Origin of the sequence: Streptomyces adustus (assembly GCF_009377175.1) — a bacterium.
In the GTDB taxonomy this organism is placed as follows: Bacteria; Actinomycetota; Actinomycetes; order Streptomycetales; family Streptomycetaceae; genus Streptomyces; species Streptomyces adustus.
This window is the reverse complement of sequence record NZ_VJZD01000008.1, coordinates 1-57,671: the sequence shown is the minus strand read 5'-3', so window position 1 is coordinate 57,671 and position 57,671 is coordinate 1. Positions and strand designations below refer to the sequence as shown.

The 57,671-nt window shown below is 71.3% G+C and carries 43 protein-coding genes, 1 tRNA gene and 1 other RNA gene (1 of these 45 running past the window's edge); 33 read left to right on the top strand and 12 right to left on the bottom strand.

Going from position 1 to position 57,671, the window contains the following annotated elements; all coding sequences use genetic code 11:
* On the bottom strand, window positions 1-713 hold the 5' portion of the coding sequence (locus FNH09_RS03705) for an FHA domain-containing protein (protein ID WP_152885149.1). The gene continues 2,860 nt to the left of window position 1, outside the view; only the first 713 of its 3,573 coding nucleotides appear in the window; its start codon is at window positions 711-713; its stop codon lies beyond the left edge, outside the window.
* A 417-nt stretch (window positions 714-1,130) separates the two neighbouring features.
* Between FNH09_RS03705 and FNH09_RS03700 the strand changes: the two genes are divergently transcribed.
* The 4 genes from FNH09_RS03700 (at window position 1,131) to FNH09_RS03685 (ending at window position 6,601) form a co-directional block, all read left to right on the top strand.
* Window positions 1,131-2,819: a protein kinase domain-containing protein gene (locus FNH09_RS03700; RefSeq protein ID WP_162468068.1), complete on the top strand. Its 1,689-nt coding sequence runs from the start codon at window positions 1,131-1,133 to the stop codon at window positions 2,817-2,819.
* 148 nt (window positions 2,820-2,967) lie between these two features.
* Window positions 2,968-4,212, top strand: coding sequence for a serine/threonine-protein kinase (locus FNH09_RS03695; RefSeq protein ID WP_152885107.1), 1,245 nt, complete (start codon window positions 2,968-2,970; stop codon window positions 4,210-4,212).
* A 170-nt stretch (window positions 4,213-4,382) separates the two neighbouring features.
* Window positions 4,383-5,486: a peptide chain release factor 2 gene (gene prfB / locus FNH09_RS03690; RefSeq protein WP_162468067.1), complete on the top strand. Its 1,104-nt coding sequence runs from the start codon at window positions 4,383-4,385 to the stop codon at window positions 5,484-5,486.
* A gap of 305 nt (window positions 5,487-5,791) precedes the next feature.
* Window positions 5,792-6,601, top strand: a complete 810-nt coding sequence (locus FNH09_RS03685; RefSeq protein WP_152885104.1) for a hypothetical protein — start codon at window positions 5,792-5,794, stop codon at window positions 6,599-6,601.
* Window positions 6,602-6,711: 110 nt separating this feature from the next.
* Here FNH09_RS03685 and FNH09_RS03680 read toward each other — a convergent pair whose 3' ends face one another.
* Window positions 6,712-6,903 carry a hypothetical protein gene (locus FNH09_RS03680; protein WP_152885102.1) on the bottom strand — a complete coding sequence of 64 codons (192 nt, stop codon included), beginning with the start codon at window positions 6,901-6,903 and terminating at the stop codon, window positions 6,712-6,714.
* A 263-nt stretch (window positions 6,904-7,166) separates the two neighbouring features.
* On the opposite strand from FNH09_RS03680, the gene ftsE reads away from it, so the two are divergent.
* The 5 genes from ftsE to ssrA all read left to right on the top strand — a co-directional run bounded on the left by ftsE (window position 7,167) and on the right by ssrA (window position 11,206).
* On the top strand, window positions 7,167-7,856 hold the full coding sequence (gene ftsE, locus FNH09_RS03675) for a cell division ATP-binding protein FtsE (RefSeq protein WP_162468066.1): 690 nt from the start codon (window positions 7,167-7,169) through the stop codon (window positions 7,854-7,856).
* Window positions 7,857-7,892: 36 nt separating this feature from the next.
* Window positions 7,893-8,813, top strand: a complete 921-nt coding sequence (ftsX, locus tag FNH09_RS03670) for a permease-like cell division protein FtsX (protein WP_152885097.1) — start codon at window positions 7,893-7,895, stop codon at window positions 8,811-8,813.
* Window positions 8,814-8,880: 67 nt separating this feature from the next.
* Window positions 8,881-10,059 (top strand): S41 family peptidase, encoded by a 1,179-nt coding sequence (locus FNH09_RS03665; RefSeq protein WP_152885095.1) that lies wholly within the window; start codon window positions 8,881-8,883, stop codon window positions 10,057-10,059.
* A 69-nt stretch (window positions 10,060-10,128) separates the two neighbouring features.
* A complete protein-coding gene (gene smpB / locus FNH09_RS03660) occupies window positions 10,129-10,671 on the top strand; it encodes an SsrA-binding protein SmpB (RefSeq protein WP_152885093.1) in 543 nt (180 codons plus the stop codon).
* 145 nt (window positions 10,672-10,816) lie between these two features.
* Window positions 10,817-11,206, top strand: a transfer-messenger RNA (tmRNA) gene (gene ssrA, locus FNH09_RS03655).
* Window positions 11,207-11,524: 318 nt separating this feature from the next.
* Here ssrA and FNH09_RS46590 read toward each other — a convergent pair.
* A complete protein-coding gene (locus FNH09_RS46590; protein WP_156110797.1) occupies window positions 11,525-11,698 on the bottom strand; it encodes a hypothetical protein in 174 nt (57 codons plus the stop codon).
* Window positions 11,699-11,706: 8 nt separating this feature from the next.
* Here FNH09_RS46590 and FNH09_RS03650 point away from each other — a divergent pair, with 8 nt between their 5' ends.
* On the top strand, window positions 11,707-16,140 hold the full coding sequence (locus FNH09_RS03650; RefSeq protein ID WP_152885090.1) for an RICIN domain-containing protein: 4,434 nt from the start codon (window positions 11,707-11,709) through the stop codon (window positions 16,138-16,140).
* A complete protein-coding gene (locus FNH09_RS03645; RefSeq protein ID WP_152885087.1) occupies window positions 16,137-16,880 on the top strand; it encodes a hypothetical protein in 744 nt (247 codons plus the stop codon). The genes FNH09_RS03650 and FNH09_RS03645 overlap by 4 nt, the downstream gene beginning before the upstream one ends.
* Before the next feature lie 90 nt (window positions 16,881-16,970).
* On the opposite strand, the gene FNH09_RS03640 is transcribed toward FNH09_RS03645, so the two are convergent.
* The 7 genes from FNH09_RS03640 to FNH09_RS03610 all read right to left on the bottom strand — a co-directional run bounded on the left by FNH09_RS03640 (window position 16,971) and on the right by FNH09_RS03610 (window position 27,829).
* Window positions 16,971-19,919 (bottom strand): glycoside hydrolase family 3 protein, encoded by a 2,949-nt coding sequence (locus tag FNH09_RS03640; protein WP_152885085.1) that lies wholly within the window; start codon window positions 19,917-19,919, stop codon window positions 16,971-16,973.
* Window positions 19,920-19,982: 63 nt separating this feature from the next.
* On the bottom strand, window positions 19,983-20,993 hold the full coding sequence (locus FNH09_RS03635) for a LacI family DNA-binding transcriptional regulator (protein ID WP_202919586.1): 1,011 nt from the start codon (window positions 20,991-20,993) through the stop codon (window positions 19,983-19,985).
* Window positions 20,993-23,260: an alpha-xylosidase gene (gene yicI, locus FNH09_RS03630; protein WP_162468065.1), complete on the bottom strand. Its 2,268-nt coding sequence runs from the start codon at window positions 23,258-23,260 to the stop codon at window positions 20,993-20,995. Before yicI ends, FNH09_RS03635 begins: the two co-directional genes overlap by 1 nt.
* A gap of 11 nt (window positions 23,261-23,271) precedes the next feature.
* Window positions 23,272-24,093, bottom strand: coding sequence for a carbohydrate ABC transporter permease (locus tag FNH09_RS03625; RefSeq protein ID WP_152885083.1), 822 nt, complete (start codon window positions 24,091-24,093; stop codon window positions 23,272-23,274).
* Entirely contained in the window at window positions 24,090-25,055 is a 966-nt protein-coding gene (locus tag FNH09_RS03620; protein WP_152885080.1) for a carbohydrate ABC transporter permease, read from the bottom strand. The genes FNH09_RS03625 and FNH09_RS03620 overlap by 4 nt, the downstream gene beginning before the upstream one ends.
* Window positions 25,052-26,347, bottom strand: a complete 1,296-nt coding sequence (locus FNH09_RS03615; protein ID WP_152885078.1) for an ABC transporter substrate-binding protein — start codon at window positions 26,345-26,347, stop codon at window positions 25,052-25,054. Before FNH09_RS03615 ends, FNH09_RS03620 begins: the two co-directional genes overlap by 4 nt.
* A 195-nt stretch (window positions 26,348-26,542) precedes the next feature.
* Window positions 26,543-27,829 carry an MFS transporter gene (locus FNH09_RS03610; RefSeq protein WP_152885076.1) on the bottom strand — a complete coding sequence of 429 codons (1,287 nt, stop codon included), beginning with the start codon at window positions 27,827-27,829 and terminating at the stop codon, window positions 26,543-26,545.
* A gap of 83 nt (window positions 27,830-27,912) precedes the next feature.
* On the opposite strand from FNH09_RS03610, the gene FNH09_RS03605 reads away from it, so the two are divergent.
* The 14 genes from FNH09_RS03605 (at window position 27,913) to FNH09_RS03540 (ending at window position 45,645) form a co-directional block, all read left to right on the top strand.
* Complete coding sequence (locus FNH09_RS03605) at window positions 27,913-28,884, top strand: LysR family transcriptional regulator (RefSeq protein ID WP_152885074.1); 972 nt, start codon at window positions 27,913-27,915, stop codon at window positions 28,882-28,884.
* A gap of 565 nt (window positions 28,885-29,449) precedes the next feature.
* Entirely contained in the window at window positions 29,450-30,124 is a 675-nt protein-coding gene (locus tag FNH09_RS03600) for a hypothetical protein (protein ID WP_152885072.1), read from the top strand.
* Window positions 30,124-32,307, top strand: a complete 2,184-nt coding sequence (locus FNH09_RS03595) for a bifunctional polysaccharide deacetylase/glycosyltransferase family 2 protein (protein WP_152885070.1) — start codon at window positions 30,124-30,126, stop codon at window positions 32,305-32,307. Before FNH09_RS03600 ends, FNH09_RS03595 begins: the two co-directional genes overlap by 1 nt.
* Window positions 32,304-33,572: an acyltransferase family protein gene (locus FNH09_RS03590; protein WP_152885067.1), complete on the top strand. Its 1,269-nt coding sequence runs from the start codon at window positions 32,304-32,306 to the stop codon at window positions 33,570-33,572. Before FNH09_RS03595 ends, FNH09_RS03590 begins: the two co-directional genes overlap by 4 nt.
* A gap of 83 nt (window positions 33,573-33,655) precedes the next feature.
* Window positions 33,656-34,312, top strand: a complete 657-nt coding sequence (locus FNH09_RS03585) for a hypothetical protein (RefSeq protein ID WP_162468064.1) — start codon at window positions 33,656-33,658, stop codon at window positions 34,310-34,312.
* A complete protein-coding gene (locus FNH09_RS03580; protein WP_162468063.1) occupies window positions 34,300-35,352 on the top strand; it encodes a hypothetical protein in 1,053 nt (350 codons plus the stop codon). The genes FNH09_RS03585 and FNH09_RS03580 overlap by 13 nt, the downstream gene beginning before the upstream one ends.
* A gap of 169 nt (window positions 35,353-35,521) precedes the next feature.
* On the top strand, window positions 35,522-36,901 hold the full coding sequence (locus FNH09_RS03575; RefSeq protein WP_152885065.1) for a nitrate/nitrite transporter: 1,380 nt from the start codon (window positions 35,522-35,524) through the stop codon (window positions 36,899-36,901).
* A gap of 191 nt (window positions 36,902-37,092) precedes the next feature.
* Complete coding sequence (locus tag FNH09_RS03570) at window positions 37,093-38,244, top strand: uroporphyrinogen-III synthase (RefSeq protein ID WP_152885062.1); 1,152 nt, start codon at window positions 37,093-37,095, stop codon at window positions 38,242-38,244.
* Window positions 38,245-38,465: 221 nt separating this feature from the next.
* Window positions 38,466-39,083: a CGNR zinc finger domain-containing protein gene (locus FNH09_RS03565; protein WP_152885060.1), complete on the top strand. Its 618-nt coding sequence runs from the start codon at window positions 38,466-38,468 to the stop codon at window positions 39,081-39,083.
* Window positions 39,084-39,412: 329 nt separating this feature from the next.
* Window positions 39,413-39,934, top strand: coding sequence for a sigma-70 family RNA polymerase sigma factor (locus tag FNH09_RS03560; protein ID WP_010039908.1), 522 nt, complete (start codon window positions 39,413-39,415; stop codon window positions 39,932-39,934).
* On the top strand, window positions 39,934-40,743 hold the full coding sequence (locus tag FNH09_RS03555) for an anti-sigma factor family protein (protein WP_375978091.1): 810 nt from the start codon (window positions 39,934-39,936) through the stop codon (window positions 40,741-40,743). The genes FNH09_RS03560 and FNH09_RS03555 overlap by 1 nt, the downstream gene beginning before the upstream one ends.
* Before the next feature lie 64 nt (window positions 40,744-40,807).
* Complete coding sequence (locus tag FNH09_RS03550) at window positions 40,808-43,141, top strand: UvrD-helicase domain-containing protein (protein ID WP_162468061.1); 2,334 nt, start codon at window positions 40,808-40,810, stop codon at window positions 43,139-43,141.
* Between the two features lie 447 nt (window positions 43,142-43,588).
* The gene (locus FNH09_RS03545; protein ID WP_152885054.1) at window positions 43,589-45,007 is read left to right on the top strand and encodes an NAD-dependent malic enzyme; all 1,419 of its coding nucleotides are present in this window, start codon (window positions 43,589-43,591) and stop codon (window positions 45,005-45,007) included.
* Window positions 45,008-45,363: 356 nt separating this feature from the next.
* The gene (locus FNH09_RS03540) at window positions 45,364-45,645 is read left to right on the top strand and encodes an HU family DNA-binding protein (protein ID WP_004000874.1); all 282 of its coding nucleotides are present in this window, start codon (window positions 45,364-45,366) and stop codon (window positions 45,643-45,645) included.
* Window positions 45,646-45,962: 317 nt separating this feature from the next.
* Here FNH09_RS03540 and murA read toward each other — a convergent pair whose 3' ends face one another.
* Window positions 45,963-47,303 (bottom strand): UDP-N-acetylglucosamine 1-carboxyvinyltransferase, encoded by a 1,341-nt coding sequence (gene murA, locus FNH09_RS03535; protein WP_152885052.1) that lies wholly within the window; start codon window positions 47,301-47,303, stop codon window positions 45,963-45,965.
* A gap of 251 nt (window positions 47,304-47,554) precedes the next feature.
* Here murA and FNH09_RS03530 point away from each other — a divergent pair, with 251 nt between their 5' ends.
* The 8 genes from FNH09_RS03530 (at window position 47,555) to FNH09_RS03500 (ending at window position 57,494) form a co-directional block, all read left to right on the top strand.
* Window positions 47,555-48,124 (top strand): YqgE/AlgH family protein, encoded by a 570-nt coding sequence (locus tag FNH09_RS03530; protein ID WP_152885050.1) that lies wholly within the window; start codon window positions 47,555-47,557, stop codon window positions 48,122-48,124.
* 29 nt (window positions 48,125-48,153) lie between these two features.
* Window positions 48,154-48,438: a DUF3039 domain-containing protein gene (locus FNH09_RS03525; protein ID WP_152885047.1), complete on the top strand. Its 285-nt coding sequence runs from the start codon at window positions 48,154-48,156 to the stop codon at window positions 48,436-48,438.
* Window positions 48,439-49,159: 721 nt separating this feature from the next.
* The gene (locus FNH09_RS03520; RefSeq protein WP_152885045.1) at window positions 49,160-50,782 is read left to right on the top strand and encodes a beta-N-acetylhexosaminidase; all 1,623 of its coding nucleotides are present in this window, start codon (window positions 49,160-49,162) and stop codon (window positions 50,780-50,782) included.
* 313 nt (window positions 50,783-51,095) lie between these two features.
* Window positions 51,096-51,989 (top strand): FAD binding domain-containing protein, encoded by an 894-nt coding sequence (locus FNH09_RS03515; RefSeq protein ID WP_152885043.1) that lies wholly within the window; start codon window positions 51,096-51,098, stop codon window positions 51,987-51,989.
* Window positions 51,986-53,527, top strand: a complete 1,542-nt coding sequence (locus tag FNH09_RS03510; RefSeq protein WP_162468060.1) for a 2Fe-2S iron-sulfur cluster-binding protein — start codon at window positions 51,986-51,988, stop codon at window positions 53,525-53,527. Before FNH09_RS03515 ends, FNH09_RS03510 begins: the two co-directional genes overlap by 4 nt.
* Window positions 53,524-55,833, top strand: coding sequence for a molybdopterin cofactor-binding domain-containing protein (locus tag FNH09_RS03505; protein ID WP_162468059.1), 2,310 nt, complete (start codon window positions 53,524-53,526; stop codon window positions 55,831-55,833). Before FNH09_RS03510 ends, FNH09_RS03505 begins: the two co-directional genes overlap by 4 nt.
* Window positions 55,830-55,961 (top strand): hypothetical protein, encoded by a 132-nt coding sequence (locus FNH09_RS49440; protein WP_274390200.1) that lies wholly within the window; start codon window positions 55,830-55,832, stop codon window positions 55,959-55,961. Before FNH09_RS03505 ends, FNH09_RS49440 begins: the two co-directional genes overlap by 4 nt.
* A gap of 339 nt (window positions 55,962-56,300) precedes the next feature.
* Complete coding sequence (locus tag FNH09_RS03500; RefSeq protein WP_152885133.1) at window positions 56,301-57,494, top strand: SUKH-4 family immunity protein; 1,194 nt, start codon at window positions 56,301-56,303, stop codon at window positions 57,492-57,494.
* A gap of 54 nt (window positions 57,495-57,548) precedes the next feature.
* Here the strand turns inward: FNH09_RS03500 and FNH09_RS03495 are convergent.
* Window positions 57,549-57,623: transfer RNA gene (locus FNH09_RS03495), tRNA-Cys, on the bottom strand.
* Window positions 57,624-57,671 lie beyond the last annotated feature (48 nt).

Genomic DNA, 57,671 nt, shown 5'->3' with positions numbered 1-57,671 from the left:
GCGAAGGACTCGTTCCCGGTCGCGCGGGCCACCCGCACATGCCCCTCGCCGTCGGGGGTCGTCGACACCCTCGCCCCGGGACCCCCGGCGGGCGCGAGCCGCAGCGCCGACTCGCCTATGCGCAGCAGGGCGCCCGGTGTGAAGCGCACCGGGCGGGCGTGCACCCGGGTGCCGTCCAGGGCGGTGCCGTTGGTGGAGCCGAGGTCGGCGACCGAGACGCGGCCGTCGGGGTCGAGGGTGACCGCGCAGTGCAGCCGGGAGACGTCCGGGTCGTCGAGCGGGACGTCGGCGTCGGCGGAGCGGCCGATGTTCACCGGGCCGCCGTGCAGCAGATGGACCCCGCCCGCGTCCGGGCCCGCCACCACGTGCAGCTGGGCCGGGGCGTCGTCCAGCTCTGGGTGCGGCTCGGACTCGGCGGGGGCGCCCAGGGACAGCACCGCGCCGTCGATCAGCGGGGGCTCGCCCAGCGTGCAGCGCTGGGCGTCCAGCCGCTCCGCGCCGACGTACAGCACCACGGGACCGCCCGCGGACTCCCGGGGGCGGTCGTGCGCGGAGCCGCCCGCCTCGCCGGAGACCGTCGAGGACAGTGCCGCCGCGACCGCCGCCAGGGCCGTCCCCGCGGGCGCCGTGACCAGCACGTCGCGGGCGGTGACGCGCCCCCGCGGATCGGAGGGCGGACCCAGCGGGTCTACGACGGTCAGCCGGATCTGCATCGCCGTCAGCGGTCCCTTCTGCGCGGGCGCCCGCCGGGCGAGGACGAAACCGTGCCGCGGTCCCCCACCGCGGACTTCCCCCACCCCGCACGAGCACGTCGGCCAGTACTGGGGGCATCCTCGCACTTGCCACCGACAACGCGCCCGTCGCCCACCGTCAAGTGATCTTGATTGGTCGGCTCTGCCCGCAAAAGTGCCTGACCCGGACCGTGCGCGCGACCGCTTGAGATCGGTCACGTTCGCTTACGGCAACCACGGTCGCCCCGGCGAGCGTCTTTCCTTCGAACATGTACGGGAGCAGGTACGTAAGACCCACAGAATGACGGCATCCCGGTGCCGGGCGGAGCGACACTAGAGTGGGTCGGAACATCCGACAGTTGGGCCGGAACACCAGGCAAGCAGCAGGGAGCACATGACGTGCGGCCGGTAGGCAGCAAGTATCTGCTCGAGGAGCCGCTCGGACGCGGCGCCACGGGCACCGTCTGGCGAGCCCGCCAGCGTGAGACCGCGGGCGCCGAGGCGGCCGTGCCCGGCCAGCCCGGCGAGACCGTCGCGATCAAGGTCCTCAAGGAGGAGCTCGCGAACGACCAGGACATCGTGACGCGGTTCCTGCGGGAGCGGTCGGTGCTGCTCCGGCTGACCCATCCCAACATCGTCCAGGTCCGCGACCTGGTCGTCGAGGGCGATCTGCTGGCGCTGGTCATGGACCTCGTCGACGGCCCCGACCTGCACCGCTACCTGCGCGAGAACGGGCCCTTCTCGCCCGTCGCCGCGGCCCTGCTCACCGCCCAGATCGCGGACGCGCTCGCCGCCAGCCACGCCGACGGCGTGGTGCACCGCGACCTGAAACCGGCCAACGTCCTGCTGCGGCAGAACGGCGGCCAGATGCACCCGATGCTGACCGACTTCGGCATCGCGCGCCTGGCCGACTCACCCGGCCTCACCCGCACCCACGAGTTCGTCGGCACGCCCGCGTACGTCGCCCCGGAGTCCGCCGAGGGCCGCCCGCAGACCGCCGCCGTCGACATCTACGGCGCCGGGATCCTGCTGTACGAGCTGGTCACCGGGCGTCCGCCGTTCGGTGGCGGATCCGCGCTCGAGGTGCTGCACCAGCACCTGAGCGCCGAGCCCCGCAGGCCCTCCACCGTGCCCGACCCGCTGTGGACGGTCATAGAGCGCTGCCTGCGCAAGAACCCGGACGAACGGCCGAGCGCCGTGAACCTCGCGCACGCCCTGCGGGTCGTCGCCGAGGGCATCGGCGTGCACGCGAACTCCGCGCAGATCGCCGCCGCGGAGGCCGTCGGGTCCCTGCTGGCGCCGTCCGTGGTGCCCGGGTCCGCGGACGCCACCCAGGTGCTGCCCACCGGCCAGGCGCCCGGGATGTACGACCCGAACGCCGCGACCAGCTTCCTGCCGCACACCGGGGGCCCGGCCGGCGCCGCCGACCCCACCGCCGTACTGCCCAACAGGGGCGCGGCGGACCCGACGGCCGTCATGCCGCCGGTGCCGCCGAACCAGCCCGGGCAGCAGCCGGGCGGCCCGGCGGAGCCGCACCCCTGGCAGTCCCAGCTGCGGGCCGCCCGCGACCGCAACGAGCAGACGCAGGTCCAGTACCTCGACCCCGGCGAGGACCCGCTGCGCCGCCGCCCGCAGCGCCAGGTCGCCCGCCCGCAGCAGCCCGCGCCGCGCCCGGCCCGACAGCAGCAGCCCCAGCAGCGGCAGCCGCAGCACGGTCAGCAGGGCTACCAGCAGGGGTACGGGTACCAGCAGCAACAGCAGCCCCGGCAGCCGCAGCAGTACGCGCCGCCTCAGCAGCCCCGCCAGCCGCAGCAGCCGCAGCGGCCCGCCCGGGAGCCGCGCGAGCCCCGCCAGCGCAGCGCCAACCCGATGAAGATCCCGGGTCTGGGCTGCCTGAAGGGGTGCCTGTTCACGATCATCATCCTGTTCATCGCCGGATGGCTGATCTGGGAGCTGACCCCGCTCCAGGAGTGGATCGGCACCACCCGGAGCTTCTGGGGCCAGATCGTGCACATGTACAACCAGGTGTCCGGCTGGATCGGGGACCTCGGCAACAGCGGCGCGCCGACCGGCGGCAGCGGCAACTGACGGCCCGGCCGGACCGGCGGCGCGACCGCCGGTCCGGCCGTCTGTCTGGGGATTTGTCGACACCTGACAGGTGATTTCCGCCTCGGCGGTGAAGGTTGGCTCGCCGGACGCGTAGTTTTGGCGACAACACGCGTCCGTAGGAGCAGCCTTGGCACGGAAGATCGGCAGCCGGTACGCCGCCCACCAGATCCTGGGGCGCGGCAGCGCCGGCACGGTGTGGCTGGGCGAGGGGCCCGAGGGGCCCGTCGCCATCAAGCTGCTGCGCGAGGACCTCGCGTCCGACGAGGAACTCGTGGGCCGCTTCGTCCAGGAGCGCACGGCGCTGCTGGGCCTCGAACATCCCCATGTGGTGTCCGTACGGGATCTCGTCGTCGACGGGAACGACCTGGCACTGGTCATGGACCTCGTCCGCGGCACGGATCTGCGCACCCGGCTGGACCGGGAGCGCAGACTGGCGCCCGAGGCGGCGGTGGCCATCGTGGCGGACGTGGCGGAGGGACTCGCGGCCGCGCACGCCGCCGGGGTCGTCCACCGGGACGTCAAGCCGGAGAACGTCCTGCTGGACATGCAGGGCCCGCTGGGTCCCGGCGGCGCGCACCCGGCCCTGTTGACGGACTTCGGGGTCGCCAAACTCATCGACTCCCCCAAGCGCACCCGCGCCACGAAGATCATCGGGACGCCGGACTATCTGGCGCCGGAGATCGTGGAGGGGCTGCCGCCGCGGGCCGCGGTGGACATCTACGCGCTCGCGACCGTGCTCTACGAGCTGCTGGCCGGGTTCACGCCCTTCGGGGGCGGGCACCCGGGCGCGGTGCTGCGCAGGCACGTGACCGAGACCGTGGTGCCGCTGCCGGGCATCCCCGAGGAGCTGTGGCAGCTGATGGTGCAGTGCCTGGCGAAGGCACCGGCCTCGCGGCTGCGCGCCACGGAGCTGGCGGCCCGGCTGCGGGAGCAGCTGCCGATGCTGGCCGGGATGCCGCCGCTCGACGTGGACGAGCCGGACGCGGAGCCGGGCGAGGCCCCGATGGACGAGGCGGGCGAGCCGGCCGCGTCCACAGGTGAGCGCGCGGTGCGACGGCGCGGGGCCGTACCCCTGGTGCCGGGCGCGAAGCCGGACTCCAACCGGGACACGCACACCTCGATGCGGGTGCCGGGCCCGGACGAGCTCGCGGGCGGCGCCCGGGGCACGGCGCGCGCGCCGCGGGCCGCGGGGGCGCCCCGGCCCGGATCCGCGCGCCACCGTGCCTCGGCGCGCAGACGCCGGGTGACGCTGGGGACGGCCGCGGTGGTCCTCGTGGCCGCGGTCGGCGTCGGCACCTGGTGGGCCACGGCCGGGGACGACACGGGGACGACCCCACAGGACACCAAGCACTCGGCCCCGCAGACGCCGTGACCTGACCCGGCCGGACCCGCCCGTCGCCCGTACGGGACCGGGCCGTCGGCCGTCCCGGACCCGCGCGGCGTCCGTCCCGGCTCCGCCCGTCGTCCGGGTCGCCCCGGCCGGCGGGTGAGGTCGCCGCTGCCCCGGCGCTCGTCGCCCGGCGGAGCCGTTACGCTGGATGCGTGGCAGTCGTCGATGTATCCGAAGAGCTCAAGTCCCTCTCCTCGACCATGGAGTCGATCGAGGCCGTTCTGGACCTCGACAAGCTGAGGGCAGATGTCGCCGTGCTCGAGGAGCAGGCGGCCGCGCCGTCCCTGTGGGACAACCCGGACGAGGCGCAGAAGATCACCAGCAAGCTGTCCCACCTCCAGGCCGAGGTCAGGAAGGCGGAGGCGCTGCGCGGACGGATCGACGATCTCGTCGTGCTCTTCGAGATGGCCGAGGAGGAGGACGACCCGGACACCCGCGCCGAGGCGGAGTCCGAGCTCGTCGCCGTCCGCAAGGCGCTGGACGAGATGGAGGTCCGTACGCTCCTGTCCGGCGAGTACGACTCCCGTGAGGCCCTCGTCAACATCCGCGCCGAGGCCGGTGGCGTCGACGCCGCCGACTTCGCGGAGAAGCTCCAGCGGATGTACCTGCGGTGGGCGGAGCAGAAGGGCTACAAGACCGAGCTCATCGAGACGTCGTACGCCGAAGAGGCCGGCATCAAGTCGACCACCTTCGCCGTACAGGTGCCGTACGCCTACGGCACCCTCTCGGTCGAGCAGGGCACGCACCGTCTCGTCCGTATCTCTCCCTTCGACAACCAGGGGCGGCGGCAGACCTCCTTCGCGGGCGTGGAGATCCTGCCCGTCGTCGAGCAGACCGACCACATCGAGATCGACGAGTCCGAGCTGCGGGTGGACGTCTACCGGTCGTCCGGCCCCGGCGGCCAGGGCGTCAACACGACCGACTCCGCGGTCCGGCTGACCCACCTCCCCACCGGCATCGTCGTCTCGTGCCAGAACGAGCGGTCGCAGATCCAGAACAAGGCGACCGCCATGAACGTTCTCCAGGCGAAGCTGCTGGAGCGGCAGCGCCAGGAGGAGCGGGCCAAGATGGACGCCCTCAAGGACGGCGGCAGCTCCTGGGGCAACCAGATGCGTTCGTACGTCCTGCACCCGTACCAGATGGTCAAGGACCTGCGCACCGAATACGAAGTCGGCAACCCCGAGGCCGTGTTCAACGGTGAGATCGACGGCTTCCTCGAAGCCGGGATTCGCTGGCGCAAGCAGCAGGAGAAGTAACCGACGGAACGATTTGTCGACAAGGCAACTGCCGCCGAACAGGCGGCAGTTGCCTTTTTCCGCCCCGGCGACTGGGCTTTTCGTCACACTCTCGCCCGCGGGGTCCGGCATAGGCCCCGTACGAGGACATCGCGCGCGCAACGGCCTTGACGTTGCTTTGAAAAGTGGGAAGGGTAAAGCGCGGCATGCGTATCTCTGGGGCGCATGTGAACCGGGGGCGCGGCGAACTTCTCAGCCGTCCCCGTTGATCACCGCCCCCCGTACGCGGCCCTCACTGACGATCGGCTACTGGGGGTAGCAATCAGATGACCAAGAAGACGCGCATTCGCTTCGCGCGGATAGCCGCCGGTGCCGTGATCGCGGCCGGTGCCTCGCTGACGGTGGCGGGTGCCGCCTCGGCTCTCGACCTCGGCGTCTCCGTCGCCGGCGCGGGTGCCCCGGACGGTACGTCGGAGGGCACCTCGACGGGTACGTCCGAGGGCACCTCGACGGGTACGTCGGAGGGTGCGTCCACGGGTACCTCCGAGGGCGCCTCGGTGGGCGTGACCGAGGGCACCTCGACGGGCACGTCGGAGGGTACGTCCACGGGTACCTCCGAGGGCACCTCGACCGGCACGTCCACGGGTACCTCCGAGGGCACCTCGACGGGCACGTCGGAGGGTACGTCCACGGGTACCTCCGAGGGCACCTCGACCGGTACTTCGACGGGCACGTCCACGGGTACCTCCGAGGGCACCTCGACGGGCACGTCGGAGGGCACGTCCACCGGTACCTCGGGGGGTTCCTCCACCACCGGCGGTTCGAGCTCCACCGGTGGCTCGAGCTCCACCGGCGGTTCGAGCTCCACCGGAGGTTCCGGCACCACCGGTGGCAACACGAACACCGACACCAACGGCACCAACGACAACTCCGCGCAGGAGGAGGGCTCCTCGGCCCTCACCGACACCTCGGAGGCGTCCAACACCTCGGCCCAGAGCAACGGTGAGCAGCTCGCCGAGACCGGTGCCGGCCAGACCGCGTTCCTGCTGATCGGCGCCGCCACGATGATCGCCGGTGGTGTCGCCTTCCGCGTGCTGCCGCGTCTCGCGGGCGGCCGTGGCGGCGCTGCCGCCTGACGGTGACCGACCCGGTACGGAACGTGCGCGCCCGTACCCGGACATGAGAAAGGGCCTGGAACGAAGCCATCGTTCCAGGCCCTTCGTACGAGCGCTGCCGCGTACCTCGCCTACACGGTCTGGTGCGCGAGCAGCGCCACCGCCGCGATCAGCACCGCCAGCAGCGCGATCAGCGTCATCGGGTTCATGCCTGCGAGGAAGTTCTCCTGTTGCAGCCGCTCACGGTTCGCGCGGCACACGGGGCATCGGCCCTCGTTCACGGGCGCCGCGCAGTTCGCGCACACCAGCCGGTCGTACGTCATGCGCTCACCCTCCTCGCACCGGTTCACCCACACAACGCTCGCCGAAGCGAGAACGTTCCCCCTCCACTGTGCCAGGTTCCGCGGAATTCGGCGCGGCCCCCTTTATGCTGCCCCGACACCCGGCCCGGCAGGCCTTCCGTCGCGGCGGGAAACGCCCGCACAAATGCACACATCCAGCACGCAACCATGACCGGAGCCTGCGCTTGCGCGTCCCGGTCGCGTATGGTCACGCTCATCTACCCCCGGCGACCCGTGGTGCATCCGTGATCCGATTCGACAATGTCTCCAAGGTCTACCCCAAGCAGACCCGCCCCGCACTGAGGGATGTCTCCCTCGAGGTGGAGAAGGGCGAGTTCGTGTTCCTCGTGGGGTCCTCCGGCTCCGGGAAGTCCACCTTCCTGCGGCTGGTGCTCCGTGAGGAGCGGACCACCCACGGGCAGGTGCACGTCCTGGGCAAGGATCTCGCACGCCTCTCCAACTGGAAGGTGCCGCAGATGCGCCGCCAGCTGGGGACGGTCTTCCAGGACTTCCGGCTGCTGCCGAACAAGACGGTGGCGGAGAACGTCGCCTTCGCACAGGAGGTCATCGGCAAGTCGCCCGGCGAGATCCGCAAGTCCGTGCCGCAGGTGCTCGACCTGGTCGGGCTCGGCGGCAAGGAGGACCGTATGCCGGGCGAGCTGTCCGGTGGTGAGCAGCAGCGCGTGGCCATCGCGCGGGCCTTCGTGAACCGGCCCAAGCTGCTGATCGCGGACGAGCCCACCGGAAACCTCGACCCGCAGACCTCGGTCGGCATCATGAAGCTGCTCGACCGGATCAACCGGACGGGCACGACGGTGCTGATGGCGACCCACGACCAGAACATCGTGGACCAGATGCGCAAGCGCGTCATCGAGCTGGAGCAGGGCCGCCTCGTCCGCGACCAGGCACGCGGCGTCTACGGCTACCAGCACTGACCGCACCGTCCACCCCGAAAGGCCCAACCAGACGCCATGCGCGCCCAGTTCGTTCTCTCGGAGATCGGTGTAGGTCTCCGTCGCAATCTGACGATGACCTTCGCGGTCGTCGTCTCCGTCGCCCTCTCGCTCGCCCTGTTCGGCGGCTCGCTCCTCATGAGCGACCAGGTGAGCACCATGAAGGGCTACTGGTACGACAAGGTCAACGTCTCGGTCTTCCTCTGCAACAAGAGCGACGCCGAGTCCGACCCCAACTGCGCCAAGGGCGCGGTGACCTCGGACCAGAAGAAGCAGATCCTCGCCGACCTGGACAAGATGACCTCGGTCGTGCAGAAGGTCACCTACGAGTCGCAGGACGAGGCGTACAAGCACTACAAGGAGCAGTTCGGCGACTCCCCGCTGGCCAGCTCCCTCACGCCGGACCAGATGCAGGAGTCGTACCGGATCAAGCTGAAGGACCCGGAGAAGTACCAGGTCATCGCGACCGCCTTCGACGGGCGGGACGGCGTGCAGTCCGTGCAGGACCAGAAGGGCATCCTGGACAACCTGTTCGGGCTGCTCAACGGCATGAACTGGGCCGCGCGGGCGGTGATGGCGCTGATGCTCGTCGTCGCGCTGATGCTGATCGTCAACACCGTGCGCGTCTCGGCGTTCAGCCGCCGGCGTGAGACGGGGATCATGCGGCTCGTCGGCGCCTCCGGTTTCTACATCCAGGCGCCGTTCATCATGGAGGCGGCCGTCGCCGGACTCATCGGCGGCACGGTGGCCTGCGGATTCCTGGTGGTCGCCCGGTACTTCATCATCGATCACGGTCTGGCCCTGTCGCAGAAGCTGAATCTGATCAACTTCATCGGCTGGGACGCGGTCCTCACCAAGCTCCCGCTGATCCTCGCCACGAGCCTGCTGATGCCCGCGCTTGCCGCGTTCTTCGCGCTGCGCAAGTACCTGAAGGTGTGACACATGCCAAAAGGACCGTACGGACAACCGTCCGTACGGTCCTTTGCGTTGTCCTAGACTCACCGCCATGTCAGGTCGTGACCCGTTCTGTCAGTCCCGCCGCTTCGGCCGCGGGGCCGCCCTGACATTGGTGTTCGCGAGCGTGCTCGCCGCCGGTGCGGCGACGGGCTCCTTCCCCGACCCCGACTCCAAGAACGCCGAGTCCGCGGCCCGCCCGACCGGATCGGCCGACACGGCCGGTCACCACGAGGACGTCGCCAGGGCGGCCGCCGAGGCGATGGCCGCCGGCAAGTCCCCCATGGAGGCCGCCGAGCGCGCCGTCAGCCGCAGCGGGGACCGCTGGGGCGCGGTGTACTCGCAGGGGGAGTACCAGGAGTTCGAGGAGGCCCTCGACGGCCAGTACACCGGCGTCGGCCTGTGGGCGCGGCGCGAGCGGGACGGCCGGATCGAGGTGACCAAGGTCGCCGCGGGGTCCCCGGCGTCCTCCGCCGGGATCACCAAGGGCGACCGGCTGCGCAGCGTCGACGGCGAGAAGGTCGACGGGCGGCCCGTCACCGAGGTCGTCTCCTTACTGCGCGGCGACGCCACGGACGCGGCCGCCGGTACCGAGGTCACCCTCGGTCTGGAGCGCGGCACGCACACCTGGTCCCGGACCCTGCGCCGGGCCACGCTGTCCACCGACTCCGTGACCGTGCAGAAGGCCGTGGGCGGCGTCACCGTCATCACGGTCGCCGCGTTCACCAAGGGCGTCGGCGACGACGTACAGGCCGCCGTGCGGCAGGCCCCGGCCGGCGCCGGGATCATCCTCGACCTGCGCGGCAACTCCGGCGGGCTGGTCACCGAGGCCGTCACCGCCGCCTCCGCCTTCCTCGACGGCGGCCTCGTCGCCACGTACGACGTGGACGGCGCCCAGCGGGCCCTGCACGCCGACCCCGGCGGTGACACCACCAGACCGCTGGTCGCGCTCGTCGACGGCGGCACGATGAGCGCGGCCGAGCTGCTCACCGGCGCGCTCAAGGACCGGGGCCGGGCGGTCGTGGTGGGCTCCAGGACCTTCGGCAAGGGCTCGGTGCAGATGCCGAGCAGGCTGCCGGACGGCTCCGTCGCCGAGCTGACCGTCGGGCACTACCGCACCCCGTCGGGCCGGGGCGTGGACGGTACGGGCATCACACCCGACGTGGAGGCCGACGGCGCGGCGCTGGCGCGGGCGCGGACCGTGCTGAGCGGCCTGGGCGACACCACGTGACCTCTCGGGAATCGGCTTTCCTTCCCACCCCTGTGTAGTGCGAAAATGGCAAGCACTATGTCCAAGGGAATGTACGTACCGAAAGAGTCCCAGCAGAAGCAGCAGGGGACGGCCGCCAAAGCCAGAGATGGCGAGAAGGGCGGCAAGCGCAAGATCGTCGCGCAGAACAAGAAGGCCCGGCACGACTACGCGATCATCGACACCTACGAGGCGGGCCTCGTCCTGAGCGGCACCGAGGTGAAGTCGCTGCGGCAGGGCCGGGCCTCGCTGGTCGACGGCTTCGTGCAGATCGACGGGCACGAGGCGTGGCTGCACAACGCCCACATCCCCGAGTACAGCCAGGGGACCTGGACCAACCACTCGGTGCGCCGCAAGCGCAAGCTGCTGCTGCACCGCGAGGAGATCGACAAGCTGGAGTCGAAGGCCCAGGAGACGGGACACACCATCGTGCCCCTCGCCCTGTACTTCAAGGACGGCCGGGCCAAGGCCGAGATCGCGCTCGCGCGCGGCAAGAAGGAGTACGACAAGCGGCAGACGCTGCGCGAGCAGCAGGACCGCCGGGAGAGCGACCGCGCGATCGCGTCCGCGAAGCGCAAGCAGCGGGGCGCGTAGCGGCCGGGGAATCCGCCGACGGGGAATACAGTGGCATCGGTGCGCGTTGGTCACGTACGATGGCACTGCACCTCACAGCGGGTGCGCACCCTCTCCGGAGGGCCCTCCACGGAGGGCTCGGCGGTGAGTATTGAAAAAACAACATGGGGATGATCGGTTTCGACAGCGGCTGTTGAAGCAGGGGAAGCGTGTCGAGGAAGCGGCAATGATCTCGTTAACCATATGTCGCAACCAATAATCGCCAATTCTAAGAGCGATTCCCAGTCCTTCGCCCTCGCTGCCTAATTAGGCAGTGAGTGAAGGACCCTTAATGGGTGTCAGCCCGGGGGTGTTCCCGACCCGGATCCTGGCATAATCTAGGGAACTAAACCGTCCTGCCCGGTCACGGGGTCGGACGGGAAATCAAACAGTGACTGGGCCCGTCGGCGACTTGTTCGCGTGATCACCGGGGCCGAGAAAATCGCAGCGAACTGCACACGGAGAAGCCCTGATTTTGCACCGTTGGACGCGGGTTCGATTCCCGCCATCTCCACTCATCCCATGTGGACAAAGGCCCTGCCGCTCTTGAGCGGCGGGGCCTTCGTCATGTCATACGGCCAACCCGGGCTCGACGGCCCGCCGCCCTGCGCGGCCCCTGCGCGGCCCCTGCGCGGCGCCCGTGCTCCCCGGGCCCGTCCGAAGTCGTCGGACATCCGAGGCAACCGAGCCTCCGCTTTCTCACTCTTCACAGACGCCACACATGTGGTTACCGTTCGGTAGGTCACCTGAGTTTCGGCCAAGTGGCCAACGTGGGCACCGGAGTTGACCACTCCGCTGTCGCGTACGTCGATCAGCGACCGGGGGAACACCGTCGCTACGGGGAGGGGTACGTCGTCATGCCGCGATTCCTGAAGCAATCGAGCCGCGCCTGCGCCTGACCCGCGCACGGCACTTCCACCTCTTCGAGCGGGCGCCCTGGCCTGCCCTCTTCCTTCACGAAGAACATTTCCTTCACGAAGAACGGATGCTCTTTTGCGCTCCAGACCATGGTTCGCCATGCCCCCGGCACGAAGAACCGGATATCTCACGCGACTTGTGCCCTCCGTGCTCGCCCTCGCCGTGCTGGCCACGGTCGCCGGGCACCCGGAGCTGACGCACAACCGGGACAACGACTTCAGCCCCGTGGCCGACAGCTACGACGGCTTCGACGCCAAGGCCGCCGAACAGCTCCGCCAGGACGAGTGCCTGATGGGCGACGTGCTGCGCATGGGCGGCCCCGCGATGTACTCCGTCGCGCAGGACGGCCTCAACCAGACCCCGGACAAGCTCCACACGGCAGCCGACCGGCAGTACTGGAACACCACCCCGCTGAGCACCGCGTTCCAGAAGGACCGCGACGACATCGACAAGATCGACCTGCACGGTCGGCTCAACGAATGGCAGAAGCCGTTGTCCGGGCTGCCCACGCCCGGCGGCTTCAAGTCCGTCGCTGACTTCAGCGACCCTCCGGGCACGGCCGGTCGTGGCCAGGACTTCTTCGCGCAGGTGGGCATCAGTCCGTGGCTGGGCGCGCAGTGGTGGAAGAGCGAGAGCGACTACTACAAGGACCCGACCCCGCTCGCCGACGACGTGACCCTCAAGGCGGTCAAGGATCTCGGCACCCCGCTCTACGGCAAGGACCCGGACCCGACGCTCCCGACGTGGAACCGGGACTACGAGGAACACCGGGCGTGGGACAGCCTGGTGAACTGGTCCCTGGAGCCGACCGGCGCCGACAACGCCCGTATCTTCCTCTCCTCCGGCGGCTTCCCGCGTACGGCTCCCGAGCCGGGCAGCGTCGAGTACCGCATGGCCGTGGAGGACCTGAAGACCCGGTTCGCCTCCTGTGCCTGGCGCACCCCGGCCGACCCGAACAAGGTCCTCGGCAAGGAGGTCGCGGCCGCGTCCGGCGAGTGGCAGCAGGAGATCGCCGCCCAGACCGCCCAGCGCAACCAGATCCTCAACGCCAACCGGGACTCCACCAAGTCCCTGGCCGCCGGTGCCTCGGCGCTGGGCGAGATGTTGGGCCAGTCCTGGATCGCCGACCATCTGACCCGCTGGCAGGACTACTGGTCCGCGGGCGGAGCCGGCTGGATCGGCGACAGCCCGATGGTGATCCACGCGCACGGCGCCACCGACAAGTGCCTCGAAGTGGGCGGTGGCAAGAAGGACAACGGAACCCCGGTGCAGATCTACACCTGCAACGGTTCCCCGGGCCAGAAGTGGCAGATCAGCGGTGACACGCTGATCAACGTCAACTCCGGCAAGTGCCTGGACGTGAAGGGCAAGGGCACCACGAACGGGACGGCGTTGCAGATCTACACCTGCAACAGCGGCGCCGGTCAGCAGTGGCAGTACGACCCCCACGCGACGACGCGCCTGTACAACCCCGGCACCGCCAACTGCCTCGATCTCGCGACGTACGACAACGGCCGTGACGGGCGGATGTGGGACTGCAAGGGCACCGACCCGCAGAAGTTCGACATCGTCCCGTCGGGTCACAACGGCACCGACAAGCTCGACTACCCGACCAAGGCGCAGTTCGACAAGGCGAAGAAGGGCGTCGCCGACGCGCAGGCCGAGTCGAAGAAGCAGCTCGACCTGATCAAGGCGCAGGCCGCTGTCGCGAAGAAGGCCGCGACCGACACGGACACCGCCACGAAGGCCGCCTACGCGATCGCCGACCAGGCCGGTGCCCCGCGGGGCCGCGGTCTGCTGGTCGGCCAGCAGAAGGCACAGGTGACCAAGGCGTCGGCGGCCGCGCTGGACGCGCTGTCGAAGGCCGGTGACACCGCGTACGCGGCGACCCGTGCCTCCGCAGGTGACAGCGAGACGATCGCCGCGCGTGCGTTGACGCAGGCCGCGCAGTCGAAGGCCGCGTTCCGTACGGCCGCCGCGCAGGAGGCCAACGCCCAGGCGAAGGCCGCCGCCGACGCGGCCGCCGTGCAGGCGAAGACGGCCAAGGACGCGCGGGACCTCGCGCGGGCCAAGCTCGTCGAGACGCAGAAGGCCGAGGCGGACGCGAAGGCGGCCGCCGCGACCGCGCACGCCAAGCGGCTCGCGGCGGAGGCCGAGGAGGCGACGGCGAAGGCGGAGAAGGAGACCGCCGCGGCCAAGCAGGCGGAGGCCGCGCAGCACAAGTCCAACGCCGAGGGGTACGCCAAGACCGCCGCCGACGCCAAGGGCCGGGCGGAAAGCGCCGAGGGTACTGCCCGCAGCAAGCGCCAGGACGCCGAGGCCGCGCGGGACGACGCGAAGGGCAAGCGCGACGACGCCTGGGACGCGGAGAACAAGGCGAACGCGGCCCGGGCGAAGGCCGACGCCACGGACGCCTACGCCGACGCGCACGACTCGTCCGACGACGCCACGCAGTCGAGGGCCGCGGCGAACGACGCCGACAGGGCCGCCGACGACGCGGAGGCGGCGGCGGGCTCGGCCCGCTCCGAGGCGGACGCGGCCACCAAGGCGGCGGCCGACGCGGACGCCGCGGCGACGCGTGCGGAGGCTGCGGCCAAGCGGGCCCGCTCCGACTCGGACGCCGCGCAGGCAGCCAAGGCGAAGGCGGACGCCGCCGTGCGCACCGCGACCAGCGCGGCCGCGGACGCCATCGTGGCCTCCGAGGCCGCCGCCAGTGCCGCCCGTACGGCCGTGAAGCTGGCCGACGACGCAGAGAAGAGCGCCGCCGACGCCAAGAAGCAGGCCGACGCCTCGAAGGCGGAGGCCGCCAAGGCGGTCGCGGGCGCGGCGGACGCCGCAGGTCACGCCTACACCACCGCGCAGGCAGCGGAGGACGCGGGCGCTTCCGCTCAGCAGGTCGCCGCGCCGGCGAACGACGCGATCCAGCTCGGCTCGCCGTACGTCACCACCGACTCGGCGGCCGGTCTCGTCGTCCTGACGGGCCAGTCGTCGAAGACGATCGCCGAGCAGCAGCAGGCGGTCGCGGAGGCGCACGCGGCCAACGCGCAGAAGAACGCCGAGCAGGCGCAGACCCTGGCGAACGCGGCGACCGGCGACGCGAAGGCGGCGTACACGATCGCCGCCGAGGCCGCCGGACACGCGGCGGACGCCCGCAAGTCGGCGAAGGAGGCGCTGGGTTACGCGTCGGAGGCGGCGAAGGCCGCGGCGGACGCGCAGCTCTCGCTGGCCCGTGCCATCGACTACGACCAGCAGGCCGGCGAGGACGCCGCGGCCGCCGACAAGGCGGCCGGACGCGCCGAGGGCTACGCCAAGGACGCCCGCTCCTCGGCCGACCAGGCGGCCCAGGACGCCTCGGCCGCCCGTTCGGCAGCCGCAGCGGCCGAGCAGTCCGCGAAGGAGGCCCGCGCGGCGGCCGACCGGGCCGACGCCGAGGCCACCGCGGCCGAGGAAGCGGCGAAGGACGCCCAGAAGTACGCGGAGTCGGCCCAGCAGGCGGCGGACGAGGCCGAGCGGAAGGATGCGAACAAGGAGGTCTCGACCGGCTCCGGCACCGGCATCAACGGTGTCTTCTACGTCGTCGACAAGATGACGGAGACGGCACCCGCCAAGCAGCTCAACCCCTGCGACTACGTGCCCCAGGGGTGCACGGTGACGTACGAGCTGCATGTGGACATCACGGTCAGTTACTACTTCTGTGTCAACCCGGACGTCCCCGCCACCGAGGCCGGCTGCCCGAAGTCGGACACGGTCTTCCTCAAGACGGAGACGCTCAAGGACCAGACGAACAACTGGACCCACCACTTCAGCATGGGTGACATCACCCGGCTCGGCTGGCAGGCCCTCTTCGGGGAGAAGCTCGGCGCCGTCCTGTACGAGGTCGTGCTGGGGGATGCCCGCGATTGCTACCACGGCAACGGGGGCAGTTGCGCCTGGGCCGCGGCGATGTTCGTCCCGCCGTCGATGGCCACCAAGCTCGCCGAGGCGGCCAAGCTCGCCGTACGGGTGGAAGACGCCGTCAAGACGGGCGCGAAGGCCGCAGAGGTGCTCGCGGACCTGAAGAAGATCTTCGGTGAGGCGGGCGCCGCCCAGGCGATCGCCGACTCCACCAGCGCGGCGGGCATGGGGCTGCGTATCGCGCAGGCCGTGGCGGAGCGGGCCAAGATCGCCCGTGCCGCGCTGGACCCCAAGCTGCTGGAGAAGCTCAGCAACGCCGGCGTGAAGTTCGACAAGGCGAACACGATCTGGGTCATCGAGTACGCCAAGCCCGGTGTGAACCTCGCCTGGCTGGAGAAGGGCAATGTCAACGCGGGCCTGATCCACATCATCTTCCGGCACGCGGGTGAGTTCGCGACCGCCGGAGTCCGGATCGAGGACATCCCGGCCCTCGTGAGCAAGGCGCTGACCGAGGGCACCCGGGTCGGCACCCAGGGCGCCGGCCGGCCGATCTACGAGGTCGTCTTCAACGGCAAGACCCAGCGACTTGCCATCAGCGTCGGGGACAATGGATTCGTGATCGGAGCGAACCCCGTATGACCCGCGAACAACCCGGGGACCTGCTCGTGCAGGCCCGCGGCGAGCCGTCTCCGCTGTACGCGCCGGAGGAGCCGCAGGCCTACGACGACCTGGCAGCCTTCACGCGCAATGTTCCCCTGGACGACGACCGGCTGGACCTTCCGGCCGATCTGGCGGACGCGCTGCGCTCCTGGTCGTCGTCCCGTCCGCCGGAGGGTTTCACCTCCCGCCCGGACCTGCGCAGGCACGTCAAGCAGGGTCTGGTGCTTGCCCGGACACTGGCCCGGCGGCTCGGGCCGTCGTGGCCGGTGCGCTTCTGGGACGAGCGCCATCGGACGGCGAAGTGGGTGTGCTGGAGCTGCGACCGCCTGCACTGGGAACGCGACAGCCACGGCGCGCCGCCGTACCCGGTCGACCTCACGGTCGAGGGCGAGTTCCAGTACGGTCCGCTGCGCTCCGGTGGGTTCGGGGACTTCTTCCCCGACGATCCCGCCGCCGGGCTGGACCTGTCCGACGACCTGGTGGCCGGCCTCTACGCCTGGGCGAAGAGCATCGACACCACGGTCAACTTGGACCTGCGGGACCGGGAGGACGGCAAGTACGACGACGAGTGGCAGCGGCTCTTCCACGAAGGGACGGAGCTGGCGAGGCGGGTCGCCCACGAGCTCGGCCCCGACCGGAAGGTGACCTACAACGGCCTGGCGAACGCCGCCGGAGCCGGGCCGGTGCCGATCACCTGGCAAGGGGACCGGCAGTTGTAGGCACGAGCAGGACGTCGCCGTGAATCGGACGGCCCAAGGGCCCGCACTCATTCGGGTGCGGGCCCTTGTCGTGCGCTTCCGCTTCGGGTGTCAGCGCAGGCTGAACGTGGACACCCGCACCCCCTGCGACAGCACCAGGTACACGTCGGTACGCCCCTTCGCCGCACCCGCGAGGGCCGCCGAAACCGTCGTGTAGTCGTACGGCGACGACGTGCCGGAGAAGTCGGCCGTGCCGATCAGGCGGCCCGTCGGGGAGCCCAGGCGGATCTCCGCCGTGCCGGGGGAACCCGCCAGTCGGGCGGTGAACCGGGAGACGCCCGAGCCCAGTTGGGTGTCCGCGAACTTCAGCCAGGCGCCGTCCGCCGTCGCCGAGACCGCCGTACCGGACGCCTTCGACTCGTCGACCAGGCTGATCGTGCTGTGGTCGCTGTAGTCGTCGAAGTTCTCCGCCCGGGTCGGCGTGGAGAGGTTCCGGGGCGGGATCGTCTCGCCCTTCACCTGCCAGGCGGCGCGGGCGCGGATGTCGGTCGAGGAGGATCCGGCCAGCACGTCGTAAGTGCCGGTCTCCACGACCCACCTGGAGCGGGTCACGTCCCAGTGGGCCAGGTCCGAGGCCCGCAGCTTCAGCCGTACCGTCCTCGTCTCGCCCGGCCTCAGTGTCACCCGGTCGAAGGACTTCAGCTGCTTCAGCGGCTGGGTGTCGCGGGACGTGCGCTGGTGGACGTAGAGCTGGACCACCTCGGCGCCCGTCCGGCTGCCGGTGTTGGTGACGTTCAGCTCGTAGCCGCCGGGCACCTGCTTCAGGGCGCCGTAGCGGAACGTGGTGTAGGAGAGGCCGTAGCCGAACGGGTAGAGGGCCCGGCCCTTGAAGTACTGGTAGGTGCGGCCGGACTTGATGATGTCGTAGTCGAGGATCGACGGGAGGTCGGCCGCCGACTCGTACCAGGTCTGGGTGAGCCGGCCGGCCGGGTTCGCGTCGCCGTAGAGGAGGTCGGCCAGGGCGTTGCCGGTCTCCTGGCCCGCGTGGGAGGTCCACAGCAGGGCCGGGACCTGCTGCTGCAACGCACCCAGTGTGGTCGGGTAGCTGTTCTCGACCACGACCACTGTCCTCGGGTTGGCCGCTCGCACCGCCTTGACCAGGGCCTCCTGGGCGGGGGCCAGGCCCAGGTCGGTGCGGTCGTGGGCCTCGCGCCCATTGATCGCGGGCATGGAGCCGACCACCACCACGGCCGTGTCCTTGCCCCGGACGGCGGCGACCGCGTCGTCGATCCCGCTGCGGACGACGTCCTTCGTGTAGCGCGCGGCCGCGTCCTTCGTCACCAGGCCGAGGGTGCCGGCCGCGTCCGTCGGGCCGAGGTAGACCGGGTTCGACCACCAGGACTCGCCGGTCTCGTAGCCCGCGTAGCGCAGCAGGTACGTGCCGTCGTCCTGCCGCTCCAGCTTGAACTGCTGCTGTACGAACCAGCCGTTGGGCTGCGCCTGGTCGTTGACGAAGTTCGACCAGTTGTAGCCGACGTACTTGCCGTTGGCGGCCGAGCGCAGGGTGACGACGCCCGAGCCCCAGTCGAACACGTCGAACTGGGCGGAGGTGCCGGAGTCCGCGGTCTCCTTCAGGGGCGCGCCGGTCTCGTCCGTGCCCGCCGTGACGTACTTGCCGGTCGCCGTGTCCTTCAGCGCGATCCGGTCCACGCCCTCGCTGCTCGCGACCGGTGTGCCGAGCTTCGCCGCGATGCCCTGCTTCGGGGTCACCGTGTACGGCGGTGTGCCGGAGTACCAGTCGGTGTAGACGGTGTCGGCGAGCGGGCCGACCACGGCGGCGCTCGCGGACTTCCGCAGCGGCAGCGTGCCGTCGTTCTTCAGCAGCACCGCGGACTCGGCGGCGGCCTCGCGGGCCAGCTCGCGGTGGGCCGGGCTGTCGATGACGGAGGCGTCGATGGCGCCGTACCGGCCGCCGCCGGGGTCGAACTCGCCGAGCCGGACCCTGATGTCCAGGATGTGCCCGGCGGCGGCGTCGACGTCCGACTCCTTCAACAGGCCTGTGGACAGGGCCGACTTGATGGCGTTCGTGGTCGGCGCGGAGTCGGTGTCGTTGTCGGTGAAGCTGTCGATGCCCGCGGTCAGGGCCGCCGCGTCCGCCTCGGCCTGGGTGGCGAAGTACTGCTGGCTGCCGGTGAGGTTGCCGGGCGCGAAGGCGTCGGTCACGTTCAGCAGGTCCCGCGAGGTCCAGGTGCGCACGGTGTCGTCGAGCAGCGGACTCGCCGTGTTCGGGCGGCCGTTGACGAGGTTGTACGAGGACATCACGCCGGTGGCCGCGTCCGCCGCGATCGCGGGCTTGAACGCCTGCTCGTCGTACTCCTTCAGCACCCGCGGACGCAGCTCGGAGGACGTGGTGTCGCGCTGGTACTCGTTGTTGTTCGCGAGGAAGTGCTTGAGCGTGGGCGCCGTCTTGAGATGGTCCGGGTCGCCGCCGGTCAGCCCGGTGCCGTACGCCGTGGAGATCGAGCCGGTGAGGTACGGGTCCTCGCTGTAGCCCTCCTCGTTGCGGCCCCAGCGCGGGTCGCGCAGCAGGTTGACCACGGGCGCCCACAGGTTCAGGCCCCAGCCCGCCGGGCGCTGCTGCTGGAAGCCGCGCGCCTCGTCGCCGACCGCGGAGCCGACCCGCTCCATCAGCGCGGGGTCCCAGGTCGAGGCCAGCCCGATCGCCTGCGGGAAGACGGTGGCCCTGCCCAGCCAGGCGACGCCGTGCAGCGCCTCGGTGCCGGTGCGGAAGGACTGGATGCCCAGGCGCGGGATCGCGGGCTCGTACTGGTGCAGCAGGGAGATCTTCTCGTCGAGCGTCAGCCGGGACAGCAGGTCGGCGACCCGGGCGTCCACCGTCAGAGCGGGGTCGCGGAACGGGTACGCCGGGTCGTCCGCGTGGACGGGGGCGGTGGCGCCGAGACCCGCGATCAGGGCCAGGGCGACCACCAGCGTGGTTCTGCGTCTTGTCCGCGTGCCTTTCTTGCCTTTCTTGCCTTTCGTTCCCTTCGTGCCTTGCATGTCGCGGCTCCTTCGACGGTTCGAATGAGGGCCTTGCACAGGGGGTGGCAACGGGGGGTGGGATCAGGGCGTGTCGCGCGGTGCCGTGCTCGCCCGCCGGGTCAGCCGGGGCGGCAGCAGGGTGGCCTCGGGTACGTCGTCCCCGGCCAGCTTCCGCATCAGCAGTTCCACCGCCCGCTCGCCCACCTCCGCCGACGGCAGGGCGATGGAGGTGACGGGCACCCGCAGGGACTCCGCGAGCTCGTCGGGGCAGATCGCGGTGACGGACAGATCGCCCGGGACCCGCAGCCCGAGCTGCTCGAAGGCGTCGATCAGCGGTTCGAGGACCGCTTCGTTGTGGACGACGACCCCCGTCAGCGCGGGCTGTTCGCGCAGCAGCTGTTCCGCGACCCGGCGGGCCGCGGCGGGCGCCGCCTCGCACGGGTGGACGGTGGAGGCGAGCCCGTTCCGGTCGGTGGCCGCGGTGAACCCCTGGACCACGCGCTGCGCGAACGCCGTCTGCCGCACGTACACCTCCGGCGGCGACCCGACCAGCGCCACCACCCGGTGCCCGAGCTGCGCCAGATGTTCCACGCACAGCTCGCCGGCCGCCTTGAAGTCGAGGTCTATGCAGGTCAGCCCGTCGGCCTCGGCCGGGAAGCCGATCATGACCGAGGGGCGGTCCAGGGAGCGCAGCAGTGGCAGCCGGGGGTCGTCGAGCTGGACGTCCATCAGGATCAGCGCGTCCACCAGCGCCGTGTCCGCGACCCTGCGCAGCCCCTCCTCGCCCTCCTCCTGGGTCAGCAGCAGGACGTCGTGGTCGTGGCGGCGCGCGGTGGTCACCACCGACACCGCGAACTGCATGACCACCGGCACATGGATGCCGGTGCGCAGCGGGACCACCAGCGCCAGGACGTTCGAGCGGCTGCTGGCCAGCGCGCGGGCGCCGGCGTGCGGGCGGTAGCCGAGCTCGCGGATGGACGCCTCCACCCGCTGCCTGGTCTCCTCGGAGATCGGTCGCTTGCCGCTGAGCGCGTACGAGACGGTGCTGGGGGAGACCCCGGCGTGCCGGGCCACATCAGTGATCTTCACCATCAGTCCAGCTCCACCGTCAGGAACCCGGTACCGGCCGGTGCCCGTACCTCCCGCTCGCCTGCCGCCAGACCCCACGGCGCCGAGGGGTCCTCGCACGAGGCCCGCAGGGTGTCGCCCTCCCGTACGACCGTGAAGGTCACGTCCCCGGCCCGTACCGTCACCCGGGCGCCGCGCCGCAGCCCGTACACCCGCAGGGTGACCCCGTCGGCGAAGTCGTAGTCGGGCCGGTCGGCCACCGCGCCCACCGGGATCACCGCCCCCGGCCGCACCAGCAGCGGGACGCTGTCGAAGCCGTGCCGCTCGCGCACCCAGCGCGGCCCGGTCACCGTCCGCCCGGTGCGGAAGTCGGTCCAGTCGCCCTCGGGGACGTAGTAGGTGACGTCGCCCTCGTCGCTGAAGACGGGCGCGACCAGCAGGTCGGGGCCGAGCATGTACTGCCGTTCCAGGTGCGCGCACCCGGGGTCGTCCGGGAACTCCAGGGCCATCGCCCGCATCACCGGCGTGCCCTCGGTGTGCGCGGTGCGGGCCGCGTCGTACAGGTAGGGCATGAGGGCGAGCTTGAGCCGGGTGAAGTGGCGCAGCACGTCCACCGACTCCTCGTCGAACAGCCACGGCACGCGGTAGGAGGAGCTGCCGTGCAGCCGGCTGTGCGAGGACAGCAGGCCGAAGGCGATCCACCGTTTGAACAGCGCGGGGGACGGCGTCCCCTCGAAGCCGCCGATGTCGTGGCTCCAGTAGCCGAACCCGGACAGTCCGAGCGACAGCCCGCCGCGCAGCGACTCGGCCATCGACTCGTACGACGCCTCGCAGTCGCCGCCCCAGTGCACCGGGAACTGCTGGCTGCCCGCGGTGGCCGAGCGGGCGAAGACGACCGCCTCGCCCTCGCCGCGGTGCTCGCGCAGCACGTCGAAGACGGTCCGGTTGTAGAGGTACGGGTAGTAGTTGTGCATCCGCTCCGGGTCGGAGCCGTCGGACCAGGCCACGTCGACCGGGACGCGTTCGCCGAAGTCGGTCTTGAAGCAGTCGACGCCCTGGTCGAGCAGTGCCTTCAGCTTCTGCGCGTACCAGTCGCGGGCCGCCGGGCTGGTGAAGTCGACCAGCGCCATGCCCGGTTGCCACAGGTCCCACTGCCACACGCTGCCGTCGGGCCGGCGCAGCAGGTGCCCGAGCGCCCTGCCCTCGGCGAACAGCGGTGAGCGCTGGGCGATGTACGGGTTGATCCAGGCGCTGATGCGCAGCCCGCGTTCCTTCAGCCGGGCCAGCATGCCCTCCGGGTCGGGGAACACCCGCGGATCCCACTGGAAGTCGCACCAGTTGAACTCGCGCATCCAGAAGCAGTCGAAGTGGAACACGGACAGCGGCAGTTCGCGATCCCGCATGCCCTCGATGAACTTGGTCACCGTCTCCTCGTCGTAGGAGGTGGTGAACGAGGTCGACAGCCACAGCCCGAACGACCAGGCCGGCGGCAGGGCCGGGCGCCCGGTCAGGGCCGTGTACTTGCGCAGGATCTCCTTGGGGGTCGGCCCGTAGATGACGTAGTACGTCAACTGCTGGGCCTCCACGCTGAACTGGACCCGTGACACCGCCTCCGAGCCGACCTCGAAGGACACCTTGCCCGGATGGTCGACGAAGACGCCGTAGCCCGCGTTCGTCAGATAGAACGGGACGTTCTTGTAGGCCTGTTCGGTGGCGGTGCCGCCGTCGGCGTTCCAGATGTCGACGACCTGGCCGTTCTTGACGAGCGGGCCGAACCGTTCGCCGAGGCCGTAGACGCTGGTGCCCACCCCGAGCCCGAGCTGTTCGCGCAGGTAGTGGGTGCCCGTCGCGTCCCGCATGATGCCCATGCCCTTGGGGCCGCTGCCGGTGAGCGACCGGCCGTGGGCGAGGAAGTCGACGCGCCAGGGGCCGGTGCGGGCCACCCGCAGGGTGAGCGCGCCGGAGGTCAGGGCCGCGTGCTCGTCGTCGTGGGTGATCTGGGGGCTGAACTCCTCCTTGCGCACCTCGAACTCGGGACCGCGCGGCTGTTCGCCCTCGAAGTGGGTGAGGGTGACGCCGATGACGTCGGGCAGCGGCGCGTGCGCGCTGATCGTCACGACCGGTCCCTTCAGCAGGTCGCCGCGGTGGCGGATGGGCTGGGTGGGCGCGTGGATCTCCAGGGTGCCGCCCCCGGAGGGGGTGCCCGCGGTGGCGGTGACATCGAGGACCTCGACCGGGTGGGCCGCGGTGACGCCCTCGCGCAACAGCCAGTAGCCGTCGGTGAACTTCACGTGGGGGGTCCTTACTTGACGGCACCCACGGCGATGCCGCGGGTGAGGGTCCGCTGGAAGACGAGGAAGAACACGAGCGCGGGCAGCACGCCCAGCAGCGCCGCCGCGTTGGTCATCGTGGCGTCCATCAGGCGCTGGCCCTGGAGGACGCCGAGGGCCACCGACACGGTCTGGTTGTCGTTGGAGATCAGCATCACCAGGGGGAGCAGGAACTCGTTCCACGTCCAGATGAAGAAGAAGACGAGGAGCACGCCGATGGTGGGGCGGCTGACCGGGACGACGATCCGCCACAGCACCTGCCACCTGCTCGCGCCGTCGATCCGGGCCGCCTCGATGATCTCGCGCGGGAACCGGCCGAGGACGGAGGAGAGCAGGTACGTGCCGAACGCCGCCTGGATCACCGTGAACACGATGATCACGCTCAGCCTGGTGTCGTACAGACCGGCCTGCTTGCTGAGGTAGTACACCGGGTAGACCAGTGCCTCCTGCGGCAGCATGTTCGCCAGGACGAAGAAGGCCAGCACCCAGGTGCGGCCCTTGATGCGGCCGATGCCGATCGCGTACGCGTTCAGCACCGACAGGACGGCCGCTCCCACGGCCACGCAGCCGCTGATCAGCACCGAGTTGACCAGCTTCTGGCTGTAGTCGACGCGCTCCCAGAAATCCTTCAGGCCGTCCAGATAGAGACCGTCGGGGAGGCTCAGGGGGCCGTTCTGGGAGTACTCCGTCGGCGACTTCACGGCGTTGAGGGCGACGACGACGAACGGCACGACCATGAACAGGGCGGCCAGGCACAGGGCCGCGAGGACCGGGTAACGGCGCAGGGCGGTCATGTCCGCACCCCTTCCTCCGCGTCCTCCGCACGGGTCTGGAGCTTCAGCCCGACCAGCGAGAGGGCGAGGATGATCACGGTCAGCACGGTGGAGATCGCGGCGCCGTAGCCGACCTGGGTCTTCTCGAAGAACGTGGCGAAGGAGAAGTACGAGGGCACGTCGGTCGCGCCGCCGGGACCGCCCTTGGTGAGCACGTACACCGCGCCGAACACCTTGAGCGCGGCGATCGAGCACCAGGTCAGCACGACATACGTCTCCGGCCGGATCTGCGGCAGCGTGATGTGCCAGAAGCGGCGCCACCAGCCGGCGCCGTCCAGCTCGGCGGCCTCGTACAGCTCGGGGTCGACGCGTTGCAGCCCGGCCATGAAGACCACCAGCGGGAAGCCGAGCTGCACCCACACCATCACCCCCATCACGCTGTAGAGCGCGAGGTCGGGGTCGCCCAGCCAGTCCCGCTGCCAGGAGCCCAGGCCCACGGCCTTCAGCAGGGCGTTGAGCGAGCCGTTGTCGGGGGCGAGGATCCAGCTCCAGACGATGCCCGCGACCGCGATCGGCAGCACCTGCGGCAGGTAGAAGCAGGCGCGCAGCACGGCGACGACCCGGCTGCCGAAGTGCTTGCCGACGTAGTCGAACAGGGCGGCGGCCAGGACGAGTCCGAGCCCGGTCGGCAGGACCGCCATGGCGACGACCATGAACAGGCTGTGCCGGAACGACGCCCAGAACTCGGTGTCGTCCAGCAGCTCGCGGTAGTTGGCGAGCCCGGACCAGGTGGGGCTGCCCACCCCCTGCCAGTCGGTGAAGCTCACACCGGTGTTCATCAGGAACGGCACGACGACGACCGCGAGGAAGGCGAGCGCGCCCGGGACGAGGAACAGTGCGTAGGAGTCGCGGGGGCGGCGCGGGGGCCGGGGGGCTTCGCCCCTGCCGACCGCCCGCGCGCTCCGTTCGACGGTGACCGTCATTTCTTCGGTACGCCGTTGTCGTACGCCTTCTGGAGGGCGTCGAGGTAGGCGTCCGGCGTCGCGCTGCCCGTGATCAGCTTCTGGGTCTCGGAGACCAGGACGTCGTAGAAGCCGGGCACCGGCCAGTCCGGGTAGAAGGCCAGGCCGTCCCGTCCCGACAGGGTGTTGAAGTTGGTGATGAGCTGCTGCGACTTCGGGTCGGTCACCGCGCTCGCGTCGGCGGCCACCGGGACACCGCCCTTGTTGCCGAGCAGGTTCTGGATCTTCTTCGACATGGTGATGTCGATGAAGTCGTAGGCGAGCTCCTTGTTCTTGGCGTTCTTGGGGACCACCCACAGGTTTCCGCCGGAGCCGAGGGTCAGGTTCGAGCCGGGCCACAGGAAGCTGCCCCAGTCGAACTTGACCTCGTCCTGGAACCGGCCGTACCACCAGCTCCCGGAGAACAGGATCGGCGCCTTGCCCTGGATGAAGGAGACGCCCGCCTCCTCGGCCTTGGTGCCGCTGGAGGTCTTGGCGATGTAGCCCTTCTTCACCCAGTCGGCGAAGGTGGTCGCCGCGTAGGTCCAGGCCTGGTCGTGGAAGTCGGTCTTGCCCTTGTACAGCTCGTAGGAGTCCACCCAGGAGCGGTCGGCCTGGGACAGGGCGAGCTGGTACAGGTACTGCTGGGCGAGGTACTCGGCGCCCGCGTTCGCCAGCGGGGTCACCTTGTTCTTGACGAACACGTCCATCGCGGCGGTCAGTTCGTCGACCGACTTGGGCTCGGCGAGCTTGTACTTGGCGAACAGGTCCTTGTTGTAGAACACCATCGTGTACTCGGCGTAGTTGGGTACGCCGTACCACTTGCCGGAGCCCATGACGCCCTGGGCGTCGTAGCGGCTGGTGGTGGCGACGCCCGCGCTGAGCTTCTTGTCCCAGCCGCGCTTGGCGGCCTCCGTGCTCAGGTCGGTCAGCAGGCCCTGCTTGGAGAGCAGGCCCGCCGTCGCGTTGCCCTTGTTGTACTCCATGAGGTCGGGGGTGTCGGAGGAGTTCAGGACCATCTGGGCGGTCTTCTGGATCTGTTCGAAGCTCTTCTCCTCGTACTTCACCTTCACGCCCGGATGCGAGGCCTCGAACTCCTTGATGGCCTCGTTCCAGGCCGCGCCCATCGCGCTGTTCGGGGCCTCGTAGTGCCACAGCTTCAGGGTCTTGCCGTCGCCGGACGAGCCGCCGTCGGAGCCGCCGCAGGAGGTCAGGAGCAGTGATCCGGTCAGGATCACCGCACTCGCCACCACACGCCTTCGTGTCGTCAACATCCCGTGTCTCCTGGGGAGTCGGATGGGCATCGGGGGTGTCACGCGAGGAACCGTCGAATCGATTCGATGCGTGACGTCGAAGCGCTTCGACGGGGGAAGGTAGGTGGCGGCTGTGGACACGTCAATGGGGTGCGCGGGAATTGCCTCGTGCGGATCGGGACGGGTCCGGTGCGGGAGCGGTGCGGTTACGGTGTGTCACTCGCCGAAGGTCTGATGGGCGAGGGAGATCAGCAGGGCCACCGCGGCCGCGGTGACCGGCACCCCGAACCCGGCCGCCGGAGCGGCGTGCTCGGACATCCAGCCGCCGGCCGCGCTGCCGCAGGCGATACCGCCGAGCAGGCCGGTCACCGCGAGTGTCATGCCCTCGTTGAGACGGCCCTCGGGGGTGCGCTCCTGCACCAGCGCCATCGTGGTGATCATCGTGGGGGCGGTGGCCGTCCCGGCGGCGAACAGCGCCACCGCCAGCAGCGCGGACGATCCGGTCAGCGTCGCCGCGAGCAGCGGCAGCGTCAGCATCGCCGTCATCGCGGCCAGACACCAGGGGTGGCGCCACTCGGCAGGCCCGGACGGCTTCAGCGACCCGTACACCAGCCCCGCCACGCACGAACCGGCCGCCTGGAGGGCGAGCACCACGCCCGCCGCGGCACGGTGTCCGTGCGCGTCGGCGAACGCGATCGTGACGACCTCCGTCGACCCGAAGACCGCGCCCGTGGCCAGGCACACCGCGAGCAGCGGGGGCATACCGGCGGCGCGCAGCGGGGAACGGGCCGTGGGGGTGCGGTGCGGCGGCGGCTGGGTGGCACGCTGGGCGGCGAAGACGAGCACCCCGGTCACCAGCAGCGCCACCCCGGTCAGCGTCCCCGCCTCCGGGAAGAAGGCCCCGCACAGGAAGGCCGCGAGGACCGGGCCGAGCATGAAGCACAGCTCGTCCGCGGCCTGCTCGAAGGAGTTCGCGGTGTGCAGCGCCTCCGGCGTGTCCGCCAGCAGATGCGCCCAGCGGGCGCGCGACATACCGCCGGTGTTGGGGGTCGTCGCGGTGGCCGCGTAGGCGGCGAACAGGGTCCAGTCCGGGGCGTCGCGACGCACGCACAGCACCAGCGCCAGGGAGCCCAGCGCCGCGAACAGCGTGGCGGGCACGGCGACCCGGGCCTGGCCGTGCCGGTCCACGAGCCGGGCGATCCAGGGCGCGACCAGCGCGGTCGCGGCGAGCCCGGTCGCGGTGACGGCACCGGCGAGGGCGTACGAGCCCCGGGTGCCCGCGATCATCACGACCGCGCTCACGCTGAACATGCCCATCGGCAGCCGGGCGATCAGGTTCCCGGCGGTGAACGCGCAGGTGCCGGGGCGGGCGAAGAGCCTGCGATAGGGGCCGGGCGGGCGGACGCGGCGGCGGGAGGCGAAGTCGACGGCGACGACGGCATCGGCGGTGACGGTCCAGAGCGGAACCCCCTCGGGGGTGTCGCGGGGACTGGGCTGCGGCATGGATCAACGGTGGCGCCGGCCCCGCCGACGGGTCCAACACCTTCCGCGGGCCGATTCACGCACTCCTGTTGTAAGTTCACCGGATGCCCGCTCCCCGACACCTCGACCCCAGGCTCCTGCGCGCGTTCCTCGCCGTCGCCGAGGAACTGCACTTCACCCGCGCCGCGGCCCGACTCTACGTCGCCCAGCAGGCGCTCAGCCGCGACGTGCGGCGGCTGGAACGGGAGTTGGGGGCCGAGCTGCTGGTGCGCACCACCCGGCAGGTGACGCTGACCGGCGACGGCGAGCGGCTGGTGCCGCTGGCGCGCCGGGCGCTCCAGGCGCAGGACGACCTGCTCGGCGCCTTCGGGCAGGCCCGGCCGCTGCTGGTGGACCTCAACTTCCCCGACCAGCCCACCGCGCGCCGGGTGCTGTACCGGGCCCGTGAACTCGCCCCCGATCTGGAGCTGATGGCCCGCTACGAGAGCGGCCTCGCCGGGGCGGCGGGGGAGATGGTGGCCGGGCGGCTCGATGTCTCGTTCGGGCGGTTCGCCGGCCTCGACCCGGCGCTGCGGTCCCGGCTGGAGCACCGGCTCGTGCGGTACGAGCCGATGGCGGTCGTGCTGCCCGAGGACCACCGGCTGGCGGCGCTGGCCGAGGTGCCGCTGGCCGAGCTGGCGGGCGAGACGGTGTACGCCGGCGCGGGCAACCCGCGCACGACGGAGTGGACGGACCTCGCGCACCGTCTGTTCGAATGCCGGGGGATCCGGATCGCGGCTCCCGCACCCCTCGCGGTGGGGGACGAGGAGTTCCGACGGATCATGGCGAAGTTGCGAAACCCCATTCTGGCCGTAGTGGGCTTTCCGGCCATGCCTGGGACGGTGCTGCGGCCGCTCGTCGATCCGGTCCCCTTGTCGCCCGTGTCGCTCGTGTGGCGAAAGGGGCTGGTCCATCCGGGATTTGACGCTCTTCGGCAGGCCGCGGACGAGATCGCCGCCCGGGAGAGATGGCTCAGCCGACCAACGGACGGATGGGTTCCGGCCATTGACGAAGATACGATTGGGGCCCACACCTGACACGCTGCGCACATGGATCACGCCTGTGCGCTACATTCGATGGTCTGAGCACGGTGTGGTAATGGGGCGCGTTCGAATCGGGTGGGGGCCCGGTTCGGCGGCGGGTGCTCGGCTTCGTACGCGCTTCCGGAACTGTCCCGTGGGGGGAAGTGCGCACGTGAAAAAGTGGCGGAAAGACGCCCAACCGGAACGGCCCGCCGGAGCATCGGTGAGCCATGACCACCAGTCGACGGGGGAGAACGCTCAGAGCTATTTGGAAACCGGCAGAACCGGGGCTCCTCCGGAACGAATCGGACCGTCCGGGGAACGAACCGGACCGCCTTCGGAGCGGCCTGGATCGGCCCCCGGTGCGCGGCGGGTCGGCCGTCACGGCGGCCGGGCCCGGATCTCGACACCCGCGACCGGACCCGACGCAGGGCTGGGCACGGGCTTACGGCCCGGGGCCGAGATCCTGTCGTCGGCGGGCGGCGCCACGCCGCCGGCCGTCCACGACCCCTGGAGCGAGTCGCGGGCATCGGCGGCGGAGCACGGGAACGAGCACGACCCGGACGAGGTGACCGTCTCGATGGACGCCGTCCAGTTCGGCGAGGCGACCGCGCGGGCCGCCAAGGACGGCGGACCCGAGCCCTCCGACGCGCCGGTGTTCGTGGACGAGTCGGGGCGGCGCAGCCGCACCTTCAGACGGCTCGGCATCGCCGTGGGGCTCGCCTGCGCGGCCTACGCCGCCGTCATCGTCGTCACCCTACTGTCGGGCAACTCCACCGCGCCCTGGCTTCCGGTCCCGGTCCCGGGCAAGGACGACAAGCCCGCCGGCCAGGTCGACACCTCCCCGGCGCCCAGCGCCAAGTCCCGTCCGACGCACGCCGGTCCCGGCGCTCCGGCACCGGGCGTGACCTCGCCCGGCGGTGCGGCCACCGCCTCGGGCACCGGCCCGAAGCCCAGCGCGTCCGGCCGCAGCGGCAGCCCGAGCGCCTCCGCGAAGCCCCGGTCGTCGGCCAGCGCCTCCGCGAAGCCCAGTCCCAGCACGAGTTCCAAGAACCCGGTGACGGAGTCGTCCCCGCCGGTCGTCTCGTCCCCGTCCCCGTCCGTGCCGGGCGACGGCTCGCCCTCGCCCACGCCTCCGGCGAGCCCGGACTCCGGCGCGGCGCACCCGGTCGCACAGGCAGCACCGGACCCGGTCCCCGTCCGGTCGGGCGCCGCCTCCTCGAACTCGTCCTCGCACACGGAGAACGTCCTCTGATGGCATCCCGTTCCAACCGCCGCTCCGCGAAACGGGCGGCCGGCCGGCGACGGCTGCCGCTGCGCAGCCTGCTCCCGCTCCTGCTGCTGTGCGCGATGCTCGCGATGCTGATGCTGCGCGGCTATGTGCACAGCGAGATCCTCGCCGACTTCCGGGTCCGGCCCGAGGCGTCCACCGACAAGGTGCCGCAGAAGATCCTCGACGGCGGTCCGGTGATCGACACCCGCGGCGGCAAGGAGACCAGCCTGCGCCTGCCCGACCACCGCATCGTCCTCACCTTCGACGACGGCCCCGACCCGACCTGGACCCCCAAGGTCCTCGACATCCTCAAGAAGCATCACGCGCACGCCGTCTTCTTCGTCACCGGCACCATGGCCTCCCGCTACCCGGAGCTGGTCCAGCGCATGATCGACGAGGGGAACGAGGTCGGCCTGCACACCTTCAACCACCCCGACCTCTCCTACCAGTCCACGGGCCGCATCGACTGGGAGCTGTCGCAGAACCAGCTCGCGCTCGCGGGCGCGGCCGGCATCCGCAGCTCGCTCTTCCGGCCGCCCTACTCGTCCTTCGCCGACGCCATGGACGACAAGTCCTGGCCGGTCACCAAGTACATCGGCGCACGCGGCTACCTCACCGTCGTCAACGACATCGACAGCGAGGACTGGCGCAAGCCGGGCGCCGACACCATCATCGCCAACGCCACGCCCAAGGGCGGCAAGGGCGCGATCGTCCTGATGCACGACTCCGGCGGCGACCGCCACCAGACCGTGCAGGCCCTCGACCGCTATCTGCCACAACTCCAGGGCCAGGGCTACCAGTTCCAGAACCTCACCGAGGCACTCCAGGCTCCCAACGCGGACACCCCGGTCACCGGCCTCGACCTGTGGCGGGGCAAGGCCTGGATCTTCCTGGTGCAGGCCTCCGACGACGTGACCGGCGTCCTGGTCGTCGGCCTCGCCATCGTCGGCGGCCTGGTCCTGGCCCGCTTCGGCCTGATGCTGCTGCTGTCCGTCCTGCACGCCCGCAAGACCCGCCACCGCAAGTTCCGTTGGGGTCCACAGCCGGTCACCGAACCGGCGTCGGTGCTGGTCCCGGCGTACAACGAGGCCAAGTGCATCGAGAGCACGGTCCGTTCGCTGACGGCGAGCGAGCACCCCATCGAGATCCTCGTCATCGACGACGGCTCCAGCGACGGCACCGCCCGCATCGTCGAGGACCTGAACCTCCCCGACGTACGGGTGATCCGACAGCTCAACGCGGGCAAGCCGGCCGCGCTCAACCGCGGCCTGGCCAACGCCCGTCACGACCTGATCGTGATGATGGACGGCGACACCGTCTTCGAGCCGGCCACCGTCCGCGAGCTGGTCCAGCCCTTCGCCGACCGGAAGGTGGGCGCGGTCGCGGGCAACGCCAAGGTCGGCAACAAGGACACCCTCATCGGTGCCTGGCAGCACATCGAGTACGTGATGGGCTTCAACCTCGACCGCCGGATGTACGACGTCCTGCGCTGCATGCCCACCATCCCCGGCGCGGTCGGCGCCTTCCGTCGCTCCGCGCTGGAACGCGTCGGCGGCATGAGCGACGACACCCTCGCCGAGGACACCGACATCACCATGGCCATCCACCGCGACGGCTGGAAGGTCGTCTACGCGGAGAAGGCCCGCGCCTGGACCGAGGCCCCGGAGTCGGTGCAGCAACTGTGGTCCCAGCGCTACCGCTGGTCGTACGGCACCATGCAGGCGATCTGGAAGCACCGCAAGGCAGTCGTCGAACGCGGCCCGTCCGGCCGCTTCGGCCGCGTCGGCCTGCCGCTGGTCTCCCTGTTCATGGTGCTGGCCCCGCTGCTGGCCCCCCTGATCGACATGTTCCTCGTCTACGGCCTGCTCTTCGGCCCCACCCAGAAGACGATCCTGGCCTGGTTCGGCGTCCTGGCCGTCCAGGTGGTCTGCGCGTCCTACGCCTTCGTCCTCGACCGTGAGCGCCTCACCCCGCTCATCTCCCTGCCCCTCCAACAGATCCTCTACCGACAGCTCATGTACGTCGTCCTGCTCCAGTCCTGGATCACGGCCCTGACCGGCGGTCGGCTGCGCTGGCAGAAACTGCGCCGCAAGGGCGGGGTGTCGGCACCGCCGAACATGCCCGCGCAGGAACAGCGCGTCATGGACGGAAGGCCGGTCGCATGAATCCGCACCACCCCGAAGCCACCACGACCACCCAGCCGCCGAACCCGGCGCGCATACCGCACCAGCCCTCGGCACCCGACCCGGCGCCCGCGCCCACGTCCGAGGCCACGCCCGCGCAGGAGCCGAAGCGCGCCTCCGGACGCGACCGGTACTTCGACCTGCTGCGCGCGATCGCCCTCTTCCGGGTCGTCTTCTACCACCTGTTCGGCTGGGCCTGGCTGCCCGTGGTGTTCCCCTCCATGGGCGTGATGTTCGCCCTGGCCGGCAACCTCATGGCCACCTCGCTCGGCAAGCGCCCCGCCGTGCAGGTCGTACGCGGCCGGATGCGCCGTCTGCTGCCCCCGCTGTGGCTGCTCGGCGCGGTCGGCGTCACGGGCATGCTGCTGGGCGGCTGGGGTCCCGACTCCGACGGACACCCCGGCTGGTGGTGGATCCACCTCGGCTTCTGGATCCTGCCGCTGAGCGACCCGCCGTTCGGCGACCAGGTACATGGCATCCACGGTCTGATCGGCGACGAGTGGGCCACGGAACTGGCCGTACCCCTCTGGTACATCCGCGCCTACCTCTGGTTCGTGCTGCTCTCCCCGCTCATGCTGCGCGCCCTGCGCCGGCTGCCCTGGCCGACGATCCTCGCGCCGATCGCCCTGTCCGCGGCACTGGAGTTCGGCCTGCTCACCGTGCCCTTCTCCCGGCTCGACTCCAACCTCAGCGACTTCGGGGCGTTCGGCTCGTGCTGGCTGGCGGGGATGGCCCACCAGCAGGGCATCCTGAAGAAGCTCCCCCGCTACGTCGTGCCGTCCCTCGCGCCGGTCGTCGCGGGCATCGGCCTCTGGTACGCGCTCACCCACGGCTTCGCACCGGGCAACGACCTCGACGACATGCCGTTCGCGCAGGCGCTGTGGTCCTTCGCAACCGTGCTGATGCTGCTGCACATCAGCCCCTCGTGGTCCGAGTGGCCGCGTCCGCTGCGCCGCTGGGACCGCCTGGTCACCCTCCTCAACGCCCGCGCGGTGACCATCTATCTGTGGCACAACGTGTGCATCGTCGTCGCGGGCACCCTCTGGGACCACCTGTGGAACGTCACCTTTCTGTACGACGACGCGCCCTGGATCCTGACGAGTTCCTGGCCCGTGCTGGTCGTGGTCTGGGCCCTCACCGCCTGCTGCGTGCTCTGCTTCGGCTGGATGGAGGACGTCGCGGCAAAGCGCAGGCCACGGCTGTGGCCCGACGGTTCGGGCTCGCGCGCGGGAGCGCACCGGGCCTGACGGTCCGTCCGGCCGCACTGGTGTCATGACGCGAAGCCCCGCTACCGTAGCGGGGCTTCGCCACTACGACACAGGAGCCTCCCGTGACCCGCCGCCCTCGCCTGCTCACCACAGCCGCCGCCGGAGCGACGGCGCTGCTCCTCCTCACCGGGTGCGGTGGCGGAGACGGTGGTTCGAAGGGCAACGACAAGATCGCGGGCGCGGACACGGACACGTCACCGTCGGCCTCACCGAGCCCGTCGGCATCCAAGGCGGCGGATCGACCGAAGATCGAGCTGCCGTCGGACGACATCCTGACGTTCACTCCGGAGAAGGCCGGTGACGCGGTCAAGGACGCGATTCTCAGCGACAACGCGGAGTTCGTCCGGTCCATGGACGCGGCCATCATCGCTCAGAATCCGCGTCTTCCCGCGCTGGAGTACTACACGGAGGGCGAGGGGGCCGCAGCGGCCCAGCAGTGGGTCCAGGGGTTCAAGGACGCCGGCCTGTCAATCACCGGAACCGTGCGCTACTACGACCGTCAGGTCAACGTCGAATCCAAGGACAAGGCCTCGCTGACGTACTGCGGCGACGAGAGCAAGGGCTTCAACAAGGTCGTCAAGACCGGAGTGGTCCAGAAGACGAAGGCCACCAAGAACAGTTACGTCCTCTATGGCGTCCAGGTCGAGAAGAACGACAAGGGAGTCTGGGAGCTCGTGAAGATCGCTTCTACTCGGGGGGCCGACAGGTGCCAGCCGTGACCCGCCTCGCCCGTGGCATAGCGGCCACTCTGGTCGCTACGTCACTCTGCCTGATCTCGGCTCCCGCCGCGATGGCCGACCGGACCCCCGGCGGCGGGTCGGTCGGCGACGGTTCCGGGTCGGACACGAACACCTCCGGCAATGTAGACGGCGACACCGTCTCCGCTTCCGCCAGCGGCGTCGTCTTCGACACCTCCAACAACGGCCATGGTTCGTCCGTAGGACCCGTCGCCTCCGCCGACAGCTCCTGGAGCCCGCCCGCCTGCTGGTACGCGCCGAAGTACACGCCAGAGCAACTCCAGAAGACCTTGGAGCCGATCTGGGAGGCGGGGTCAACCGGCGACCAGTGGGACCTGGAGCAGCGCGAGACGTACGTCAACGGCAACCCGTACAAGGACTTCAACAAGGACAAGACCGGCAAGGGCTACTTCTGGGACTCGTTCGTCGACAAGAGCTACCCGCCCGGCTGGGACAAGTGCACCAAGGAGATCTTCTGGGTCGACACCGGTGACCAGCCGCCCGCCGACGCGGTGAACGCCGTGACGCCCGAGGTGCTTGCCGCGCTCGCGTACGCCCAGATCCGCGTCCCCACCAAGCCGGTCAGCCTCAAGCCCGAGGGCACCACCAAGGTGAACCTGCCGACCTGGGCGTGGCTCGACGGCGCCGACTTCAAGCCCGTCTCCGTCACGGCGAGCGTTCCGGTGCTGGGTATCTCCGCGACCGCGACCGCCGAACCGTACTCGCTGAAGATCGAGCCCGGCACGGCGGACGCCGAGACGTATCCGGCGTCCGGGGTCTGCGAGATCCGCGGCGGGCACATCGGTGAGGAGTACGCCGCGGGCAAGGCGAACGAGACACCGCCGTGCGGAGTGAAGTACCTACGCTCCTCCGGGGACGGCACTTACCACCTCAGGGCCACCGTCACGTGGAAGATCCACTGGACGGCGGGTGGCGACCCCACCCCCCACACCCTCCCCGACGGCACCTTCGGTGCCGACCAGGACGTCGTCGTCCAGGAGATCCAGGCCGTCAACCGCTGAGGTCCCGGAAGGGAACGACCTCTCACCCGCCCGCTCACCGGGGTGAGGGCAAAGTTCCCTTCCGGTCACTCACAGCCACAGCCAGGAAACGCGCCCTCCCTACCTTCGGGACTCATCACCGTTCGTCGCCGCGCGAACCGTCCGAGTCCCGAAGCACCGTGGAGGCGTCATGACTGCCCCTGATACAGCCCCCGCAGCGAGCAGGGGAGGCCGTTGGATCGAGCACTGGGATCCGGAGGACGAGGCCTTCTGGCAGGAGTCGGGGGAGAAGGTGGCCCGCCGCAACCTGCTCTTCTCCGTCCTCGCCGAACACATCGGCTTCTCCGTGTGGACCCTGTGGTCCGTGCTGGTGCTCTTCATGGGCCCGGAGTACGGGCTGACCCCGGCCGACAAGTTCCTGCTGACGTCCGTGGTCACGCTGGTGGGGGCCGTGGTGCGGGTGCCCTACACCTTCGCCGTGGCGGTCTTCGGCGGCCGGAACTGGACGGTCATCTCGGCCTCCCTGCTGCTGATCCCCACCGTCGCGGCGTTCACCGTGATGGAGCCGGGGACCTCGTTCTCCACGTTCCTGCTGGTCGCGCTGCTCGCCGGGTTCGGCGGCGGCAACTTCGCCTCCAGCATGACCAACATCAACGCCTTCTTCCCGCTCCGGAAGAAGGGCTGGGCCCTCGGCCTCAACGCGGGCGGCGGCAACATCGGCGTACCGGTCATCCAGCTCGTGGCGCTCGCGGTCATCGGCGCGAGCGGCGGCCCGCGCGTGGTCCTCGCGATCTACATCCCGCTGATCGTCCTGGCCGCCACGCTCGCCGCGCTCAGGATGGACAACATCGCGTCCGTGAAGAACGACACCGGTGCCGCGATCGACGCGGCGAAGGACGCGCACACCTGGATCATGTCCTTCCTCTACATCGGCACCTTCGGCTCCTTCATCGGCTACAGCTTCGCCTTCGGACAGGTGCTGACCAACGAGTTCGGGCGTACGCCCCTCCAGGCGGCCTACCTCACCTTCATCGGCCCGCTGCTCGGTTCGCTGATCCGGCCCGTGGGCGGGCGGCTCGCCGACCGGTTCGGCGGCGCGCGGATCACGCTGTACAACTTCGTCGGGATGGCGGCCGCCACGGCCTGCCTGGTCTTCGCCTCCATGGCGAAGTCGCTGCCGCTGTTCGTGTCGGTGTTCGTCGTCCTGTTCGTGCTCAGCGGGCTCGGCAACGGGTCGACGTACAAGATGATCCCGGGCATCTTCCACGCCAAGGCACTGGCCCAGGGGCTGACGGGCGAGGCGGCCGCCCGGCACGGACGCCGGCTCTCCGGGGCCTCCATGGGACTCATCGGCGCGGTCGGCGCGCTCGGCGGGGTCGGCATCAACCTCGCCTTCCGGCAGTCCTTCCTCTCCTACGGCTCCGGCACCGGAGCGTTCGTCGCCTTCCTCGCCTTCTACGGACTGTGCTTCGCGGTGACCTGGTCCGTATACCTTCGCCGTCCGGACGCCCAGTCCACGACCGAGGTGGCCGCAGAGACGAAGTCGCAGCTCAGCTACGCCGAGGTGTGACGTAACACCGGCGACACGAGGCCGAACCGAGTCTGTCACGCACCGTTGACAGGCTCGCTCGGCACGTAGGTGCACATCGTTCGTCCGGGGGCCGAGTGGGAGAGAGTGCTGTTGCCATGCGTGCCAGAACCCAGCCGAGCGCAGTCAGCGAGCAGCAGTTGCCGACCTCCTCCAGCGCGGGACGAGAGCCTATGTACGACGAAGAGAACCGACCGGCGCCCGGTCCCCTCGCGGGCTTCACCGTGGGTGTGACGGCCGCGCGGCGGGCCGACGAACTCGGCGCGCTCCTGCGGCGCCGCGGGGCCGCCGTGCTGCACGCCCCGGCGCTGCGCATCGTGCCCCTCGCCGACGACGGTGAACTCCTGGCGTCGACGAAGCAGTTGATCGACCAGGCGCCGGACGTGGTGGTGGCCACCACCGCCATCGGCTTTCGCGGCTGGGTCGAGGCCGCCGACGGCTGGGGCCTGGGCGAGTCGCTGATCGAGCGGCTGCGCGAGGTGGAACTGCTGGCGCGCGGGCCCAAGGTCAAGGGAGCCGTCCGGGCCGCCGGGCTGACCGAGGACTGGTCGCCGTCGAGCGAGTCGATGGCGGAGGTGCTCGACCGGCTCCTGGAGGAGGGGGTCGACGGGCGCAGGGTCGCGGTACAGCTGCACGGTGAGCCGGTGCCGGGGTTCGTGGAGGCGCTGCGGGCCGCGGGCGCCGAGGTCGTCGGGGTCCCGGTGTACCGCTGGATGCCGCCCGAGGACCTTGCGCCCCTCGACCGGCTGCTGGACGCCACCGTCTCGCGCGGACTGGACGCGGTCACCTTCACCAGCGCCCCGGCCGCCGCGTCCCTGCTCTCGCGCGCCGAGGACCGCGGGCTGCTGCCCGAACTGCTCGCCGCACTCCACCACGACGTGCTGGTGGCCTGCGTCGGGCCGGTCACCGCGCTGCCGTTGCAGGCCCGGGGCATCGACACGGTCCAGCCCGAACGCTTCCGGCTCGGGCCGCTCGTCCAGCTGCTCTGCCAGGAACTGCCCGGCCGGGCAAGGGCGTTGCCGATCGCGGGGCACCGGGTGGAGATCCGCGGGCACGCGGTGCTGGTGGACGGGGACCTCAAGCCCGTACCGCCGGCGGGCATGTCCCTGCTGCGGGTGCTGTCCCGGCGCCCCGGCTGGGTGGTCGCCCGCTCGGAACTGCTGCGCGCGCTGCCCGGCGCGGGCCGGGACGAGCACGCGGTGGAGACGGCGATGGCCCGCCTGCGTACGGCTCTCGGCGTGCCGAAGCTGATCCAGACGGTGGTCAAGCGCGGCTACCGGCTGGCCCTGGACCCGGCGGCGGACGCGAAGTACGCGGACGCGTAGAGCGGACCCCGGGGGCCTTGCGCGGCGCGGGAGGCGACGAGGGGTTCCGGGGGAGCGCACGGGCGGGCACTGTGGGAGGGAACGGTTCTCCCGGCCCTCCCTCCGGGACTCCACCGGGGTTCCGCCAGGGTTTCCCGAGGATCCGGTGGATCCGGCGGAGAGTGCACCGGAACCCACCGGCCCCGTCCCCCGCGGGGCAACCCCTAGGCGGTGACAGGCACATGGCACTGGGTACGGCCACAGCCCCGTACGAGATGCGGTTCGATGCCGGGCGGATCTGTCTGGATCTCCTCGCGACCACCCACCCCGGCGAACGCCTCGACTCCCTCCCGGCGTTGTGCGCCTGGATCATCCGCGCCGGACTGGTACCGCCGGGCACCCCGCTGGCGCACGCCGACGCGTCCTGGCCGGCCGCGTTCCGCGAACTGCGTTCACACACCGCGTGGTTGGTAAGCGGTTGCCTCGGCGCCCACGCCCGCTCGCACGGCGATGGCGACGCCTCGTCCCCGGACCGCGCGTTGACACGCGTCAACGAGTTCGCCCGGGCCGCGCCGCCGGTCTCGCGCGCCGTCCGCGCCGAGGACGGCACCCTCGTAAAGGAGTTGGCCGGTCCGCCGGAGTGCGCGGCGCTGCTCGCCGCGGTCGCCAGGGACTGTGTGGAACTGCTCACAGACCCGCTCGCGCGGGCGGGTCTGCGACAGTGCGAGGGAGACAACTGCCCGATCGTCTACCTGGACACCTCGCGGGGGCGCAGAAGGCGTTGGTGCTCCAGCGAGGTGTGCGGGAACCGCGAGAGAGTGGCCCGCCATCGTCGTCGAGCGGCCCTCGCCCAGGCCTGAGTGTCGCCTTTGCGGCTTCTGCGGTGATGGGGAAAGGGAATTGACGAAGTGATTTCGATAACACTTCGTTTGCTTCCGGCGTGGCGCGGGCAGTTGAAGCGATCTTGCTCCCGTGGGGGAAATGTAAAGATCGTGCAGGAGGAATGTGCGCTCATGTCCGTCACGTCATGCCACCGCGAAGAAAACTGACGCCAAGGTTTGAACATCCTGCGACCCGCGTCCGTACCCATCGGCGAGCGACCGACTGGGGGAACCCCCGGACATCGGAGGTGGGCGTGCGCAAGGATTCCGTCGTGGCCAATGAACGTGGACCGAGGGCCCGGCATCGCATGTCCCAGCCCTCGGAGCCTGATGAGGAGCTGATGCGTGCCCTGTATCGGGAGCACGCCGGACCTCTCCTTGCGTATGTCCTGAGGCTGGTTGCCGGCGACCGGCAGCGTGCCGAGGACGTCGTGCAGGAGACACTCATCCGTGCCTGGAAGAACGCCGGTCAGCTCAACCGTGCGACCGGATCGGTACGCCCCTGGCTGGTGACGGTCGCGCGTCGCATCGTCATCGACGGCCACCGCAGCCGGCAGGCCCGGCCGCAGGAGGTCGATCCGTCGCCGCTGGAGGTCATCCCCGCGGAGGACGAGATCGACAAGGCGCTGTGGTTGATGACGCTGTCGGACGCGCTGGACGACCTGACCCCCGCCCACCGGGAGGTACTGGTCGAGACCTATTTCAAGGGGCGTACGGTCAATGAGGCGGCCGAGACCCTGGGGATACCCAGCGGCACGGTCCGCTCGCGGGTCTTCTATGCCCTGCGGTCGATGAAGCTGGCACTGGAGGAGCGGGGGGTGACGGCGTGATGAGCGTATACGGGGGGTTCGGAACGGGCGGTTCGGGTATGTCTGGCCCTATGCAGGGAACACCGGCCCCGAACGAGCACGAGACCGTCGGCGCCTACGCCCTCGGGATTCTTGACGACGCCGAAGCAACCGCTTTCGAATCCCATCTCGCGACCTGTGAATGGTGTGCCCAGCAGCTGGAAGAGCTCGCCGGGATGGAGCCGATGCTGGCCGCCCTCGCGGACCTGCCCGGGGCCGGCACTCCCGCGATCGGCGAATCCCTGTCCGCGATGCCCAGCCCGCGGCTGGCGGAGAAGCTCGTCGACGAGGTCGCCGAGCGTCGCGCGGCCAAGCGCCGGCGCGGCTTCTACCTGGTGGCGGCCGCGGCCGCGCTGATCGTCGGCGGCCCGCTGACGGTGCTCGCGGCGACCGGCGGCTCGGACTCCGGCACGAACAACACGGCGGCCGGCCCGGCGCAGGCCGCCTTCCAGACCATGTCCGACAAGAAGTCGGCCACGGACCCGACGACGCATGTCACCGCGACCGTGGCTGTGGAGAAGAAGGACTGGGGTACCCACGCCGTCCTCCAGCTCAAGAACGTCAGCGGACCGGAGAAGTGCTCGCTGATCGCCGTCGGCAAGAACGGCGAGCGCGAGACCGTGACCTCCTGGTCCGTGCCGAACTGGGGCTACGGCCTGGCCGACGCCAAGACCGAGACCGCGAAGAACCCGCTGTACGTCCACGGCGGTGCCGCCTTCACCCCCAACCAGATCGACCACTTCGAAGTGATGACCTTCGACGGCAAGCGGTTGGTGGAGGTGGACGCGTAACTTCCCGGGCGGGGTCCCCTTCGCGTACGGTTGACGGCTGCCCAGCACGTCAGAAGGGGGCCCGGTGGCCGCTCAGGCTCAACAGGAAACCGCGGTCGGTTCGGTCCACGGCGAAACGCACGACTCCGTACGGGACCGGGAGATCGGCATCGAGCAGGTACACCTGGATCAGGTGTACCGCAGGCTCGAGGAGAAGATCCACGAGGCCGAGTTCCTCATGAACGACGCGGCCAAGCGCGGCCAGGTCGGCACGCCCGGCGCGCTCGCCGAGCGGGACGCGCAGGTCTTCCGGGCGGGGGTGCACCTCAACCGGCTCAACAACGAGTTCGAGGACTTCCTCTTCGGCCGGATCGACCTGCTGCGCGGCAAGGACGGCAAGAAGGGGCCCGACGGCGCCTACACGGCCGTCGAGCCCGCCGAGGGAGCCGTCCGCGAGGACAACACCGCCGACATCGCCGAGACCCTCCACATCGGCCGCATCGGTGTCCTCGACCAGGACTACTCGCCGCTGGTCATCGACTGGCGGGCCCCCGCGGCCGCGCCGTTCTACCGCTCCACCCCGGTCGACCCCGGCCGGGTGGTGCGGCGCCGGGTCATCCGCTCCAAGGGCCGCCGCGTCCTCGGCGTCGAGGACGACCTGATGCGCCCCGAGCTGACCGCCTTCCTGGACGGCGAGCGGCTGCCCGTCATCGGCGACGGCGCGCTCATGGCCGCGCTCGGCCAGGCCCGCAGCCACACCATGCGGGACATCGTCGCCTCCATCCAGGCCGAGCAGGACCTGGTGATCCGCGCCCCCGCCGCCTCCGTGACCTACGTCGAGGGCGGCCCCGGCACCGGCAAGACCGCCGTCGCCCTGCACCGCGCGGCCTACCTCCTCTACCAGGACCGCCGCCGCTACGCGGGCGGCATCCTGATCGTCTCGCCCACGCCCCTGCTGGTGGCGTACACCGAGGGCGTCCTGCCGTCCCTCGGCGAGGAGGGCCAGGTCGCCATCCGGGCGATCGGCTCCCTGGTCGACGGCGCGGAGGCCACCCTGTACGACTCCCCGGCGGTGGCCCGCGCCAAGGGCTCGTACCGGATGCTGAAGGTGCTGCGCAAGGCGGCACGGGGGGCGCTGGAGACCAAGGACACGCCGACCCGGCTGCGCGTCGTCGCCTTCGGCCGGCGGCTGGAGCTGGAGGCCGACCGGCTGGAGCGCATCCGCAACAACGCCCTCGGCGGCACCGCGCCCGTCAACCTGCTGCGCCCGCGGGCCCGCAAGCTGCTGCTGGACGCCCTGTGGGAGCAGTCCGGCGCGGCCGGCCGGCACTCCGACCCCGAGCTGGCCGCCGAGTTGCGCTCCTCCTTCGACGAGGACGTGACCTCCGAGGACAGCTTCATCGGGTTCCTGGACGCATGGTGGCCCGAGCTGGCCCCGCGGTCGGTGCTGGCGGCGATGGCCGACGAGCGGCGGCTGGGGCGCTGGGCGCGGCGGATCCTCAACCCCGGCGAGGTGCGCCGGGTCGCCCGCTCCCTCGGCCGGGACGGCCTGTCCGTGCACGACGTGGCCATGCTGGACGAACTCGAAGCCGTCCTCGGCGCCCCGGTCCGCCCCCGCAAGCGGCGCGAGCTGGACCCGCTCGACCAGCTCACCGGTCTGGAGGAGCTGATGCCCGTACGCGAGGAGACGCAGCGCGAGCGGGCCGAGCGGCTGGCGCAGGAGCGCACCGAGTACGCGCACGTCATCGTCGACGAGGCGCAGGACCTCACGCCGATGCAGTGGCGCATGGTGGGCCGGCGCGGCCGGCACGCCACCTGGACGATCGTCGGCGACCCGGCGCAGTCGTCCTGGTCCGACCCCGACGAGGCGGCCGAGGCCCGCGACGAGGCCCTGGGCACCCGTCCGCGCCGCCGTTTCCAGCTGACGGTGAACTACCGCAACCCGGCCGAGATCGCCGAGCTGGCCGCCAAGGTGCTCGCGCTCGCCATGCCCGGCTCCGTCTCCCCGTCCGCCGTGCGCTCCACGGGGGTGGAGCCGCGCTTCGTGGCGACGAACCAGGCTCAGGGCGCCGCCGGTCGGAACCCGCTCGCGGAGACCGTTCGCGAGGAGGCCGCCCGGCTGCTCGACCGGGTCGACGGCACGGTCGGCGTGGTCGTCGCCATGAACCGCCGCGAGGAGGCCAGGCGCTGGCTCGCCGGGCTCGGCGACCGGGTGGTGGCCCTGGGCAGCCTGGAGGCCAAGGGACTGGAGTACGACGCGACGGTCGTGGTGTCGCCCGCGGAGATCGCGGACGAGTCACCGGCCGGGCTGCGAGTGCTGTACGTCGCACTGACCCGGGCCACCCAGCAGCTCACGGTCGTCTCGGCCGGCCGGGACGAGCCGGACGAAGCGGGAGTGCCGGACCTGCTCAGGGACTGAACCCGGCGGGCGCTCCGGGGCCGGTCCGACCGGCCCCGGAGCACCCGGGTGCGGCCGTCCGGGGGCGATTCCGGTGAAACCTCGGGCTGTTTCCTGTGAACTCCGCGCACGGGAATGGTCTGGCCCGATCCGTTTGTTAGCCTGGGTGTGACACCGGCTCGATCCAAGCCCCCGGGCCCAACCTTCGTCGCCACGAGCGACCACTTGCCGCGAGGCGAGCATGGCGGGTCGGTGTCATGAACGTAGGAAGAGGCCCACATCACCTTGTGATGTGGGCCTCTTTCTTTGCCTGCCACTTCTCGTACTGTGGAAGTCGTCTTCCGAAGCCGGCACCGAGCCGCGAACAATACGTCCGCAATCCGGGGCGACTACCGCGTACTCGGGGGTAGGTGCGACGATCGGACGGCATTAGCGAAGCGACACGGTGAAAGCAGAAGGAAGTCGGCCATGGCAACGGCGCCCAGCGTCTCCTACTCGATGACGATCCGGCTGGAGGTGCCCGCGAGCGGAACGGCCGTCTCGCAGCTCACCAACGTCGTGGAGTCCTCCGGAGGCTCGGTGACCGGCCTCGACGTCACCGCCTCCGGACACGAGAAGCTCCGTATCGACGTCACGATCGCGGCCAGCTCGACCGCGCACGCCGACGAGATCGTCGAGAAGCTCCGCGGCATCGAGGGCGTCACCCTCGGCAAGGTCTCCGACCGTACGTTCCTGATGCACCTCGGCGGCAAGATCGAGATGCAGTCCAAGCACCCCATCCGCAACCGTGACGACCTGTCCATGATCTACACCCCGGGTGTGGCCCGGGTGTGCATGGCGATCGCGGAGAACCCCGAGGACGCGCGCCGCCTCACCATCAAGCGCAATTCCGTTGCGGTCGTGACGGACGGCTCCGCGGTACTGGGCCTCGGCAACATCGGCCCGAAGGCCGCGCTGCCGGTGATGGAGGGCAAGGCGGCCCTGTTCAAGCGGTTCGCCGGCATCGACGCCTGGCCGCTGTGCCTGGACACCCAGGACACCGACGCGATCGTCGAGATCGTCAAGGCGATCGCCCCCGGCTTCGCGGGCATCAACCTGGAGGACATCTCCGCGCCCCGCTGCTTCGAGATCGAGGCCCGGCTGCGCGAGGCCCTCGACATCCCCGTCTTCCACGACGACCAGCACGGCACCGCGATCGTCGTCCTCGCCTCCCTGACGAACGCCCTGCGTGTGGTGGGCAAGGGCATCGAGAACGTACGCGTCGTCATGTCGGGCGCGGGCGCGGCCGGCACGGCCATCCTCAAGCTGCTGATCGCCGCGGGCGTCAAGAACGCCGTCGTCGCCGACATCCACGGCGTCGTGCACGCCGGCCGCGAGGACCTGGTGGACGCCGCGGCCGACTCGCCGCTGCGCTGGATCGCCGACAACACCAACCCCGAGGGCCTCGTCGGCACCCTCAGGGAGGCCGTGCGCGGCGCCGACGTCTTCATCGGCGTCTCCGCCCCGAACGTCCTCGACGGCGACGACGTGGCCGCGATGGCCGACAACGCCATCGTGTTCGCTCTCGCGAATCCGGACCCCGAGGTCGACCCGGCAATCGCCCGTCAGACCGCGGCAGTTGTGGCCACCGGCCGCTCCGACTTCCCCAACCAGATCAACAACGTGCTGGTCTTCCCGGGCGTCTTCCGCGGACTGCTGGACGCGCAGTCCCGGACGGTCAACACCGAGATGATGCTCGCGGCCGCGAAGGCCCTCGCCGACGTGGTGACCGAGGACGAGCTGAACCCGAACTACATCATCCCGAGCGTGTTCAACGACAAGGTCGCGGGCGCGGTCGCGGGCGCGGTCCGGGAGGCCGCGAAGGCCGCGGGCGCGTCGGTCTCGTAGGCTCGGCGAAGGCGTGGGACCCGGCCTGTGAGGGCGTTGTGACGATTGCCACGGTCGGGTTTCGCCCCGGCGCGTCGCGGAACCGGGTCCACCGACAGCCCTCTATCGTGACGGCCGGGCTCGGTCCCCACATTTCGTGTGACTCCCAAGGGTGTTCTCACGACTGCTGGGGGTGCCGGATTGGCTTTCCCGCCGCAGGTGGGGGCAGGATGCGTCTCTGGGCGCGAGGGTTCTGACGACGGACCCGGGTCCGGGGTATGTCCGAGGACCCTGGCAGCATCGAGTTCGCTGTGCCCAACTATGCGGCTCCGCCGCGTGGCACGCCTCAACGGCAAGAAGAACACGGGAGTAACAACATGAACCGCAGTGAGCTGGTGGCCGCGCTGGCCGACCGTGCCGAGGTGACCCGCAAGGACGCCGACGCCGTGCTGGCCGCGTTCGCCGAGGTCGTCGGCGACATCGTCTCCAAGGGCGACGAGAAGGTCACCATCCCCGGCTTCCTGACCTTCGAGCGCACCCACCGTGCCGCTCGCACCGCCCGCAACCCGCAGACCGGCGACCCGATCCAGATCCCGGCCGGGTACAGCGTGAAGGTCTCCGCGGGCAGCAAGCTCAAGGAAGCCGCGAAGGGCAAGTAAGCCAGTCGCAGGGCGGCAGGCCCGAAGGGCTGCTGCGCCCGCGCCGGAGCCCCGGGACGGCATGGACGTCCGGGGCCCGCGCCCCGGGACGACACGCACGTCCGAGGCGACCGAGTGACGCCAATGGGGCGGCCCCCGAGACCGGGGGCCGCCCCATCGGCGTATCTACGGCCGTGGACGCTGGCCGAGCGCCTTGCCCGGCAGCTCGACCTTCGCGCCCAGCTCCACGAGCTTCTCCATGCTGTGTCCGTCCGGGGGGCGACCCCCGGACCCCCAGCCGGAGGGGCGTTGCCCGGGCCGGAGCGGAAGGGCTGGGGTCAGCCGAGCGCCTTGCCCGGCAGCTCGACCTTCGCGCCCAGCTCCACGAGCTTCTCCATGAAGTTCTCGTAGCCGCGGTTGATCAGGTCGATGCCGTGCACGCGGGACGTGCCCTGCGCCGCCAGGGCGGCGATGAGGTACGAGAACCCGCCGCGCAGGTCGGGGATGACCAGGTCGGCGCCCTGGAGCTTGGTGGGTCCCGAGACGACCGCGGAGTGCAGGAAGTTGCGCTGGCCGAAGCGGCAGTCGGAGCCGCCCAGGCACTCGCGGTAGAGCTGGATGTGAGCGCCCATCTGGTTCAGGGCGGAGGTGAAGCCCAGCCGGGACTCGTAGACCGTCTCGTGGACGATGGACAGGCCGGTGGCCTGCGTCAGCGCGACCACCAGGGGCTGCTGCCAGTCCGTCTGGAAGCCGGGGTGCACGTCCGTCTCCAGGGCGATGGACTTCAGCTGGCCGCCCGGGTGCCAGAAGCGGATGCCCTCGTCGTCGATCTCGAACGCGCCCCCCACCTTCCGGTAGGTGTTGAGGAACGTCATCATCGAGCGCTGCTGGGCCCCGCGGACGTAGATGTTGCCCTCGGTGGCCAGCGCCGCGGACGCCCACGAGGCGGCCTCCAGGCGGTCCGACAGGGCCGCGTGGGTGTAGCCGCCGAGCGAGTCCACACCGGTGATGCGGATCGTGCGGTCGGTGTCCATCGCGATGATCGCGCCCATCTTCTGCAGCACGCAGATGAGGTCCTCGATCTCGGGCTCCACCGCCGCGTTCGACAGCTCGGTGACGCCCTCCGCGAGCACCGCCGTCAGCAGCACCTGCTCGGTCGCGCCCACGGACGGGTACGGCAGCCGGATCTTCGTGCCGCGCAGCCGCGTCGGCGCCTCCAGGTACTGGCCGTCCTCGCGCTTCTCGATCCGCGCGCCGAACTGCCGCAGCACCTCGAAGTGGAAGTCGATGGGCCGCCCGCCGATGTCGCAGCCGCCCAGGCCCGGGATGAACGCGTGCCCCAGTCGGTGCAGCAGCGGGCCGCAGAACAGGATCGGGATACGGCTGGAACCCGCGTGGGCGTCGATGTCGGCGACGTTCGCGCTCTCCACGTGCGACGGGTCCAGCACCAGCTCGCCCGGCTCCTCACCGGGGCGGACCGTCACGCCGTGCAGCTGGAGCAGACCGCGCACGACCCGCACGTCACGGATGTCGGGAACATTGCGCAGACGGCTCGGCTCGCTGCCCAGCAGCGCGGCGACCATGGCCTTCGGTACGAGGTTCTTCGCACCGCGGACACGGATCTCGCCCTCCAGCGGGGTTCCGCCGTGGACAAGCAGGACATCGTCGTTGACGGTCATGTATCTCGCGTTCCGATGAGTTGGGCCAGTGGAGATGAGACAGAGTAATCGCCGCGTACCCCTCTCCCGTAAGCCCAGGCACCGCCCAGCCAGGTCATAGCTGTGTCACAACACGAACCGTTCCCAATCGGACACATGGGGTCACCGTCCCGGCCGTGCGCGTGGGATGCGTCCGTGCGCCCTGAGCTGCCTTCACTCCCGTGCCCCGATTGGCTCCCCATGCGGCGGGCGGATGCGGGATCATGTCTGGCATGACCGAGGTGTCCTCGCTCACAGGGCGGCTGCTCGTGGCGACGCCCGCCCTGGCGGACCCGAACTTCGACCGTGCGGTCGTGCTCCTTCTCGACCACGACGAGGAGGGCTCCCTCGGCGTCGTCCTCAACCGTCCGACGCCGGTGGGGGTGCGCGACATCCTGGAGGGCTGGGCCGATCTGGCCGGCGAGCCCGGTGTGGTCTTCCAGGGCGGCCCGGTCTCCCTGGACTCGGCGCTGGGCGTCGCGGTGATCCCGGGCGGCGGCTCGGCGGCGGCGCCGCTGGGCTGGCGGCGGGTGCACGGCGCGATCGGGCTGGTGGACCTGGAGGCCCCGCCGGAGCTGCTCGCCTCGGCCCTCGGCTCCCTGCGGATCTTCGCCGGTTACGCCGGCTGGGGCCCCGGTCAGCTGGAGGACGAACTGGTCGAGGGCGCCTGGTACGTCGTCGAGTCCGAACCGGGCGACGTCTCCTCCCCGGCCCCCGAGCGGCTCTGGCGCGAGGTCCTGCGCCGCCAGCGCAACGAACTGGCGATGGTGGCCACGTATCCGGACGACCCGTCGCTCAACTGATGCGCGGGAGCTTCAGTACCCTTGGGCCTATGAGCACTCTCGAGCCCGAGCGCGGGACTGGTACGGGAACCCTCGTAGAGCCGACGCCACAGGTGTCCCACGGCGACGGCGACCACGAGCGCTTCGCCCACTACGTCCAGAAGGACAAGATCATGGCGAGCGCCCTCGACGGGACCCCCGTCGTAGCGCTGTGCGGCAAGGTCTGGGTGCCGGGCCGCGACCCGAAGAAGTACCCGGTGTGCCCCATGTGCAAGGAGATCTACGACTCCATGGGCGCCGGCGGCGACGGCAAGGGCGGCGACGGCAAGAAGTAGCCCGCGGTCCGCAGGGTCCCCCTCGGACGTTCGGAAGGCCCCTGAGGCGCATGGTGCGCCCCGGGGGCCTTCGCCATGTGGTCACGGATTGGTTCAGACCTCTTGTGGGGATGTCCGCGATGTCCCTAGCCTCAGCGGTGTTGTGCATCGCGAAACCGCCGTTGCATATGTTGCAGCGACCGCCGAAGGGTTCATCGTGAAACCGTCCGCCCGGAGTACCGGTCCACGCGGCGCGGCACGCTTCGGGCCGGGCCGCGGGAATTCGGCCACGGCTTCCACCGGAGTCTGGGACGGTCGCTTTTTCCCGCCGCGATCACCGTGATCCCATTCCGGGGTCCCGGCGACCCGAATCCGCCTCCGCTTCCGCGTCGCCCCCGCTTCCGGAGCCCGGTCCGCTTCCGCGGCCGGGCCGGGTCGCCGGACATCGGCACTCGGGTCCGCGCGACCACCGGGAACGGCCCGGGAACAGCCCCGGAACGGCCCGGGAACGGTCCCGGAAAGCCGTGCGGAGACCCGGCGGGGACCGCGTTCGGCCATGCGCGGCGAACCCTGTCCGATTCCCCCGGCGGGCCCTCTTCCCGGCCGCCCGGCCGGATGTCGCGGCGGCTTCGGCAATGCCGGCGATTCCGGTGCGGATCTTCCTCGGATCTTCCTCGTACTCGTACAGCGACGACCGGTCCCGGGCCGGGCGGAGCGGTAAAGGACTGATGTGACAGACGTGATGGGACTTATTCCGGCGCCCCGGCACATTTCCCGGAACCCCTCGGGCCGCGGGCGGCTCGGCAGGGCGACGCGCCTGGTCGCGGGGCCCGGCACCGAGGGTGTCGCGCGCTGGCTGCGGGCGACGGTCGGGGCGGCGACCGGCCTGCCCCTCGCGGAGGGCGGGGGCGCGGACGACGCCGGGGGCCGCATCGTGCTGAGTGTCGATCCGGCGCTGCCCGCGGAGCACTATCGCCTGGTCGTCGACGGCTCGCAGTGCCGTGTCCAGGGCGGCGACGCGGCCGGCGTCCTGTGGGCCGCGCAGACCCTGCGCCAACTCCTGGGCCCCGACGCGTTCCGCCGGGCGCCGGTGCGGCCGGAGCGGGAGTGGGACCTTCCGGCGGTCACCGTCGAGGACGGCCCGCGCTTCCGCTGGCGCGGACTCATGCTCGACGTGGCCCGGCACTTCATGCCCAAGGAAGGCGTGCTGCGTTATCTCGATCTGATGGCCGCGCACAAACTCAACGTCTTCCACTTCCACCTGACGGACGATCAGGGCTGGCGTGTGGAGATCAAGAAGTATCCGAGGCTGACGGAGACGGGTTCCTGGCGCGCACGCACGAAATTCGGTCACCGGGCCTCCCCGCTGTGGGAGGAGAAGCCGCACGGTGGCCACTACACGCAGGACGACATCCGGGAGATCGTCGCCTACGCCGCCGAGCGGCATATCACCGTCGTCCCCGAAATCGACGTGCCCGGACACTCGCAGGCCGCCATCGCCGCGTATCCGGAACTCGGCAACACCGATGTCGTCGACACGTCCGCCCTCACGGTCTGGGACAACTGGGGGATCTCCCCGAACGTACTCGCCCCCACCGACAACACACTGCGCTTCTACGAGGGTGTGTTCGAGGAACTGCTCGAACTGTTCCCGTCGGAGTTCGTCCACGTCGGCGGTGACGAATGCCTCAAGGACCAGTGGCGGCGGTCGCCCACCGCGCAGGCCCGCATCGCCGAACTCGGGCTCGCCGACGAGGACGGACTCCAGGCCTGGTTCGTCGGGCACTTCGCCGACTGGCTGGCCGCGCGCGGACGCCGGCTCATCGGCTGGGACGAGATCCTGGAGGGCGGTCTGGCCCCGGGCGCGGCCGTGTCCTCGTGGCGCGGCTACGCGGGCGGGGTCGCCGCCGCGCAGGCGGGCCACGACGTCGTGATGTGCCCCGAGCAGCAGGTCTACCTGGACTACCGGCAGCACGCCGGAGCGGACGAGCCCGTCCCGATCGGATATGTCCGCACCCTTGAGGACGTCTATCGCTTCGAACCCGTTCCGGAGCAGCTGACGCCGGAGCAGGCGCGGCACGTGCTGGGCACCCAGGCCAACGTGTGGACCGAGGCGATGGAGGACCACGCCCGGGTGGACTACCAGACGTTCCCGCGGCTCGCGGCGTTCGCCGAGGTCGCCTGGGGCCGGCTGCCCGTCCCGGCGGACCGGGACTTCGCCGGCTTCGAGCGGCGCATGGCCGTCCACTACCGGCGGCTGGACGCCCTCGGCGTCGCCTACCGCCCGCCCGCCGGTCCGCACCCCTGGCAGCGCCGCCCCGGCGTCGCGGGCCGCCCGCTGGACGGGCCGCCGCCCAGCCGGTAGCGCACGGTGCCGGACCGTTCGCGCGTCGCGGTCGGGAACGGGCTCCGCCGCGGGCGCGGGGCCGCCCCGAACAGGTCACGGAAAAGCGGCGCAAGAGTCACCGAAGAGTGTCAATCGGCGTGCACCGGAGATGCCGTACGAAACCAGGCTATCTCTCCGGTGAGGTGGGCGAATGCCTCCTAGCGGACCCCTGCGTTCGGGCCCTGCGAAGATGTGCCAGAGTTGCCACGTCCGCCCTGTCAGCACGTACCGTACGGCAGCACAGGTGGGACCAGGTGGGACCCAAGAGGGGCAGCGGGAAGGGGCAGCCGGTTTGACCACGCACGCACCGCAGGCGGCGCAGGCCGTGACGCTGCCCACGACGTTGGACGAGGCCGTGGCGGCGCTCTCCGCCATGCCCACGGCCGTGCCCGTCGCAGGCGGCACCGACCTCATGGCCGCGGTCAACTCCGGCCAGCTCAGACCGGCCGGTCTGGTCGGCCTCGGCCGGATCAGCGAGATCCGCGGCTGGCAGTACCAGGACGGGCACGCGCTGCTCGGCGCGGGCCTGACCCACGCCCGGATGGGCCGTCCCGACTTCGCCGCGCTCATCCCGGCGCTCGCCGCCGCGGCACGCGCCGCGGGCCCGCCGCACATCCGCAACGCGGGCACCCTCGGCGGCAACATCGCCTCGGCCTCGCCCACCGGCGACGCCCTGCCGGTGCTCGCCGCCCTGGAGGCGACGCTGATCATCGCCGGTCCCGGCGGGGCGCGCCGCGAGATGCCCGTGTCGCACCTGCTGGCGGGCATGGAGATGCTGCGCGCCGGCGAACTCATCGGCTACGTGCGCGTGCCGCTGCTGCACGCCCCGCAGGTCTTCCTGAAGGCGACCGGCCGCACCGGCCCGGGCCGCGCCACCGCGTCCGTCGCGCTGGTCCTGGACCCCGCCCGGCGCGGTGTCCGGTGCGCCGTCGGAGCCATAGCGCCGATGCCGCTGCGGCCCCTGGAGGCCGAGCAGTGGGTCGCCCGGCTCATCGACTGGGACAACAACCGCACGATCGTCCCGGAGGCGCTGCACGCCTTCGGCGAGTACGTCGCCGCGGCCTGCATCCCGGACCCGGCGCCGGAGGTGGACGGTTCCGTGCCGCAGCTTCCGCCCGCCGTACTGCACCTGCGGCGCACCGTCGCCGCGCTGGCCCGGCGAGCACTGGGGAGGGCGCTGTCGTGAGCGACGACCAGCACGGACAGGACACCCCCAGGGGCGGCGGCCGCTGGGACCCGCTGCCCCAGGGCGACTACGACGACGGGGCCACCGCCTTCGTGAAGCTGCCCGAGGGCGGCATCGAGGCCCTGCTGGCCGGACGCGGCGACAGCCCGCTGGCCGCGCCCGGTCACGGATACGTCCCGCCGCAGATCTCGGCCACCTCCCCGGACGCGCCGACCGACCCGGCCGCCACCGGCGGCTGGGCGGCGCCCGCGGACGCCGGCCGCTGGCCCGAGCCCGACGCCATGCCCCAGCAGGCCGGCGCGAGCGACCGGTTCACCTACCACCCCGGCTCCACCGGCCAGTGGAACTTCGAGGACCCCGCGGCCGCCGGAGCGGCCGAGTCCGCCGCGGCTCCCGGCCACGACGTGACGGGCCGCTGGTCGATCCCCGTCGCCACCGGCGACCTGCCGGACGAGTCCGGCGAGTTCACCACCTCGGCGCTGGTGGAGCAGTGGGGCGGCAACCCGCCCGCCACCCTGCCCGGCGGCGCGCCCGCCCCCTGGGCCACCGACACCACCGGCGCGGCCGGGGAGCCGTGGGGTCAGCAGGCGCTCGCGCAGCCCCAGGGCGGACCGCACACCGAACCGCGCATCGACGCGCACACCCAGGCGCACGCGGAGCCGTACGCGCCCGCTCAGGCCGCTCCCGAGGCCGTCGAGGCCCCGGAGGGCGTCGGCGCACCCGAGGACGTCCACGAGGCCCCTGGGGCGTACGAGGAGGCCGCCGAGGCCGACGCGCCCCCCGGGGACGCGGCGCCCGCGGACCACCCGGAGACCGACGCCCCGCAGGACGACGCCTCCGCGCCGGACGACGAACCCGCCGTACCGTTCCACGACGACCACCCCCTCGCCTCCTACGTCCTGCGCGTCAACGGCACCGAGCGTCCCGTCGCGGGCGCCTGGATCGGCGAGTCGCTGCTGTACGTGCTGCGCGAACGGCTCGGCCTCGCGGGCGCCAAGGACGGCTGCTCGCAGGGCGAGTGCGGGGCCTGCAACGTCCAGGTCGACGGCCGGCTCGTCGCCTCCTGCCTGGTCCCCGCCGTCACCGCCGCCGGCAGCGAGGTCCGTACGGTCGAGGGCCTGGCCGTCGACGGACGGCCCTCGGACGTGCAGCGGGCGCTCGCCAGGTGCGGAGCCGTGCAGTGCGGTTTCTGCGTGCCCGGCATGGCGATGACCCTGCACGACCTCCTGGAGGGCAACCCCGCCCCGACCGACCTGGAGGCCCGCCAGGCCCTGTGCGGCAACCTGTGCCGGTGCTCCGGATACCGGGGCGTCCTCAACGCCGTGCACGAGGTGGTCGCCGAGCGCGACGCGCTCGCCGCCGCCGAGGCGGAGGCCGAGGCCGAGCCGGACGCGCCCGAGGCGCGCATCCCGCACCAGGCCGGACCGGGCGCGGGCAGCGTCAACCCGGCCGCGTTCGACCTGCCGGGCGTCCCCGGCATCCCCGGTAGCCCGGGTCCGCACGACGGTACGTACGGCCAGGACGGAGGCCAGGCGTGAGCAACGAAGCCGCCACCGCGACCACTGCCGCGGAGGCAGCCCCCGCCCCCGAGCCGATCCCGCACGGTCTCGGCGCCTCCCTGCGGCCCGCCGACGCGCGCGCCAAGACCGAGGGCACGTTCCCGTACGCCGCCGACCTGTGGGCCGAGGGCCTGCTGTGGGCGGCCGTGCTGCGCTCCCCGCACCCGCACGCGCGCATCGTCTCCATCGACACCAGCCACGCGCGCGAGATGCCCGGCGTACGGGCCGTCGTCACGCACGAGGAAGTCCCCGGCAGCGCGCTGTACGGCCGCGGCAGGGCCGACCGGCCGGTGTTCGCCTCCGAGGTCGTACGCCACCACGGCGAGCCCATCGCCGCCGTCGCCGCCGACCACCCCGACACCGCGCGGATGGCCGCGGCCGCCGTCATCGTCGAGTACGAGGTGCACGAGCCGGTCATCGACCCCGAGCTGGCGTTCGAGGCGGAGGCCCTGCACCCGGACGGCAACCTGATCCGCCACATCCCGCTGCGCCACGGCGACGCGGACGCGGTCGGCGAGGTCGTCGTCGAGGGCCAGTACCGCATCGGCCGCCAGGACCCCGCGCCCATCGGCGCCGAGGCCGGCCTCGCCGTGCCCCGGCCCGACGGCGGCGTCGAGCTCTACCTCGCCTCCACCGACCCGCACGCCGACCGTGACATCGCCGCCGCCTGCTACGGCCTCGAACCGGAACGCGTCAAGATCGTCGTCACCGGTGTGCCCGGCGCCACCGCCGACCGCGAGGACCAGGGCTTCCAGCTCCCGCTGGGCCTGCTGGCACTGAAGACCGGCTGCCCGGTGAAGCTGACGGCGACGCGCGAGGAGTCCTTCCTCGGACACGTCCACCGCCACCCCACCCTGCTGCGCTACCGCCACCACGCCGACGCCGAGGGCCGGCTGGTGAAGGTCGAGGCACAGATCCTGCTCGACGCGGGCGCCTACGCCGACACCTCCTCCGAGGCCCTGGCCGCCGCCGTCTCCTTCGCCTGCGGCCCCTACGTCGTCCCGAACGCCTTCATCGAGGGCTGGGCGGTGCGCACCAACAACCCGCCCTCCGGCCACGTCCGCGGCGAGGGCGCCATGCAGGTCTGCGCCGCCTACGAGGCGCAGATGGACAAGCTCGCGAAGAAGCTCGGCCTCGACCCGGCCGAGGTGCGCCTGCGCAACGCCCTGGCCACCGGGGACATCCTGCCCACCGGCCAGAGCGTGACCTGCCCGGCGCCGGTCGCCGAACTGCTCCAGGCGGTGCAGGAGTTCCCGCTCCCGCCGCTGCCCAAGGACACCCCCGAGGACGAGTGGCTGCTGCCCGGCGGCCCTGAGGGCGCGGGCGAACCCGGCGCCGTGCGCCGGGGCGTGGGCTACGGCCTCGGCATGGTGCACATGCTCGGCGCGGAGGGCGCCGACGAGGTCTCCACCGCGACCGTGAAGGTCCACGACGGCGTCGCGACCGTGCTGTGCGCGGCCGTGGAGTCCGGCCAGGGCTTCACCACCCTGGCCCGCCAGATCGTCCAGGAGACCCTCGGCATCGACGAGGTGCACGTGGCGCCGGTCGACACCGACCAGCCGCCCGCGGGCCCCGGCTGCCGGGGCCGGCACACCTGGGTGTCGGGCGGCGCGGTCGAACGGGCCGCCAAGATGGTCCGTACGCAGCTCCTCCAGCCCCTGGCGCACAAGTTCGGCATGTCCACCGAGCTCCTCCAGATCACCGACGGCAAGATCACGTCGTACGACGGGGTGCTGTCCACCACCGTCAGCGAGGCCCTGGAGGGCAAGGAGCTGTGGGCCACGGCCCAGTGCCGCCCCCACCCGACCGAGCCGCTCGACGAGTCCGGACAGGGCGACGCCTTCGTGGGCCTCGCCTTCTGCGCGATCCGCGCGGTCGTCGACGTGGACATCGAACTCGGCTCGGTACGGGTCGTGGAGCTGGCCGTCGCCCAGGACGTCGGCCGGGTCCTGAACCCGATACAGCTCGCGGCGCGCATCGAGGCGGGCGTCACCCAGGGCGTCGGCATCGCCCTCACCGAGAACCTGCGCACCCCGCGCGGCCTGGTCCGCCATCCGGACCTCACCGGCTACGCCCTGCCCACCGCGCTGGACGCGCCCGACATCCGGATCGTCAAGCTCGTCGAGGAGCGGGACGTGGTCGCGCCCTTCGGGGCGAAGGCCGTCAGCGCGGTACCCGTCGTGACGTCCCCCGCGGCGATCGCCTCCGCGGTGCGGGCCGCCACGGGCCGCCCGGTCAACCGGCTGCCGATCCGCCCGCAGGCGGCTGTGGTGACCGCGCAGTGACCGCCCCCGAGCAGCCCGAACCCCCGCGCTACGAGCCGGCGCCCGGGGTGGGCAAACTGCTGATGTGGGTCCTGCTGTTCGTCCTGGCCGCGGTGGTCGTGGTGCTGGGCGGGGTGTACTTCACCTGAGGCTTCAGGCGCTGAGGCTTTGAGGCGCTGGGATCTTCAGGCTCCGAGCGCCGAGCGCCGAGCCCGGCCGCGCTGTGCGCGCGAGCCGGGCTTCCGCGTTGCGCTTCCCATGGCCCTGCCACCCGCCTGCCGCCCGCCAGTTGCCCCTCGGGAAACCGGTGCGGGTGATTTCGGCGGGACGGGAACGCACGGGTGGGACCCGGCGTCTTTCTCACCGGGTCCGTTGTCAGTGGTGCCGCGTAGTGTCCTGGGCAGTGGGACGGCGCGCCCGCGGGGCCGGTCCACCAGGGGACTGCGGGACAGCGGCACTTCGACAGCGACTGCACGCACGGGGGCATGATGAGCACGACCGACACCGCCGGGACCGCGGTGATCACCTTCACCGAGGACGAACTGGATCCCTACGTCACCCACGCGCCGACGCGCCGCTGGCTGAGCGGCCCCGGCCTGCCCGTCGACGGCGACCTGCTGTCCTTCGCCGCGCTGCGCACGGACGGCCTGCGCACGGTCGCCGACTCCACAGGCACTCCCGACCGGCTGACCACGGAGCTGCGCGACCGGCTGGTCATCGGCGGGATCCTGGGCGCGGACGGCCGCGAGACCGAGTCGCTCCTGCTCGACGGCGCGACCGGCGCGATCTCGACGACGTACTTCCTGCACGACCGCCCCGACCTGATGGACAGTCGCCCGCTGGCCCCCTCGCTGGAGAAGCTGGTGCGCTTCGCCGCGGCGGCGGACGAACTGGCGGCCCTGCGCGGACAGTTCGCCTCGTACGCGGGACGCCTCGGCCCCCGGGCGGCGGCGCAGGCCGCACAACACCTGCTCGCGCTGTTCGAGGAGGGCACGGACGGCGACCCGGGCCCCTTCTGGCGGATGACCGCGGTGATCCGGCCCCTGTCCCTGGTGGCGGGCCCGGGGACGACGTCCGGGCTCGCCCTGGACCTGCCGTCCCGCCTGCTGGACGAGGCGTTCGGCGCGGGCCGGGTCGCCCGCTTCGAGGAGGTCGACTTCCCGCCCGCGCTCACCCACGAGCCGACCCGCCGCTTCCTGCGGGAGGCGGGCCTGCCGGAGGACGGCTACTGGTTCGCGCTGGACACGGAGGTGCCGCCGGCCTCCCTCGCCGAGTACCACGCCGTCGAGCGGGAGGAGGCCGGGCCGGCCGCCGACCGTCTCCCGGCCGACGCCGACCGGCTGATCCGCCTCGGCAACCTTCTGGAGGACACCAGCCTGGTCGTCGACGGCGCCACCGGCACGGTCCTGTGCTGGAGCGAACCCGACGCCACCCTGCGCCCCCTCAACGCCGACGTCTCCACGCTCGCCTTCACCCTCTGGCTGATCAACCGCGAGAAGTCCCTGGACGCGGTCCACGCCCTCACCGACGCCTACGGTCAACTGGCCGACACGATGTCCCGCACCCTCGCCCACGCCGACCCCCTCGCCTGCGACCCGACCCCGACCACCGCCACGGACGACGGCCGCCGCTACTGGCCGGAGGCCTTCGGCGACGAGGCGGGCGGGGGCCTGTACGCATGAGGAAGGGCGACACCCCCGAGGGTGCCGCCCTTTCGTTCTGCCTGGTCGGGCAGGTGGAGGCCATGGCGGGATTCGAACCCACGTAACTCGCTTTGCAGGCGAGCCCCTGAACCACTCGGGCACACGGCCGGGTCGGTGGAGGCTTTGGTCCTCCGGTCCGAACTCGATGTGATGACC

Excerpts from the sequence above, each read along its gene's own strand:
- FNH09_RS03590 (WP_152885067.1), top strand. The coding sequence starts at position 32,304 with ATGAATCCGCACCACCCCGAAGCCACCACGACCACCCAGCCGCCGAAC.
- FNH09_RS03555 (WP_375978091.1), top strand. The coding sequence starts at position 39,934 with ATGAGCGTATACGGGGGGTTCGGAACGGGCGGTTCGGGTATGTCTGGC.
- FNH09_RS03570 (WP_152885062.1), top strand. The coding sequence starts at position 37,093 with ATGTACGACGAAGAGAACCGACCGGCGCCCGGTCCCCTCGCGGGCTTC.
- FNH09_RS03565 (WP_152885060.1), top strand. The coding sequence starts at position 38,466 with ATGGCACTGGGTACGGCCACAGCCCCGTACGAGATGCGGTTCGATGCC.
- FNH09_RS03625 (WP_152885083.1), bottom strand. The coding sequence starts at position 24,093 with ATGACCGCCCTGCGCCGTTACCCGGTCCTCGCGGCCCTGTGCCTGGCC.
- murA (WP_152885052.1), bottom strand. The coding sequence starts at position 47,303 with ATGACCGTCAACGACGATGTCCTGCTTGTCCACGGCGGAACCCCGCTG.
- FNH09_RS03560 (WP_010039908.1), top strand. The coding sequence starts at position 39,413 with ATGTCCCAGCCCTCGGAGCCTGATGAGGAGCTGATGCGTGCCCTGTAT.
- FNH09_RS03645 (WP_152885087.1), top strand. The coding sequence starts at position 16,137 with ATGACCCGCGAACAACCCGGGGACCTGCTCGTGCAGGCCCGCGGCGAG.
- smpB (WP_152885093.1), top strand. The coding sequence starts at position 10,129 with ATGTACGTACCGAAAGAGTCCCAGCAGAAGCAGCAGGGGACGGCCGCC.
- FNH09_RS03520 (WP_152885045.1), top strand. The coding sequence starts at position 49,160 with ATGGGACTTATTCCGGCGCCCCGGCACATTTCCCGGAACCCCTCGGGC.
- FNH09_RS03600 (WP_152885072.1), top strand. The coding sequence starts at position 29,450 with ATGGACGCCGTCCAGTTCGGCGAGGCGACCGCGCGGGCCGCCAAGGAC.
- FNH09_RS03575 (WP_152885065.1), top strand. The coding sequence starts at position 35,522 with ATGACTGCCCCTGATACAGCCCCCGCAGCGAGCAGGGGAGGCCGTTGG.
- FNH09_RS03650 (WP_152885090.1), top strand. The coding sequence starts at position 11,707 with ATGCCCCCGGCACGAAGAACCGGATATCTCACGCGACTTGTGCCCTCC.
- FNH09_RS03665 (WP_152885095.1), top strand. The coding sequence starts at position 8,881 with ATGTCAGGTCGTGACCCGTTCTGTCAGTCCCGCCGCTTCGGCCGCGGG.
- FNH09_RS03595 (WP_152885070.1), top strand. The coding sequence starts at position 30,124 with ATGGCATCCCGTTCCAACCGCCGCTCCGCGAAACGGGCGGCCGGCCGG.
- FNH09_RS03545 (WP_152885054.1), top strand. The coding sequence starts at position 43,589 with ATGGCAACGGCGCCCAGCGTCTCCTACTCGATGACGATCCGGCTGGAG.
- ftsX (WP_152885097.1), top strand. The coding sequence starts at position 7,893 with ATGCGCGCCCAGTTCGTTCTCTCGGAGATCGGTGTAGGTCTCCGTCGC.
- FNH09_RS03605 (WP_152885074.1), top strand. The coding sequence starts at position 27,913 with ATGCCCGCTCCCCGACACCTCGACCCCAGGCTCCTGCGCGCGTTCCTC.
- FNH09_RS03530 (WP_152885050.1), top strand. The coding sequence starts at position 47,555 with ATGACCGAGGTGTCCTCGCTCACAGGGCGGCTGCTCGTGGCGACGCCC.
- FNH09_RS46590 (WP_156110797.1), bottom strand. The coding sequence starts at position 11,698 with ATGGTCTGGAGCGCAAAAGAGCATCCGTTCTTCGTGAAGGAAATGTTC.
- FNH09_RS03635 (WP_202919586.1), bottom strand. The coding sequence starts at position 20,993 with ATGGTGAAGATCACTGATGTGGCCCGGCACGCCGGGGTCTCCCCCAGC.
- FNH09_RS03680 (WP_152885102.1), bottom strand. The coding sequence starts at position 6,903 with ATGACGTACGACCGGCTGGTGTGCGCGAACTGCGCGGCGCCCGTGAAC.
- FNH09_RS03540 (WP_004000874.1), top strand. The coding sequence starts at position 45,364 with ATGAACCGCAGTGAGCTGGTGGCCGCGCTGGCCGACCGTGCCGAGGTG.
- FNH09_RS03615 (WP_152885078.1), bottom strand. The coding sequence starts at position 26,347 with ATGTTGACGACACGAAGGCGTGTGGTGGCGAGTGCGGTGATCCTGACC.
- FNH09_RS03685 (WP_152885104.1), top strand. The coding sequence starts at position 5,792 with ATGACCAAGAAGACGCGCATTCGCTTCGCGCGGATAGCCGCCGGTGCC.
- FNH09_RS03525 (WP_152885047.1), top strand. The coding sequence starts at position 48,154 with ATGAGCACTCTCGAGCCCGAGCGCGGGACTGGTACGGGAACCCTCGTA.
- FNH09_RS03500 (WP_152885133.1), top strand. The coding sequence starts at position 56,301 with ATGAGCACGACCGACACCGCCGGGACCGCGGTGATCACCTTCACCGAG.
- FNH09_RS03610 (WP_152885076.1), bottom strand. The coding sequence starts at position 27,829 with ATGCCGCAGCCCAGTCCCCGCGACACCCCCGAGGGGGTTCCGCTCTGG.
- FNH09_RS03640 (WP_152885085.1), bottom strand. The coding sequence starts at position 19,919 with ATGCAAGGCACGAAGGGAACGAAAGGCAAGAAAGGCAAGAAAGGCACG.
- FNH09_RS03620 (WP_152885080.1), bottom strand. The coding sequence starts at position 25,055 with ATGACGGTCACCGTCGAACGGAGCGCGCGGGCGGTCGGCAGGGGCGAA.